Below are 54,278 nucleotides of genomic sequence, written 5' to 3'. Positions count from 1 at the left end.
GGGCTGATCCATGAACCGTTGCAGGCGGATCTCGGACGCGTCGGGAGCCGATTGAACAATCCGCGCCGGCGGGACGAAGCTCGCAAGGTCGATGGGGGCGACGACCGGTGGGCGGACCAGATCGTCGCCATGGATGATGTCGATATGGACGGCCACCATATAGAAGCCGGTCAGCGTCCAGAGCAGAACCTGGACGCCGACGATCAGGGCCAGCCACTTGTGCGTCCGGCGGATGACCAAAGGCCAGCGAATTGCCATGTGCTGCCCTTCAGAACGCGGTTCGGAAGCCGGCGTAGAAGCGCCGTCCGAGCAGATCATAGGTCATCGTGTCGGTGTTGGCATCGGTGAAGCTCTGGATATAGGGCGCCTTGCGGTCGAACAGATTATCGGCCCCGATCTGGAAACGTGTCTTCTCGTCGATCGCGAAGGCAAGCTGAAGATTGTGGTAGAAGACGTTCGGCGTGCGGTAGCCGATGTCGCCGGCCGATGCGTTGAAGTCGGTCGCCTTGCCGATCCATTGTGTCGACCAGGTCGCGCTGATGCCGTCCTTTTCCGCCGTCAGCACGCCATAACCACGCCATTTCGGATAGCCGCCATTGCCGCCCCCGATAAACCCGTCGAAATAGATCGGCGCGCCGCCGGGGAAGGGGTTTACGACATATTTGTTGAGATAGGTCATGTTGAGATCCAAGGAGATCTTCACCTCGCCCACCGCACCACTGTACACCAGACCCAGATCGAGACCATTCATCTCCTCGCGGCCGGTGTTGATGGGCTGGGCGGAGAGGTAAGTGACCTCGCCGGTCAGCGCGCTGCGCGTAAAGTCGCTGCAGAACGGGTGCGACAGGTTCTGGCTCGCATAGCAGACTGCGAGCTTGGTCGAGCCGGGAATGGCCCGGATCGCGTCCTTGATCTTGATGTCGAACCAGTCTGCCGTCAGCGACAACCCTGGGATGATGCCGCGCGGCGATATCACCGTACCAACGGTCCAGGTCGTGGAGCTTTCGGGCCGAAGGCTCTGGTTACCGCCCACTGTGGTGAGGATCGTGGTGCCGAGCTGCGTATAGTTGGCCGGCACACCGGACGCCTGACAATTGGCGATCAAGGTCACGTTGCCGCTGGAGGTGTAGCGCGAGCAGGGATCGGTCGTGGTCAGATTGCCTTCCGAGACGCCGCCGAAAAGCTCCGGCACGTTGGGAATGCGAAAGCCCGTCCCATAAGTGCCGCGCAGACGGATGCTGTCATTGACTACCCAGTCGGCACTGAGCTTGTAATTCCAGTCGCTCCCGAAGAGATTATAGTCTGAGTAGCGGACTGCGCCATCGAGCGTGAGCGCCTTGGCGAAAGCTGTGTTGGCAAGCACCGGCACCGATAGCTCGAGATAGGCTTCCTTGGCGGTGCTCGAGCCCGAAATAGGATCCTGCTGATTGACGTTCGCCACGCCGAGCACCGTCAACGGGTCGGGATCGCGCCAGCCTTTTTCGCGCCGATAGACCACGCCGGTGGCGAAGGACACCGCGCCGGCTGGAAGGGAGAAGAGATCGCCGTTGAGGTCAGCCGTGACCGTGCCGAGTTCGTTGCCTCCGCGATCGCGCGAGGTGAACAGAATATAATCCAGAACCTGAGGTGTCAGGTCTCCGAACCCAAGATAGTCACCGCAGGGGATGGCCGCGCCCGCCGTGCTGGAGCATTTGCTCCTGTCGAGCGTGTTCGCGACGCGCTCGAGATTGGCGATGTTGGTCGAGCCGTCGACGGCCGTGTTACGCCCGAAGCTGCCCGCGACTTCCCAGGCCCAGTCGTTCGCCAGCTTGCCGCGCAGCCCGAAGGTGCCTTGCCAGGTATCGGTCTCCTGGAAGAAGTGGCGCGCGCCGGGTTCGGCGAGGCGGCGCTGGGCCAGGACCAGGTTCTGGCCGGTCGGATTGGTCGGATTGCTGGCTGGTATCGAGAGATTGCGCAGCGTGCCGGGTGTCGCGATCTGATTCGACTTGCGGAACGTATAGAGGAACTCGCCGAACGCCTGGATACCGTCGGTCAGCGCATAGTCCGCGAAGAAGGCCGTGCTGACGCGCTCGACTGGGCTGACCGCATTGAGAAACGGGTTCGAGTTGAAGTTGTGCTTGGCGGGACTGTAAGGCTCGTAGAAGTTCCCGTTCCCTCCGGGTACCTGGTTGAAGTTGATCTGTTGGCCGTTGGGCAGCACCGCGCGTCCGCCGATCGTCGAGGCGCTGTTGACGCAGCTCAGCGAGCCCGGCGTCGTTTCAGCGAGCGAGCAGGGCGCACGCGAGGCCATGTTGACGGCGCTGGTCTTCTGGTAGGTGACTGCTGCCATGAACCCGCCACGATCGTTGCGAATGCCCCAAAGTAGGTCCGCGGTGAGATCGGAGCCGTCGCCGCGCTCGGTAATGCCTTGTCGGACGCTGAGACCCAGGCCTTCATAATCGGTGCGCGTGACAAGGTTGACCACGCCGGCCATGGCATCGGCCCCGTAGATAGCGGACGCGCCATCCTTGAGGACATCGGTGCGTGCCAGCGCCACGACCGGGATCATGTTGAGATCGGGTGAGGAATTGGCGCCGGTGCCGCCCGCGACGAGGCGTCGGCCGTTGAGGAGCACGAGTGTGCGCTTGATGCCGAGGCCGCGCAGATTGACCTGAGCAGTGCCATAACCGTTGTTGGTCCAGTAGGCCGATGTCTGGTTGCCCGCGAAGCCGGCATTGGCCGGCAAACGCTGCAAGGCGGTTTCGATATTGACGATGCCGGTATTTTGGATCTGCTCGGCGGTGACCACGGTGGCCGGTCCAACCCCGGCCAGATCCTGCCGACGGATTCGTGAGCCGGTAACGACGATGTCGCTGTCATCCCCCAGGACTTGTGCTTTTGGCTGCGGTGTCGGATCGGCCTGAGCGAGAGCCGGCGCGGCGTAGCCCGCGACGATGGCGGCGCTGCCGAGCAGGGCCATCCTGATGGTCATGTGCAATCCCCCTGACGTTTTAGAACAGCCACAGACAACATCAGTTGTATATACAGGTCAACAGTATTTTTCCTGTTTTTCCAATACCTTATTCTCGTGAAATTTAGATATAGATATAGCTATAATACGCACGCCAGACGTCGAACCCTCATGACTGAAGAGATATTTTTGCGAGCGCTCATTTGCAAAGCTGCTGAGATAGGAGATAGAATATCATATCGTAATACAGCCTCGCACGCTTCGATTTGATGATCGGGACATTTGGCCGGCAAGAATGCGAAGCGGCATGATCACATGTTATTGGTGTCGGCGTGATATACCTAGGTATAGCGCTAGAGATGCTCCGGGAACATTAGTCCTTTGCTGAGCTTGCACGCGCCAGGGAAAGTAATACCGATGCGGACCGCATTTGATCCTCGTTTCCTGGATGTGTCGCGCCTTCTTCCGGATTGAGCCGCAGGTTCGCCTTTTGAGGCAGATGAAACGACTCCTGACGAAACGTCGTGCGACGAGTCCGGCGACCTGAGATCGTCGCGCAGCCACTGGGTCACTTGGCGATGATCCAATCCGGTTCGGCAGTGGCGGCGCAGTCCTCGAACGTCGATCGCATCCGCGGAGCCGACGGGCCGGCTTGTGCATGAGCCGCCCTGATTTTGCCGCTGGGCAGTACGGCAGGTTGCGAAAAATGCTTGCTGTGTCCCGGTCGGCGCGCGGGCGTGCAGCTCGCGCCTCGCACGATCACACGCGCAGCAGTCGCCCCACCGCCCGCATGATCGTCGCCCGGCGCGCCGCGTGCTCGGCAGCGTCGCGTGCAGCTCCGGTCATGCACCAGAGCTGGGTGAGGGCGGCGACAAGCCGGACGACATCCAGGGGCGTGAAGTCGGCGACGATCCGCCCCTCGGCCTGCGCCGCTGCGATCCCGTCCAGCTTCTCCCCGAGAAGGACCTCGCCGGCCGGGAGCATCAGAACATCCTGGCCACGCTCCAAATGATGCCAGGTCAGCAGCCTCCACAGGCGCGGGCGTTCGACCAGCAAGTCATAGGTGCGCCCCGCATAACCCTCAAGATCATTGGGATCGAAGCGATCGGCCTGCGCCGCGTCCATCACTTCCTGCGTCAGCGCGGCATCGAAGAGCGCCTCCTTGTCCCCGAAATAGGTGTAGAGCATCGGCTTGCTGATACCCGCCGCCTGCGCAATCCGGTCGATCCGCGCGCCCGCCAGCCCATGGGACGCGAACTCCTCGGTCGCTGCAGCCAGGAGCGTCTCGCGGCTCTGTGCGGCATTCCGCCGGGTTCGTTGCTTCATCACACCTCCAAGCATTGACGCATTCCAGGTTTCAAGTTACCTACCAGTTGGTAATATATGGAGTAACATATGTCCAATCACTGGTTTCTCACGGGCGCGTCCAGCGGCATCGGCCGCCATCTGGCCGAACTGATCCTGGCCGCTGGCGACGACCTTACCGCGACGGCCCGCAAGCCCGAAAGCCTCGATGATCTCGCGGCGAAATATCCGAGCCAGCTGCGCGTCGAAGCGCTCGACGTCACGGTCAAGGACGATATTGCTGCGGTCGTGGCCCGGGCGCAGGCGCGTCGACCCGTCGATATTCTGGTCAACAACGCCGGCGGCGGCGTGATCGGCGCCACCGAAGAGATGTCGGACGCCGAGGTCGAAGGCCAGATCGCGCTCAATCTCATGGCGCCCATCCACATCACCCGCGCCTTTGTCCCCGCCATGCGGCTGCGCGGGAGCGGCCGGATCATCCAGATCTCCAGCGCTAGTGGTCAGGGCTCGCTTCCGACGAGCAGTCTCTATCATGTGGCCAAATGGGGCCTGGAGGGCTTCAGCGAATGCCTCCGCCAGGAGCTTGAACCCTTCAACCTGTTCGTGACACTGATCGAGCCGGGCGGGGCGCGCACCAGCTTCAGCCACAATCTGCAATTCGCCAGCGAGATCGCCGCGTATCGCGATACGCCCGCCGGCCATATCCGCAAGATGTTCGAGACCGCCGGAAACGAGCTCTACACGCTCGACCCGCAAAAGATCGCGCAAGCGATCGTTGATGTCGCAACCAGCGACCATCCGCCGCTGCGCGTGACTCTGGGGGGTGACGCTTTCGGCGTTGTCCAGGCGGCGCTGCAATCGCGGCTCGCCTTTCTGCAGTCCCAGGAAGCGCTCGCGCGCTCGGTCGCTTTCGACAGTTGAGCTTTTCCGTCTTCCAGCTTTCGTCTCCGCGCGGTGCGACGCGCCTCACCGGGGCCCGGCAACCCTGTCGTCAGCGCCGTTATCCGATACTTAGGTATAGTCATCCGACACGATTGCAGAGGCGCCACACGGGCAATCGCTTGGTACCATCGCAAGAGAGGAAAACCCTCGCGGTCGCCAATCAAGGGTGCGCAGACCTTCGCAGTCTGCGTGCCCTTGATGTGGCAGCGCGCCGCCCAGCCACGCGCGTCATGAACGGGAGCGGCCTTCTGCGAAACCCAACGCTCCGCCGCATTTTCTATAAGCTCTCGCTCGAATTGCTGCGCGCCGCCTTCTTCTTCCTGCGATTGGGCTTGAAGAATGACGAGTGTTTGTGCGCGCGTCTCAATAGGCGAGGCACACGGCTTCCGGTCGCCGCCGCCGTTCTTTGTCACAATGGCAAACGGCTACGGCCGGCGACCCTGATCGATCCGGCGTGCGAGCACGTCGGCAAGGATGACTTCGTGTGGATCAAAATGTCCCAGCCCAGCGAAACAGAACTTGCCGACATCGCCGGGAATTACGGCCTTCACCCGCTTGCCATGGAAGGTGCCGACAACGGCCACCAGATTTCGAAGCTCGACGATCACATGCTCAGGGTTGAGAGCGCCATCACCGGCATCCGCGACATCCTGATCTCGGTGTTCGAGGCGAGTCACCTGCTCGAACAGCAGCGCCAAGGTGCGATCACCCGTTAGCTTGCCGCCCGGGCTGCGATCCTCGCGGTGCCTACCGCGATTGCCGGAATCTACGGCATGAATTTCGAGAATATGCCCGAACTGAAGACGCAATGGGGATATTTCGTCATCCTCGGCGTCATCGCTGCGGTCTGCATTGGGCTCTACATCCGGTTCAAACGTAGCCACTGGCTTTGACGGCGCAGATCGGCTTTCCACATCGCGCCGGGCTGAGGCTGCCGGGGGCCGGCCGCCACAATTCAATGCTTTCGAAGCGTCTCGATGCGGTGCCGGTCCAACGCTTCGAGCAAAGCCCTGCCGATCAGCGGCTTTGCGAGAACATGATCGAAGCCCGCCTCAGCGGCCCGCGAGGCCAGCAGCGTGTCATGAAAGCCTGAGATCATGATCGCGCGTCCCGACCATCCGATCTCGCGAAGGTGACGCAGCATCGCGAATCCGTCGATGTCGGGCATGCGATAGTCGAGGATGACGCAGTCTGCCTCCTTCGCGCGGGGGTCGGCCAACAGCGCGTGGCCGGTCGTATATCCCCACACGGCATAGCCGCGCGATCTCAGCAGCAGCTGGAGGCCACGCCGCACGCCGGGATCGTCGTCGGAGACGAGGATGGTGTATCTGCCATCATGCTGAGTGGAACGGACCGATGGCATTGCGAGAAGCGGACACCCGTGTGACGATTGCACCATCGATCGCATATCGCGCCTCGTCCCGTCGCTACGTAGAGGTCGCAGTCACTTCGGCTTGCGGCCCATGCCCGCGGCAAAGGCGATCCGCAGGGCTTCGGACAAATTGCGGACCTCGAGCTTGGCCATCAGGCTCGCGCGATGGACCTCGACCGTTCGCGATGAACAGCCCAGGTCATAGGCGATCGTCTTATTGGGCAGGCCGTTCGCCAGCCCTTCCAGCACTTCACGCTCCCGGGGCGTCAGTGCAGCGACCCGCACGCCGGCTTCAGAGGTTTCCAGAGTGCGAAGGTCGACATCGTCGAGACGCGCGAACGCGCGGCTGACGGCGCCGAGCAGGGCGGCTTTCTCGAAGGGCTTCTCGAGAAAGTCGACCGCGCCGCCTTTCATGGCCTGCACCGCAACCGACACGTCGCCATGGCCGGTCAGGACGATGACCGGCATATTGACCCCGCGTGCTGCCATGGCGGCCTGAATCTCGAGACCGTCCATCTCGGGCATGCGCACGTCGAGGATGACGCAGCCGACGGCCGCCGACTTCGCCTCCTTGAGAAACTCCACGCCCGAGGCATAGGTCACGACGTCGTAGCCCGCGGTCTTGAGCGCAAAGCTCGCCGCCTTGCGGATGCTCTCCTCGTCGTCGACCAGATGGATGACGCGTCTATCCCCCATGTTCCTCCTCCGCCCGCGCATGGATCAAGGTAAAATGAAAGCGCGCGCCGCCGCGGTCGGGGCGCTCCATCCAGATACGGCCCCCATGCGCTTCGATGATGGTCCGGCAGATCGAAAGGCCGAGGCCCATGCCGTCGGCCTTTGTCGACTTGAACGCCGTGAAGAGCTGCTCCCGGACCTCGTCGGCGATGCCGGGGCCGGTATCCTCCACGGTCACCTCGATCAGCCCGTCAGGGCGCAACCTGGTCGCTACCTTGAGGTCGCGAACAGGACACGCCGCCATCGCCTCGATGGCGTTGCGCATCAGGTTGACCAGCACCTGCTGGATCTGCACCCTGTCGACGAGAACCGGCGTCGCGGCGGGATCGACCGCGAAGAAGCTGCGGATGCCGCGCTCGCGTGCACCGACCAGCGCGAGCTCGCTCGCCTCGGCGACAACCTGCGGCAGATCGTGGAGGCTCTTGTCGACCTCGCCGCGGGCGACGAAATCGCGCAGGCGCCGGACGATATGGCCGGCCCGCAGCGTTTCCTGTGCCGCATCATCCATCACCGACCGTAGCGACACGAAGGGTTCGTCGTCCCGCTCGTCGAGCATGTCGCGGATCGTCTCGAGATAGAGCGCGACCGCGGCAAGCGGCTGGTTGAGCTCATGCGCGAGGGTCGAGGCCATCGTGCCCATCGCGCTCAGCCGGGAGACATGGACCAGCTCTGCCTGCAGTTCCTTGAGCCTGAGCTCATCCTGCTCCTTGGCGGTGAGATCCCGGATGAAGCCGGTGAACAACCGCTGCCCGTCTTCACCGGCCTCGCCAACCGACAGCTGCATCGGGAAGGTCGAGCCGTCGCGGCGCTGGCCGACCACGACGCGGCCGAGGCCGATGATCCGGCGCTCGCCGGTCTGGAGATAATGCGCGATATATTCGTCATGCCGGTCGCGATCGGGCTGGGGCATCAGGCAGGAGACGTTGCGGCCGACGAGCTCGGTTTCCGAATAGCCGAACAGGCGTTGGGCGGCCGCGCTGAACGACGTGATGTCGCCGGTCTCGTCGATGATGATCATCGCATCGGGGACGGTCGCCAGGATCGACTGGAGATGCTGCTCGCGGGTCTCGATTGACGCCCGGACCGCCGCCTCGTCGGTGACATCGCGACTGATGCAGGCAAAGCCTCGATGTGCGTCGCCTTCGAACAGGGCGCTGATCGTCAGGCGCGCGAGATACTCCGCTCCGTTCTCGCAGACCCGCCACGCTTCGCGCTCCAGCGTGCCTTCGTGAAGGGCGGCCGCCAGGTCTGCGCACGGGCGGCCGGCCGCAATCTCGTCGGGCGGGTAGAACAGGTCATGGGGCTGTCCCAGGACGCGATCGAGGGGCCAGCATTCGGCACGCTCGCCTTCTTCATTATAGCTCAGCACGATCCCGGCAGGATCGAGCAGCGTCAGGACATGGCCGCCAGCCTGTCGCAGGAACAACGGCGCAAGCCGCACCACCTCCCTGGCAATCTCGTCCGCCCCGCGCCTCGTGTCGACCATCGGCCGGCTCACATACCTGGCCGGGCGCACGTATCCGGGCGTAGCCCGACCGTGCCACTCAGCGCCGCGCGAGTATGGCCTTCATCTCGTCGATTTCCTGCCGCTGCGAGCGCTTGATCGCTTCGCAAAGCCGGATGACTTCCGGATCGCTGAGCTTTGCTTCCTGGCACATCAGGATCGCCCCGGAATGATGCGGGATCATCGAGCGCAGAAAGGCCGTGTCGCCGATCGTGGTCTGGGTGCGGATGAGTGCAAAGCTGCCGAAGAAGGCGACCAGCGACGCGGCGATCAGCGCGATGTTGGCGGCCTTCGACACGAACATGTGTCGCATGGCGAGGATCATCAGCACCACCATCGGTGCGACCATCATCAGCGTCATGTAGAGCATGTTGAGGTTGTTGTAGAAGCTGTCGAGCCCGTCGATCATGACGAACATCACCAGATACATGATGACGCCGCTGATGACGGTCTGAACGGCAAGGCTCCAATAGGCACCCATCTTCCGGGTGTTCATGTGGGACGAATGGTCCATGGCGTATCTCCTTCGCTCGGCGCCGGCCGACCTGGGTATGAGTGTAACGCCCCGCTCTCTTGTTCGCCCCCGCCATCAGCCGTCCTGATGCTAAAACCAGAAGCGAACGCCGGCGACGAAGCTGGTGGCATGGACGTCCTCGCCCGCAAGCCTCGACAGCCGCGCCGTGTCTCCGGCTTTGCGCAGATAGGAAACGCCGATGTAAGGTGCGAACTGGCGGCTGAATTCGTAGCGCAGGCGCGCGCCGAGCTCTATGTTGACCAGCCCCGAACCGATGTCGTTCTCCGGAATATCCTGCGCGGCGAAATTGACCTCGGCGCGCGGCTGCAAGATCAGGCGCTGGGTGATGCGCTGGTCGTAATAGCCCTCGACCCGGCCCAGAACATCGCCCTTGGTCGAGAGGAACAGCGCGCCTTCGACCTCGAACATGCCAGGAGCCAGGCCCTCGACGCCGATCGTCGCGTAGGTGCGGTCGGGCCCGCGGCCGAAGTCCTGGCGGATACCGCCCTGAAGATTGAAATAGGGGTCGATGGCCCGGCTGTAGAGCACCTGCACCTCGGCGCTGTCGATGCCGCGGCCGAACTCGCCTTCGCCCTCGCTCTTGAGCCAGAGGCGGTTGATGTCGCCGCCGTAAAAGCCTTCGCCATCCCAGCGATAGCCATCGCGGCCGCTATGCGCCTGATACTCGAACAGGTTGAGCAGCACCTGCCCGAAATTGTTGCCGCCGCTGTCCTTCATCATGATGTCGCGCGAGCGCGCCATCTCGCCGCCGGGAAAATCCCGATCGGCGAAGTGGTCGCCTGGGGGCGGCGGCGGGGGCGCATTGCCGGCCGGAAGTGCGGTGCCGGTCATTTGCATGCCGGGCATGGCGGGCGTTCCCGGCGTCGCTGTCTGGCCATGCTGCGCATGGTCCATCCCGGGCATGTCGGGCATCGCGCCGTCCTGATGCTGGGAGTGGTCCATGCCCGGCATCTCCGGCATTGCGGGAGACGTGGATTGCGGCTGACCGGCCGCATTTGCTTGCGCCGCGGGAGTGGTCTGGTGCTGCGAATGGTCCATTGCCGGCATGGTGTCCGGCGCTGGCTTCTGAGCGCGCGGCCTGGCAGTGGGCTTGGGGCGCGGCGCGGCGGCCTTGTCCTTCTTTTTCTCCTGCGCCGGCCGCGCCCCGCCCGGCGGCGCCATGCCGGGCATGTCGTGCATCGAATGATCCTGGGCAAAGGCGGGTGCGGCGGCGAGAAGGGCGATCGCGCTCACCAGCGGCGTGAGGATGCGGGTCATTGCGCGTCTCCCTTCGGACGCACGCTCACGACCCGCATCATCCCTGCATGCATGTGGTAGAGGAGATGGCAGTGGAAGGCCCAGTCCCCGACCGCGTCGGCGGTGAAGTCCCAGCTCACCTTGCCGCCGGGCTGGACGATGACGGTGTGCTTGCGCGGCGCATGGTCGCCATGCCCGGTCACCAGCTCGAAGAAATGGCCGTGGATGTGGATCGGATGCCCCATCATCGTGTCGTTGATGAGATTGACGCGCACCCGCTCGCCTTCGATGAACGGGATCGGCTCGTGATGGTCCGACATTTTCTCGCCGTCGAACGACCACATGAACCGCTCCATGTTGCCGGTGAGGTGGATGTCGATGCTGCGGCTCGGCGCGCGCACGTCTGGATTGCGCTCGAGCGCCATCAGATCCTTGTAGACGAGCACCTTGTGGCCGACGTCGGTGAGGCCCTGGCCGGGCTCGCCGGTGCGGTCGACGGGCATCGGCGAGATGGTCTGGACGCTCGGATCGCGCTTCACCTGCGGCGCGTTCGAGAAGTCGCGCATCTTCATCGAACCCATCGCGTGCCCGCCATGATCCATGCCCGCCATCTGGCCATCGGCGCCCATCGCGCCGTGGTCCATGCCGGCCATCGATCCATGATCCATCCCGCTCATCGCGGAATGATCCATCCCCGAATGGTCCATGCCCGCCATGGCGCTGTTGTCCATGGTCGCCATCGCTGCCGCCGCGCCGGTCGCGAGGCGCGCGGACGCGTTCTTCTCGGCCGTCGGATCGACGCCCCGCATAGCGCCGCCCGACATGTCCATGCCTTCCATGCCCGGCATCGAGGACATGTCCATGCCCATGTCCTTCATGTCGGCGAGCGGCCGTTTGCGTAAGGGAGGCACCTCGCCAGCCATGCCGGCGCGCGGCGCGAGCGTGGCACGCGCCATACCCGAGCGGTCGATGGCCTCGCCGACAAGAGTATAGGCCTTGTCCTCGCCTGGGCTGACAACGACGTCGTAGGTCTCGGCGACACCGATCTGGAACTCGTCGACGGTGACGGGCACCACATTCTGCCCGTCGGCCTGGACGATGCTGAGCGGCAGGCCGGGTACGCGGACGTTGAAGGTGGTCATCGCCGACGCATTGATGACGCGCAGCCGCACCCGCTCGCCCGGGGTGAAGAGCGCGGTCCAGTTGTCCATCGGACCATGGCCATTGACGAGATAGGTGTAGGTCGATCCGGTGACATCGGAGATGTCGGCGGGGTCCATCCGCATCTGGCCCCAGTCGAGCCGGTCCTTGAGTGGCTGGTCCTTGCCCGAGAGCAGCCCGGCCAGCGTCTGGCGCTGGAAGTTGAAATGGCCGGGGTTGACCTTGAGACGCCGGAAGATCGCCTGCGGCGAGAGTGCGCTGTGATCGGCGAGCACGATGACATGCTCGCGGTCATAGGCGACCGGATCGGCACCGGCGGGGTCGATGATGATCGGGCCGTAATGGCCTTCCTGCTCCTGCAGGCCCGAATGGCTGTGATACCAGTAGGTGCCGCTTTGCACGACGGGGAACTGGTAGAGGTAGTTCGATCCCGGCTTGATGCCCGGAAAAGACACGCCCGGCACGCCGTCCATATTGGCCGGCAGGATCAGCCCGTGCCAGTGGATCGAGCTGTCCTCCTCGAGTTGATTGACGACGTTGAGCCGCACGCGCTGGCCTTCGCGCAGCCGGATCAGCGGGGCGGGGACCGTGCCGTTGAGACCGATTGCGCGGAACTGGCGCCCGTCGATGCTCATCGACTGCCGGGCGATGGTCAGCGTGATGTCTTCGCCCGACACGGTCGGTAGCGTCGGTCGCATCCCCGGCGAGATGGTCTGCGCCCAGGCAGGCAGCCAGGCTGATAATGCGGCGCCACCACCGGCGAGGGCCGCGCCGCGAAGGAACTGGCGGCGGTCGAGGGCAGAAATCATTCGGTTTGTCTCAGCTTGCGGAAAGAGGGCGGACCTATTGGAAATACGCAGCCCACCCGCCTGCCCCTCAAACTTTCTTCAAACTTTCCGCGAGGCGCGCCCGGGCGCGGTAGAGGCGGGTCTCGACGGCCTTCTGGGAGATGCCGAGGATCTCGGCGGTTTCGGCTTCCGATTTCTCGTCGATCGTCCGCAGGATGAGCGTGTCCTTGAGCGAGGCGGGCAGGGCGGCGATCGCCGTCATCGCCTCGGCGAGTTGCTGTTCGGCATCCAGGGCGCGGTCGGCCGAGGGGGCGTCGTCGACGATATGTTCGGCTTCGCCCAGAGGAAGGGCGAAGGAAAAGAAATTGCGGACCGCACGGCGACGGCGCCAGTCGTGGCATTTGTTGATGACGATCCGCGACATCCAGACCGGGAAGGGCCGCGTCCCATCATAGCGGCTGAGCGCGGAAAAGGCGGCCACGAAGCTCGCCTGAGTGACGTCGAGCGCCTCGTCGGGGCTACCGACATGGCTGCGCACGAGACGGTGTACCCAGCCCTGATGCCGGCGGACCAGCTCGCCATAGGCCGCTTGCCGGCCCCCCAGCGCCAGAGCCGCAAGCTCCCCGTCCGAGCAGTCGGGGAGGTGGAGCGTCATTTTTTCTCGGCCGTCAGCGCTTTCACGACGGCGTCGTCGAACTTCACCGTCTGGTCGGGGCGGAGCACCGCACGCATCGCGAAGATATGCTCGAGCGTTTCCTTCTGCAGCGCGCCCATCGCCTGGTGTGACCGGTCGACGGCGGCGGAGACCTGAGGCCCATAGCCATGTTCCGACCTGATGGCCTGCGCGAGCCATGCATTGTCGGCGCGCAGTTCCGCTTCCAGGGCCTGTCGGCGGATGGCGTAGCGGGCTTCGATAGCCTCGAGCCGTGCATGTTGCGCGCTATCCAGCTTGAGATCGCGATGGAGCAGGTCGTGCAGCTCATTCTCGACAGGGGGCGCCGGCACGACATAGAGCCGGCCGATCACGACCCCCGCTACTGCCGCAACAAACGTCAGCAGCACGAGAAGGAGAAGGCCGCGGCGATCGCGCATCATTGCGCGCTCAGCAGCGTCGAAGGAGCGAGCGCGAGCCGCGCGTCGAAGGGCGATGCCGCAGCATCTGCCGAACGCACTGGCACCGCGGAACCGGCGATGCCGATGAAGAGCGCGACCGCGGCTGCGACACCGAAGGTCGTGGCGCTCAGGCGCGGCATGGCCTGGAGCCGGGCGATCTCGGCCATGACGCGGCTGTCCAGCCCGGCAAGCCGGGGATCGAGGGGGGCTTCCCGCAACCGGCTGAGCATGTCGTCGAGGTGGTCCATGATGTTTCTCCGTCTTCTCTTCTCAATACGCAGGGTGGTCTTCTAACCCTTGTCCGGGAACAAAAAGAAAATTGCGAGGGGTGCAGGTCGCGGCTGCGTATTCTCTCATGTCACTGACAGGAGAATGTCCAAATGCGCTTCTTTTCGCCGCTCGCAGCCATCGCCGCCGTCGGCCTGAGTGTTTCTGCTCCGGCCTACGCCCATCCCAAGCTCGTGTCCTCGACGCCCGCCGCCAACGCCAGCGTCCCGGCGCCGTCGCGTATAACGCTCACCTTCAGTGAAGGTCTGATGCCGAAGCTGTCGGGCGCCGAGATCGTGATGACCGGCATGCCCGGCATGCCCAACCACCGCATGGCGGTAACCGGCTTCAAGACGTCCGTCGAAGGCGACAAGACGCTCGTGCTGACGCTCGCCAAGCCGCTCATGGCGGGCAGCTATCAGGTCGCCTGGCACGTCGTCTCGACCGACACGCACCGCATCCAGGGCAATCTCGCCTTTACCGTCAAGTGACGCCATGAACGACGTGGCACTCGTCGCCGTCCGCTGGGCGCTCTACGTCGATCTCGGCCTGCTGTTCGGCCTGCCGCTGTTCGCGCTCTATGCGCCCGGCGGCGGCCGGATGGTGCAGCGGCATCTGCCGATGGCGGCAATGGTGGCCGGTCTCGCCTGTCTCGCCCTCCTGCTGTCGGCGCTGGGGTTCGCGTTGCAGGCTGCGGCGATGACCGGGCTGCCACTCGCCCAGCCTGATCTTTCCATGGTCGCAGAGCTGTTCAACGGCACTTCCATGGGAACGGCGCTGAAGGCGCGCCTCGTCGCGCTCCTCGTTCTTCTGCTCTGCATCCCCTTCTATCGCCGGCAATCCCGTCCTGCCTTCATCGCCTCCACTCTGGCGGGCGCGGTCGCGCTCGCGACCCTCGCCTGGAGCGGGCATGGCGCGGCCGGCGAAGGCGAGGCGGGCTGGCTGCAACTGCTGGCCGATCTCATCCATCTGCTCGCCGCCGGCGCCTGGTTCGGCGCGCTTGCCGCCTTCCTCGCGCTGGTTCTTCCCAGGCTCGCAACCGATGATGTCGCCGCTGAAGACATGGACCAGGTCACACTGGCCGAGGAAGCCCTGCGGGGTTTCTCCCTCGTCGGCACGATCATCGTCGCCCTGCTGATCCTGACCGGGACGGTGAACGGCTGGTTTCTGGTCGGCCCGGGCAACATCGCCTCGCTCGGTCAGTCGAGCTACGGCCTGCTGCTCATCGCCAAGCTGGTGCTGTTTGGGGGCATGCTGGGCCTTGCCGCGCTCAACCGCTACCGCCTGACCCCGGCACTGGCACAGGCGATCGAGGAAGAGGACGCGCCACGGGCGCAGGCGCTGTTGCGCGCGAGCCTCTTCGTCGAAGGCGGGCTTGCGATCGTCATTCTCGGGCTCGTCGCCTGGCTGGGGACACTATCGCCGCCCATGTCGATGTAGCTTATCGTTTCGGACGCCTCGCGTTGGGAGAAGCCAATGCAATCCTACACCCCGCCGCTCGGGACCGGATCGACGAAAGACTATGATCGCGCGATCCGCCTGTGGACGCGGGAGAAGCGGTGGCGTGCCGCCATGCTCGCCGCCCTGGCGCCCAAAGCCGGTGAGACGGTCGTCGACGTCGGCTGTGGCACCGGCAGCTTCGCGCTGATGCTCAAGCAAGCCGAGCCCAGGACGCAGGTGATCGGTCTCGATCCCGATGCCGAGGCGCTCGACATCGCGCGGCACAAGGCCGCTGCGCGGCAGGCCGATATCGACTGGCGTCAGGGATTTGCCAGGGACGTGGCCCCGGGCACCGCCGACGCTGTCGTATCGAGTCTCGTGCTGCATCAGATGCCGGTCAGGGAGAAGGCGGCAACCCTGCGCGCCATGTTCGCCATGCTGCGCCCGGGTGGCCGCCTGGTGATCGCAGATTATGGCCGCCAGCACGGTCTCATGCGGCTCGCCTTTCGCCTGACCGTGCAGCGACTCGATGGCATCGATGATACCCGACCCAACGCCGACGGCGTGCTCCCCGGCCTGATCGCGGCGGCCGGCTTCAGGCATGTGGCCGAGACGTTTCGGCTCTTGACCATCACCGGCGCGATCGAATTGCTTACCGCGCATCGACCGGCGCAGGCCCAGGGCCTTACGGTTGCGAACGACCTTGGCTGATCCCGGCCGAGCGACCGGGTACGCCGATTTGGCCGCTTAGGCGATTACGTATTGACCCTGACACGGTGTCAGACCCTAGATCGTCAGGCGTCGAAAGGAGCAAGGCGATGAACGAGACACATGGAGCGGCGCATGGCGGCGGTTGCTGCGGCGGCCACGGCGGCGCGAAAGCGGCGACCGGCATCAAGGACCCGGTCTGTGGCATGACCGTCGATCCGGCGACCACCGCGCACCATGCCGATCATGGCGGTGAACGCTATCATTTCTGCAGCGCGGGCTGCCGGGCAAAGTTCATCGCCGATCCCGAGCGCTATCTCGGCCCGCCGGCACCGCCGTTCGCAGCGCCCGTGGGCACGATCTGGACCTGCCCTATGCATCCCGAGATCCGGCAGGACCATCCCGGGTCCTGTCCGATCTGCGGCATGGCGCTCGAACCCGCGACCGTGACCGCCGACAGCGGTCCCAGCCACGAGCTGGTCGATTTCACGCGGCGTTTCTGGGTTGGCCTGGTGCTGGCCCTGCCGGTGCTGATCCTCGAGATGGGGGCGCACCTGTTTCCTGTGATCCATCGCCTCGTGCCGATGTCGACCTCGGTATGGATCCAGTTCGTGCTGGCGACGCCTGTCGTGCTCTGGGCGGGCTGGCCGTTCTTCGAGCGTGGCTGGGCCTCGCTCAAGACCCGCAACCTCAACATGTTCACCCTGATCGCGATGGGGACGGGGGTCGCCTGGATCTACAGCGTCGTCGCGACGCTCGCGCCTCAGCTGTTCCCGCCTGCCTTCCGCGGCGAGGACGGCATGGTTGCCGTCTATTTCGAGGCCGCCGCGGTGATCACCGTTCTCGTGCTGCTCGGCCAGGTGCTCGAACTGCGCGCGCGTGAGCGGACCTCGGGCGCGATCAAGGCGCTGCTCAACCTCGCGCCCAAGACCGCGCGCCGGATCGCCGCCGACGGGAGCGAAGAGGAGATCAGTCTCGATCTGGTCGCGGTCGGCGACCGCCTGCGCGTGCGGCCGGGCGAGAAGGTGCCGGTCGACGGCGTAGTCGAGGACGGCCGCTCCTCGCTCGACGAGTCGATGGTCACCGGTGAATCCATGCCCGTCACCAAGGCCAAGGCCGACACGGTGATCGGCGGCACGCTCAACCAGACCGGTGCGCTGGTGATCGTCGCCGACAAGGTCGGACGCGACACCATGCTTGCGCGGATTGTCCAGATGGTCGCCGAGGCGCAGCGCTCGCGCGCGCCGATCCAGCGCATGGCCGATCAGGTGTCGGGCTGGTTCGTGCCCGTGGTCATCGCGGTTGCGGTGGTCGCGTTTATCGCCTGGGGTATCTGGGGCCCCGAGCCGCGCTTCGCCTATGGGCTGGTGGCGGCGGTCGCCGTGCTGATCATCGCCTGTCCCTGTGCACTGGGTCTCGCCACGCCGATGTCGATCATGGTGGGCGTCGGCCGCGGCGCCGGACTCGGCGTCCTTATCAAGAATGCCGAAGCGCTCGAGCATATGGAGAAGGTCGACACGCTCGTCGTCGACAAGACAGGCACGCTGACCGAAGGCCGCCCTGCCGTCACCCAGGTCGTGCCGGCGCCCGGCTTCGACGAAGCCGAGTTGCTGCGGCTTGCCGCCTCGGTCGAACGGGCTTCCGAACATCCGCTCGCGCTGGCGATCGTCGAGGCTGCGAAGGATCGCGCCATCGCCACGAGCGACGTCACCGACTTCGACTCGCCGACCGGGCGCGGCGCGCTCGGTACGGTCGAAGGGCGGCGCATCGTCCTCGGCAATGCGCGGTTCCTCGCCGACGAGGGCGTCGCCACCGAGGCGCTCGCCGGCCAGGCCGACGCACTGCGACGCGATGGCGCCACCGCAATCTTCATCGGAATCGACGGCACCGTCGGCGGTGCCTTCGCCATCGCCGATCCGGTGAAGGCCACGACGCCAGAAGCGCTCGCCGCGCTCAAGGCGGAGGGTATTCGCGTGGTCATGCTGACCGGCGACAACCGCACGACAGCGGAAGCGGTCGCCCGGCGCCTGGGCATCGACGAGGTCGAAGCCGAGGTGCTGCCCGATCAGAAAAGCGCCGTGGTCGCCAAGTTCAAGCGCGAGGGGCGGGTGGTCGCCATGGCCGGCGACGGTGTCAACGACGCCCCCGCGCTGGCCGCCGCCGATGTCGGCATCGCCATGGGCTCGGGCACCGACGTCGCCATCGAGAGCGCGGGCGTGACCCTGCTCAAGGGCGACCTCACCGGCATCGTCCGGGCGCGTAAGCTCAGCCAGGCGACCATGTCGAACATCCGCCAGAACCTCGTCTTCGCCTTCATCTACAATGTCGCGGGCGTGCCGGTGGCGGCGGGCGCGCTCTATCCGCTGTTCGGCATCCTGCTCTCGCCGATCATCGCGGCCGCCGCCATGGCGCTCTCCTCGGTCAGCGTGGTCACCAACGCGCTGCGACTCAACCGGAAGGCGCTGTGAACATCGGCGAGACGTCTCGGCGGAGCGGCGTCTCGGAGCGGATGATCCGCCATTATGAGAAGATAGGCCTCATCCCGGCGCCGCCGCGCCGGGGTGCGGGCTATCGCGACTATGACGAGCGCGATCTTCATCGCCTGCGGTTCATCGCCAATGCGCGCGATCTGGGGTTTCCGATCGAGGAGATCCGCACTTTGCTCGGCCTTTGGGCGGATACGGGTCGCGCGAGTGGCGAGGTGAAGCGGCTTGCGCTGGCCCGTGCCGAGGAATTCGAGCGCAAGGCGGCAGCGCTGACGGCGCTGCGCGACACGCTGGTCGATCTCGCCGAACGCTGCCACGGCGACGCGCGGCCGGATTGTCCGATCATTGCCGAACTCGCCACGGGCCGATCCGCATAACGTCCGATGTCGCAGGATGGTGAAGCCTAATGGCGATCGTCCTCAGGCGATCCGTTCAGGTCCACAGCAAACGCGATCCGTAGCAAGTCGGGCAAACTTTGGGCTCCCAGTTTGACCATCAGGCTGGCTCGATCCAGCTCGACCGTGCGCGGCGTGGTACCGAGTTCATCTGCGATAAAGCTATTGGGATAGCCTCGCGCAATCCCTCTAAGAACGGCCCGTTCGCGCTGCGTCAGTCTCGCGGCTTTCGACAGCGCGTCGGCCTGTTCTGCGGCACGCCCGGTTATATTCTCCAGCGAGCTGAAGGCGCGGTCGATCGCGCCAAGCAATGCGGCCTTTTCGACCGGTTTGGCGAGAAAGTCGGCAGCGCCCGCCTGCATTGCCTGCACGGCGAGCGTGGGATCGCCATTGCCGGTGAGCATGACGACAGGCATATCAATCCCGCGTCGCGTCAGCTCCACCTGGACCTGAAGGCCGTCCATGTCCGGCATGTGCATGTCGAGGATCACGCAGCCTTTCTTAGCGTCACCCGCGGCCGACAGAAACTCCGGCCCCGAAGCGTAGGCCTCGACGGCGAAGCCGGCGGTACGCAACGTGAATCGCAGTGCCTTTCGGATTGTCTCTTCGTCATCGACGATGTGAACGACGCGCTTGTTCCCCATACTCCTCGGATCGATCTGGAGTGCCGCGCCGCAAAGGCACCGCTATTGGGGAGGCCTCTTACGGGCAGGACCATGGTCCAAGGTCAAGGCCGAAATATTGCCGCAGCAGTTCCAACGGCGCAGGTGCTCGACATCGCCCCGATACGGCGGCTCTTACCACTGGAGTTCGGGCACCTCCGTCTGGTCTCCTGGAAGGGGGGCGCCCCAAAACGCGGCGGCCGAAAACGTACACGCCCTCAACGGGGCTGAACGCGCTACCTGCAAAAAGGGGCGTGAGGCCCAAAAGTGCGTCTGTCGGGCTCGACTTCAGAGCCGCAAAGCTCGGGCACCTGCTGGGGACATAGGAGCCGTTCTAGGCCGAGAATCTGACGTCGCTGACCAATCCTCAGGTCCGGACAAAAATTGGAAACAGTACACATGCGAGAAAATTGTGAGCGGCCAGTCATTCGCTATCCCAAGGACGTACCGGACGCACCCTTTGACGTTTCCCGAGACCGTCGTGCCGGACGTGTGCGACAGTGAACATAGGCGCCGCACCCCATCGACCCCCCTTCTTTTAAACGGCAGTCTATCGCACCCAATGCGTAATCCGACGAGTTTCATTCTCTCGGAAGGTGCATAGCGATAGGTTTGCGCTTATGACGCGCTGCGGCCCTCCAGCGTGTGCGGCTGACCACTCCCGGCGGCAACCTGTTTGTCGCCGGGAGACCAATTGACCTATCGGCGCGGCTCCGGCGCATCGGGATACCGCGCGTCATAGGCGGCCGCATGAGATCCGACGCCAAAGCGCTGGATCGCTGCTTGTTCGGCCGCGATGGCGTGCGCCAGCGTGACGGGCTTGTCGAGTGCATCCGCCTGCGCATGCGCTAGCTCGGCTGCGTGCCATGCCTCAAGAATATCGCCATCCGAAAGAATCGGAACGCCATGCTCCTCCATCAGCACGTCAAGCTGGTGTAGCAACTCGGCGGCGCGATAGGGCTTGGCGATAAAGCCCGCACGGTCGGGTAATGCTTCCGGTTCAGGTCGGACGCGGCCTGAATTTACGAGAACGACCGTTTCGGGCCAGCGCTCCCGGATCGTGCTGGCGAGCGCCAGGCCATCCATGTCGCCGGGCATTTCAATATCGGTCATGACGATCCGAATGTCTTGGCGCTCTTCAAGAATTGTGAGCGCGTCTTGTGCGTCGCACGCCTCGAACACGCGGTATCCCGCATCCTGAGAATTTTGGTCGCGAAGACGCGCACGAGCGGTTCATCCTCGACAACCAGAGCAACACTATAGTCCAGCGCCGGACCTTGCGGTTTCTCCATCAGACTGGTTCCTCTACACCCCCCTTGGCGTCCTAAGTCTCCCCGCGCTGTGCCTCCGCGACGTCGCGGAGGATAGCGCTCCAACACGCGATAAGCAGCCCCTCATCGTCCGATCTCTCGTTGGTCGCGGCCGCGTAGATACCAAGGAGGCGGGCAACTTCATCGACCGGAGCGCCGCCCTGGCGCGCCATCAGCGTGGCGAACATCGCCAGCGCGCCGCCGATCGCGCGTACCAACGCAGGATCGGCGGCAAGCTGCGACGTGGATTCTGGCGTGTCGATGCTGTCGTCCGGCAGCGTGTCACCCGGCTTCATCGGGGAAACCCTTTCAGCGGCATCGATCGCCGCCTGCAAATGGTTCGCCGCGCGATGCTCTCTCGCCTCGTCGAGCATCGCGATAGCTTCGCGCATGTGGGCGATGGCACGCCGGCGAAGCGAAGCCAGATCTTTCATGTCCTGCCCTTGCGGAGGCAGGCCGTGGCCAACACCGGCCTGAGCGCTGGCGGATCGCCGGCCCTGGCGATCTCGACGGCATTCTTACCCGTCTGCCTGGCGCGATACGTTGCCTGACCGGCAAGGTGCATCAATTCGTCAGCGTTGCGCGGGGCATCGGAAGGGATCAGCACCGCCCCCATGCTGCACGTCACCGGATAAGGCGGGCCTGCCAGAACAGTCCTCAGGCGGGCGTGGATGTCCTGTGCGAAGCTCTGGCCTTCGGCGATAGGGCCAAAAATGCTCGGGCCTGTCGGAGGCCCTACCTGCAGGCCAGGCATGACGGCCAGGATCGCTGCAAACACTGCGACGGAATAGCCCTCGCGCGCGCCAAGGCCCCATGCGGATCCACAGATGATCGGCATATAGAGGCGCGCGAACCCGACGGTGGGCACGGCGTGGTCGAGCGCTGCGAGGGCCCCGGTGGCGGCGACGATCGCGAGCCAGATTTTCTCTCGCGAAAGAGCTTCAAGATACCCGGCCAATCGGCCGACAGGCAAATGGCTGTTCATGCGCGTTTTCCAAACTCGGCGAATCTTTCAACTTAGCAGCGGTCCGAAAAATGATACTTAAAACCCGTCGCCTTATAACCATCTTGCAGGCGATTCATGAAGGGTGAAACGCGCCGATCCTGGATGTTTACGTGCTACCGTTGCAGCGAATATCCGCCGATACCGGAAAGCCCTTGGTGTCAGCCAACAGGTCTTCGCCTATGATATCGAGATGGATCGCACCTATTTCGGCGGGATTGAGCGCGGCGAGCGCAATGTTTCGATCGACAATATCGAGCGCATCGCCACGGGATTGAAGATCAGCGCGCATCTTTTGCTGATGCAGCCCGAAATTCTGGCTGTGGAAGCCGATAGCTAGGCGAAATGTGGCCGGGCACGGCCTTTTACTGGCAACGCATGCGTAGCCATATTTCGAAGCTGTGCGGGCCTTGCGCGATGCGCCGGATCGCCGCCAGCATCCTGCGGCGGACAACCCACTGGAAACCTGCCCACGCTGCGCGCAATCTCGGCGTAGCTTTGGCCGCTGACTTTATTCAGCACGAATGTCTCGCGCGCTGCCGGCGTCAATGTGTCGAGAGTGGCCCTCATCACGGTTTCGGTGTCGTCGGCGCTGCCAAGCGCCCATTCGATCGTGATCGCAGCGACTGCTTCGGGGCGGCCCAGTTGACGGGCAGGGCGCGTTGTCGTGCGATATGGTCCGTGATCGTCATCGTCGCGCGTCTCGCCTTGCGGTTGGTTGGGGCACTGCCCGGTTGAGAAACCGACATTGAAATCCCGTTCACGGGCGCTGTCAGCCCGACTTGGTAGGGGCGCATCTCGTGCGCTAGGGGATGCGCCATCCATGCCTATCGACAGTCCTTCTTGAAACCGCGTGGCGCTTTACTTATTAAAGTTGCCGGGCGCCGTGTTCGGGTCCGGTGGACATGGAGGGCGCCGGCTCTTCCCGGCGCATCTCATGCCCAGATCGCTTCCCTAGGAGGATTTGGAAATGAGAAGCACGTTTGACTTTGCGCCGTATCGGCGTTCCACCGTTGGCTTCGACCGCTTGTTCAACATGCTCGAAGCGGGTCAGCGCGAGGATGATGGCTTTCCACCGTTCGACATCGTGAGGGACGGCGAGGACAGCTATCGCATAACGCTGGCCGTCGCCGGCTTCCGACCGAACGAAATCGAGGTCGTTGCCCAGCAGAATCAGCTCACCGTCACCGGCCAACGCGCCGAGGATGGGGACGAGGCCGACTATCTGCATCGCGGCATCGCGACCCGTTCGTTCGAGCGGCGATTCCAGCTTGCCGACTTCATCGAGGCCGGCGAGGCGACATTCGAGTATGGCTTGCTGAGCATCCAGCTCAAGCGGGTCGTTCCCGAAGCGATGAAACCGCGCAAGATCGAGATCAGCGGCGGTGCGAACGCCGCTAATGACCGCATCGAGGCACCCAAGGACGCCCAGGCGGCCTGATCGCGATCATAATCGGCTCGCCGGCGCCGTCCCCGTGGGGGCGGTGGCCGGCGGGTCATGCTCCAACTCTAGCCAGACAAGGAGATAACCGTCATGGCGCTCCGTGATTTGATCCCCTGGAGCCGGCAGGAGAACCGGCTTCCCGCGGGCGGGACCGGCGCGGCCAGTGGCGGCGTCCGCTTCGAGCCGCGCTGTCTCCCCTTTGTCGAACCGTTGACGGGATGGAGCGGCGGGCGCGATCCTCTTGCCCATGTCGAGCTGCGATTTCACGATCGTGATGCGGCCGAGCGCTATTGCCGTTCGACAGGACTGGTATTCCGGCTCGGCGCGTAGCCGGGCCTTCTAGGAGGTTGACGGGTTTGAGAAGTGTCGACGACGATCTGGACTATTACATGAGGCGCGCGGCTCAGGAGTGGGCGGCGGCCGAGACTGCGGCGATGCCAGAGGCGATCATCGTTCACGCGCAGCTCGCGCGCGCCTATGACGCACGCGCGCGGGCGCTCCGGGAGCATGCGGCGGGCGTGGCGTCATAGAACAGCCGCGCTAGAGCCTCTCCGGCTCGGCAGCCTCGATCACGGTGCTCAGCCGTTCGATCACGGCCGCGTTCGTAGCCGTTTTTGGAAGTTCGCGCTGCGCAAAGCGTTTCAGGCGTCGCACGTCGCGCGCGGGAAGCGCGAGGCGTAGCAATGTCTGGTCGAGCTTGTCCCGGTCCACTGACTGCGCCTGCTTGCCCGACTGCAGGAGATGATCGAGCAGGCGCTTGCGATCGGCGAAGCTCCAATCGAGCCGCGCCAGTTCATCCGGAGAGAGCGACAGCAGCGCGAGCGCAATCTCCATGATGTCGGCAAAGGGCAGCAAGACCGTGACGGTCCGGCTGCCCCGTTCACGCCAGCGCCGCAACGCGCTGCGGCTCATTGCCGGGTCTCTGAACCGGGCGATATATGCCGGTCGCCCGCGCCGCGCTCAGCGCGATCGAGCCAGCGCAGCGCTGCCATCACATCGTCGACCGGCACCGGGCTGCTGGCGCCTGGTGGGCGACGGAGGGCCGGTTGGCCCTCGACGGCCGAGCGATCGGACGCCCAGGAGGCGAGGATGGCGCGCTTCACTTCGGGCTCAAGCTGTGGGTGCCGAGCAACGATGAAGGGATCAAGGAACGAGCGTGTGTGCGACATGACATATCCTCCTTTCCTGCCGCGACTCTCTCCGAAAAGGGAGTTCCCAGAAGATTGGTTCGGACTTACTTAGGGTCAATGGATGAGGATGCGCCCAGCGCTTGCCGGGCGCTCGTTTTCTTCGTGCATTGAGCACTAAAGAACTAACGCGCAGTACACCGATTAAATTCCGTGGCGAACGGCCTCCGCAATCGCCGGCATCACGTCGATTTTATTCGAGGTATGTGCAACAGCGTTCGTGCTGACGATCCTCTCGACAAGCTCACCCAGAACGTGCGCCGCATCGCCGGCAAAAAGCGGATGCACGACCACGCAATGCGGTCGCGCGAACCCCATGCCGACCAGCTGGCGCGCCGCCTCGGCGAGGGTCCGGCCGGACGAGGCGATATCGTCGACCAGCACTGGCTGGCGATCGAGAAAAGCTGGGGCATTCGGAATCGAGATGGTGACGTCACGGTCGCCAGACCGGATTTTCTCGCACACGAGAAACGGAGCATCCGCATCGGCCGCCACCTGCGAGACCCACTGTTCGCTTTCCAGGTCCGGACCGATGATCAGCGGACGAGCGACATTGCGCTTGATCCACGAGGCCAGAAGCGGCGCGGCATGAACAATCTGGGTCGGGATGCGGTAGATTTCCGACAGCGCATGATAGCGATGGAGATGCGGATCGACCGTCACCAGCCAGTCGAGATGGCGGGACAGGATCGCGGCAAAGGTTCGCGACGTCACCGCCTCGCCGGGATGGAAGCGTATGTCCTGACGCATGTAAGCGAGATAGGGGGCGACGAGCCCGATCCGGCGTGCGCCCAGCTCGCGCGCCGTGTCGGCTGCGAACAGCAGCGGCAACAGCTTGGCGTCCGGATGATCGAGACTGGACAGCAGGATGACCTCGCGGTCGCTGACGTCGTTTACGACCCTGAGATAGGTTTCCCCGTCAGGAAACTGACGATGCTCGATCGTGCCGACTTCTGCATCGAGCGCGGCGAATAGCGGCTGTGCCAAGGCCTCGCTGCCTGGCAGCGCGAACAGCACGGGCCGGTTCATAGCGCTTCAATCCCGAAGATCGGCCCGTCGCTCACCGCATAGGCCGCCGCATAGTCGAGCTCGCCCGGACTCTCGGCATGGATGGTGCACAAGGGAGCCCCGGCATCCACCATCTGGTTCAGCCGACACTGCAGCGCGACGCCGGCGGCCTTGGCCATCGGCGCGCCGGCGAGCTTCGCGACCGTCGCAAGCTTGCGGTTGTCGATACTCACCAGGCGGCCGCGATGGGGAGCGATCATGTCCTGCTGAAACCGAGCGACCGGAGGAGCTCGCATGCCGCCCTGCGCTTCGCAGATACGTTGGAACTTGGCCCAGGCCCGGCCGCTTTCGAGGCACTCGAGCGCCCGCGCATAGCCTTTGCCGGCGGATGCCGCCTCGGTGAGCTCGAGGAGTCCTCCCGCCAGCTCGCAGGCCCGGTGTGCGAGATCTTCGACGCCCACCTGACCCTGGAGCACGCCAAGGATGTCCTGCGCCTCGAGCGCCGGGCCGATGCCCCGTCCGATCGGCTCCGCGCCGGGGCCGCGCATCACGCGCGTGCGAAGCCCGAAGGCTTGGGCGACCGAGCTCAGCGCGCGCTCGAGCGTGTCGGCGGCATCGGCGCCGCGTACCTTCGCCGTCGGCCCAACCGGGATGTCGATGACCAGATGGGTCGCACCGGCCGCGATTTTCTTGGACAGCACCGAGGCGACCATCTGCCCGACGGCATCGATATCGAGCACCCGTTCCACGCCGATGATCACATCGTCGGCCGGACTGAGATTAACGGCGCCGCCCCAGGCGATGCAGCCGCCTTCGCGCTCGACCACTTTGCGGATTGCGGAAACGTCGAGGTCGACAGGGGCCAGCACCTCCATCGTGTCCGCCGTGCCGGCCGGCGAGGTGATCGCCCGCGACGATGTCTTCGGCATGATGAGGCCCTCGGCGGCCATGATCGAGACGATGATCGGCGTGGTGCGATTGCCCGGCAATCCACCGACGCTATGCTTGTCGACGATGACCTCTCCGGGCCACTGCAATCGCTCGCCGACATCGACCATCGCCCTGGTCAGGCTGATCGTTTCGTCCGTATCGAGCGGGACCGCTGAGCAGGCCGTGACGAACGCCGAGAGATGGACATCGCTATAGCGTCGCTCGGCGATGTCGGTGATGATCGCTGAAAAAGCCCCATCGGAAAGCCGATTGCCATAGACGCGCCGACGCACGTCGCTGAGCGAGGCGAGAGGCTGGGCGTGCGCGATCTCGACCGGATCGCCGTCACTGACGCCGAGCCGCTGCCAAGCGGATTCGGACAGGCCGATCTCGCCTGGCGCTGGAGCCTCCGCGGAACTATGCAGCAGCGAGACGACGATTTCCCGCCCGCCGGCGCGCAGCGCAACTTGCGCGCGCGACGCGAGACCTTCCGAGCGGCAGACCGGACAGTCGTGGCGCATGACCGCGATCTGATCGCTTCCGGCAGCCGACAGGCCGATGCGGTGTGCCCGCAGCGTCGTCGCGACAGGCTCTGCTTCGGCGTCCTCGATAATCCCGGGCTTCATGCGAGCATGCCCCAGCTACCCAGCGCCGGTACGCTGCATGCCCAGCCCAGCTCCTCCGAGACGCGCTTTGCCAGAACCTGGGCGCCGGTCGGCTCGCCATGGGTGACATAGACATGGCGTGGGGCCTCGTGCAGAGACCCGAGCCAGCGCATCAGCTCGTCACTGTCGGCATGGGCCGAGAGCATCGTCAGGTTGGCGACCTCGGCTTCGACCGGGATATACTCACCGTGGATCTTGATCGTCCGGGCGCCTCCGATCATGGCGGCGCCGCGGGTGCCCGCCGCCTGGAAGCCCGAGAAGAGGATGAGGTTCTTCCCATCCGGCGCGAAGCGCTTGAGATGGTGGAGCACGCGGCCGCCCGTCGCCATTCCACTGGCCGAGATGATGACCTTAGGGGCGGGGTTGGCGGTGAGTTCTTTGGATTCTTCCACTTCGCGCACATAGTGCGCGACCCCGCACGCCGCTTCACACTCGGCGCGTGTCAGGCGATGCTCGTCCATGAAATCGCACATCAGCCCGCTCGCGTTGATCGCCAGCGGGCTGTCGAGGAAGATCGGGATGTCGCGCAGACGGCCTTCGGCGCGCAGCCGGGAAAAATGGTAGAGCAGGGACTGGACGCGGCCCACGGCGAAGGCGGGGATCACCACGGTCCCGCCACGCTTGACGCACCGTTCGACATGGTCCCCCAGGGTCTTGGTCGGATCGACCTGTTCGTGGCGGCGATCGCCATAGGTGGATTCCACGAGGACATAATCGGCACGGGCAGGTGGCTCGGGATCCTTCATGACTGCGTCGCCATAGCGCCCGACATCACCTGAGAAGAGGATCGTGCGGCCCTTCCAATCGATCTCGATCGAGGCGGCGCCGAGGATGTGGCCGGCGCGATGATAGCGCGCCCTGATGCCGTCCGCGATCGGGTGCCACGCCCCGAACTCGACCGTGCGGAACAGCTGCAGCGCAAGGCGGGCGTCAGCCTGCGTGTAGAGCGGCAGCGCGGGCTGGTGCCTGGAAAAGCCGTGGCGATTGGCGAACTCCGCATCCTTTTCCTGGAGGTGCCCGCTGTCGGGGAGCAGAAGCTCGCACAAAGCTTCGGTCGCCCGGGTGCTGAGGACGGTCCCGTCCCAGTCAAGGCGCGCCATGCGTGGCAGCGCGCCGGAATGATCAAGATGCGCGTGCGTCAGCAGCAACAGGCCGACATCGGCAACCTCGGGCGCGATCGGCGCCCAATTGAGGCGGCGCAAATCCCTCGGACCCTGGAACAGGCCGGAATCGACCACGACCTGCGTATCGCCGTCGTCCACCAGATAGCGCGACCCTGTCACCGTTTCCGATGCGCCGAGGAACGCGACGCCAAGGCCGTCGGCAGGTCGCGTGGCGAGGTCGATCCTTGCTTCCCGTTCGAGCAGGTTCACCCCGACATGGCCGCGGGAATGATGCTTTTTCCTTTTCTTGTGCATGAACTCTGGCCTGCCTCTCACGCTTATTGTCCTTAGCGCAGCATTGGTGGACGACCAGCGCACGCCTATACGCAAAAGCCGCAGAATGACGGCCGCGTCATGACCACTGCGTAACGCCGATAGGGATGGTGAGGTTTGTGAACCAGCCGGCATCGCCTTCTTGGGCGAATGACGGACTTCGGTCTCTACTTATACCTTGCTCCCGGGACTCGGATCTATGCTCGCAAGACATTGGCGAGAGAAGAGCGGCATATGGACGGGCATGACCATCGCATGCGCAAGCGTGGAAAGATCGTTTTGATCGGCTTCCTGCTAGTCGCGGGCTTTTTCCTCATCACCGAGCACACCGCACATTTCCTGGGTGTGTTGCCCTATCTGATCCTGCTCGCCTGTCCGCTCATGCACCTGTTCATGCATCACGGTCATGGCGGCCATCAGCATGGCCATGACCAGATGCCGGGTGCTGTCCCGACCGGACTGCCTGCGAATTCGAACGAGCGCGTGGAAGGGGGGCCGCGATGACGCATACCGATTATGGCTATGGTCTTTGGGGGCTGGCGCTGGTCAACGCCTCCGTGTTCATCCTATTCGCGTACAGCTTCTTCAAACCCGCCACCGGGCGCGACTGGCGCAGCTTCGGCGCATTCAGCGCATTCATCGTTGCACTCTTCGCCGAAATGTATGGCTTCCCGCTCACCATCTTCTTGCTCTCGGGTTGGCTCCAGTCGCATTTCCCCGGCCTCGACTGGTGGAGCCACGATGCCGGCCATCTGCTCGAGATGATGTTCGGCTGGAGGGTCAACCCACATTTTGGCCCGTTCCATCTTGCCAGCTTCGTGCTGATCGGCGCGGGCTTCTGGCTGATCTCGGCCGGATGGGCGCCGCTTCACGCAGCCCAGCGCGTTCACAAGCCCGCAACGACGGGAATCTATGCCAAGGTTCGCCATCCGCAATATATCGGGTTCATCCTCGTGATGCTCGGATTTCTGCTGCAATGGCCGACGTTACTGACGCTCGCCATGTTTCCGGTGTTGGTGGTGATGTATATTCGCCTTGCCCGGCATGAGGAGAAGGCGGCGCTCGCGGAATTTGGCCAGGCATATCGTGCGTATATGGACCGCGTACCCGCCTTTGTTCCGCGGCTACGTGGTCGGTCGGCTCGTTTCTCCGACTCCAACCCCGCTCGGGGGGAGGCGGCAGGTAAGGCGATGAGGCCCGAAGAGCAAGCTCCGCCGCGCCGAGGCTGAGGGGTTGGACGCTTCGCCGCGTATTATATTCGAACGGTGACGCACGCATCAGGCGCGTTGCACTGCGGTACTTTGATTTGTCGGGAGTAGCTTCACTTGATTTGGCGGATCGCGTGACATGAAATCCGTCGTGGTGCCCCAGAGTCGTCCCTCATCGGACCTTCGCGCATCGGCAAATCGTGATGTCAAAAAGCGCCTTCCCTCATCTGCTCTTCACTGGGACGAAGACGTACCAAGGCAGTGGTGGTCACAAGTTCGGCCGCTCGCCGCCGCCGTTCGCGCACGCCCTCCGCAATTGTCCATGAGCGGGTCGGCGACCCTCCAAGCACCGCCAAGCCGGGCCCGACGGAACCGCGAACGGCGTAGCTGACTCAGTCCGGCCGTGCGCCTTTTAGGGTGAGAAAGTAACTGGATGTGCATCGAGTCAGAAAGACAGCTTTTTCAAGCGATAGACCCTGCGGCGGCCGACGCGATATTCCATACATTGAGTGCCCGATGGGTGTTGCACATCCTGGTAGCCCTGAGCAAAGACGAGCTGCGATTTACATCCATTCGTCGAGCCATACCGAAAATCAGCGCTAATGTGCTCACGGTCCGCCTACGGGAATTGGAAGGCGTATCTCTGGTCTCGCGAATGATGTCGCCACCGCCTGAATCCTATCAACTCTATGGCTTGGGGCCATTGGCGCATGGTTTGAGACCTGCGCTCCAACATCTGGAGCAATGGAGGACTAAGCTCAGCTTACTCGAATGAAATGCAGCGTTTTAGGTCGATGTTTTATCGTCGACTGCGTTGAGACCACTCAACAGTGGATTTCCTGCTCCCCCGTGGTTGGCCCCTCGGCAGGAGAACAGCCGCGATCTCATCGTAGCTGATCGGGTGGACACGGTCGCTCGTGCGGAAACGCGCGATGTCCAACGTGTCGTCGCCGAACGTCACAGCAATCGAGTTTATGAGATAGGCTCGCTCCCGGGAGTAGGGCAGCATCCAGATCACTCGTTTTGTCGCGATATTTTGGCGTAGTCTGGTCAGTTTGAGCGTTAGCTGTCGGCTCGGCTGATCGTTGGATCCGACGGCGAGGACGGTGGTGCCATATAGCCTGGCGGGTTTACGCCACGCCAGTATCTGGTCGATGGTAGCGCCTGCCTCGACCACCGAATCGCACCCACTGGCGTATCGGTTATTGATCGCTCCCGACAGTCCGACGCCAATGCTGTCACCGATAACAAGGCACGCGAACATGCACATCCTCGTGTAGAGAGGCGACTGAGATTGCCGGACGGTACAGAACTTGGAACCAACTCGGCCTTGCTTAGTCTTCCATTGCCATAACGTGTGCAGCAAGCGCCGACACGTCGGCATGGCCTAGGATATAGGATGCACCCGTCTCGGAAAAGAATAGTTTGACGCGCTGCTCTTCTGAGGCGGGGGTAGAGGTCAGCACCGCCACGTCAGAATTCTTCCAGAAGGCGTCGACAAAATTTACAAGTTCAGACCAGGCCTTATCACTGTCGTCGTGAACCGTGATGCGCTCTCGCCCACGATAGAGTATCACAAGAACCGATACCTGCATGACACCTTGAAGCTCGCCCTGTGTACCTACCAATTTATGAACTGTCTCCAGGCTGCTGACCATGCTAAGCCCGACGCCGTTCGAGATCGCTGAAAATCGTCTCCAAATTGGAGCAACTTTGCGTGTGTAGTCGATTGATTGCGACTGGTGTAAGTCTCATGGAAACGACGGCCGTGGTCGACTGATACGACCAGAGCGGATGGAAGGGTTGTGAACCGTGGAACATCTTTCGGCCGCGGAGCTTCAGAATTGGATCGCGCTCTATGCCGCTGCGGGGCTTTGCTGCGCCCTTGCTCTTATCATGTCCTTGGGTTTCATCACCGTCGAGCTGTGCCGCGAACGGACATGGGAAACGGTCACCACGCCGAGGAACCTGCTCCGGCTCATCCCTAAAACCTGGTGGAGATGGCAGAAGCTGTACCTGCTTTCGACCCCTGTTACGCTTGCCATCGTGAGTGCATTCGCCATGACATTGTCTTGGCCTTAGGGCTACGCCCTTCCATCAGGATCGGTAGAACGCTTCGACGATCAGGCGCCAGATTTGTTCATCCTCAACGTCCTTCGGCGTGATTGAAAGAACGGGAGCGATCTGTTCAAGGCTCCGGCGAGCAGCCAGCTTCGGGATACGTAGCTCGACGCTCGTCTCCTCTAGAGCTTGCACTATGAATCGTCGAATCTCACCAGTAAGACGCGAGCGCGCTTCGAGGAGGAATTCCGGTCGACAGCTTCCAAGCGGGGTCAGCCGGTCAAAAACTGGCTTCTCAATTGCTAGTTCGATGCCATCTTGCATGAGGCGGTGCCTCGATCGGAGGAGGGCTCTCAACAAGGTCCTATGGAAATTGCTATCGACCGGTATGAACCTCAGACCCGAATAAATCGGTTGGGCGTAGGCTCGCAGTGGCGCATAGCCTTGCGCTTCGGGATATTGGCCGATAACGACAATCACCAGATACGGCCCTGTGATCGAGTTATCCCGCACCGATGGCGACTGGACGCGATTGGCGACTGCGATCGGCTCGGATCCTGCCGGAAAGATCGTCGAGCCTTTGAACGACTTGGCAAAGATCGTGAGAAAGCCTTGGGGTGCATGGCCGCGCGGCCATCGGCGAGATAGCGCTCGGATGCCTGCGAAGGCCCGCCTGCTGTGAAGCGCGTCGCCGTGAGTCCAGAGAACACGATCGAGTTCGATTCCAGGGGCAACTTCGATCCTCGCGGCGGCCGCTGCGAGCAGCTTGAACTCCGCGCCGATGGCACGCTCTGACGGCTCCTGATCGCTGGGGACGGCAATGTTGAGACCGGCATTGGCGATCAGCCTCCAGAGCAGGCGGGCGAGGCGCGGAACGGAAGCACTTCGCGTGCGGTCGTCGCTGGCGTCGTCATCTGGTCGTTGAGCGAGCTTTTCCGGCGCCGGGCGCAGAACCTCGAAATAGCCGACGGGGGGGTCTGCCGGCGTCTGGGCTCTCCGCGTTTCCGTGATGCGGTTCGTGGCTTGGTCCCGAAAGAAGGGACAGGACGAAACGTGTTCGGGCCGGTTTGTGCTTGTGAGCCGCCGCAGGTAATAGGTCTCCGCTTCCGACAGGAACGCGGGTGTCAAAATGGGTGGTGCCTGTTTGGTGCCACGGCAGTTGCAGGCAATCCACTTCGAGCCGATACGCGCCTGCTGCACCAACGTGATGCCGGCCTCTTCGTCATGTCGGGATCCTTCACCGATGTACCAGCGCACGAGAGCCGCCCGAAGGGGGAGCGGAAGGGGGATGCGAGCGGCGTCAAGTCCGTCGCTATGGCGATCAATCAACCACATGGACTAACCTGTCGAAGCGGGTTTCGATCCGATCGTCCCTGAAGCGTTCAGGATTGACAACAATATTCGCCCTGACCTCCACTCCCCATGAGCACGGCTAGGAGGTGCGAAATGAGATCAATCTTGCTCGTGGCGGTCGCCCTATCCGTTGCCTTTCATGGCTCGGAAGCCGGTGCCAGCCAAAAAGGCAGGGAGCGCAGGTCGGTGGAGGTGATCGTGATGGGGACGGAGCCAGCGCCGAGGGGATCTGCTGTCGATGCCACAGCTCCGCGCGCAGAGGATAACGGAGGCAATCGTCAAGTGACGGCTTCCAATTCGCTTCCTACGGCATTTCGGACCCATGACCTGAGCAGGCGTTGGGTCGCCTTTGAGATGGCGAACAGCTTCGCTGCGGCGACAGCGCAAACCGATCCCAATGACCAGGATCCCTTTGCGCATGTAGGAGTCGCGTCAACTGCGCCTCTTCAGTCGCAGGACGCCGTGTCATTCACTTCCCCAATAGCAATCCCAGGTTGGATGCGCGAGGGTGTGGTCTTCTCGAGTGTTCCAACGAGTAGTGCGCCGGGCTGCGCCCCAAGCGGCTATCGACCGGCGAGTTTCCTTGATTCCCGCACCGAATATAGACGATCCGGATACTATGAGATGATGAGCAGCATCGCTTGTGAGTACGGCATTCCGGTCGGCCTCTTCGATGCGATGATCATCCGGGAGAGCGGTTACAAGGCAGGGATCTATTCGCCAAAGAACGCTTTCGGATTGACGCAGCTCATGCCCGGCACGGCCGCCGACCTTGGAGTCAATCGCTACGACGTCGAGCAGAATCTGCGAGGCGGGGCGCGATACCTCCGGCAGCAGCTCGATCGCTTCGGACAGGTCCACCTGGCTCTTGCAGCCTATAATGCCGGACCGAGCCGCGTGAGGGACGGGATGCTGCCGCGGATCGCCGAGACCCAGGCCTATGTCGATAACGTGCTTCTAAATTGGCGACGTTTGGCGGCGCTGCCGCCGCGGGCGACGGTCCAGGTCATGTCGGAGCTCGCTGCCGTGCGGCAGCAGCACAGAGCCCGAAGGGTAACAGTTTTTTCGTACTAGGCGAGAAGCGGATCGAGCAAGTCCGTGGCCATCGTCGACATCCACAAGAGCAGGCTGAGGGTGGAAATCTGAGCGAGTTGTACCCGCCGAGCCATCACGGCACTGACCTCCTTGACTAGCTTCTCAACTACCGCTTGTCGTAGCGGCCCGGCCCACTCCTTGCGTACCTCTGTGCCATCCATCCCTTCGATTTCGTCGAGCGCCGCCACGAGCATCGCCGGGAGGCCTTTGAATAACTCGGCGAGCATCACAAGCGAGGTTTGGAAGCGCTCGTCGAGGAAGAGGGCTGGATCACTGTAGGTCTCGATCGCGATCATGGCTTGCACGATGTTGATGTCCAGGGCGGCCAAAACCTGCTGGAGTTCATACACGAACATCGGCGCGCGCTTAGCGGGATCACTGTGAAGTAGGAGACCGAGACGCGTTTTGCTGATGCCGGTCTTCAGCGCCAGCTTGCGTTGGCCTACATTCTGTTCAGACATTGCTTCGAGGATCAGCGGGATGAAGTCCCACTGCTCGACCCTGGCCGGAACGCAGCCATCGTCGGAAGCTTCGATATGGGCAAGCGATGACAAGTCATGGCCCCCTTTTGCACGCAAGGCCTGAAACGAAACACACAGGCAGTGACTTAGCAAGCCTCTGCATTTTGTGCGCCTGCAGCAAAAGCCAGCAGCAACTATCTTAGCGGGACTATCTTCTCGTTACCCAGTTCTTCGCTGATCGCAGATTTTCGTGGCGGATTATCTGTGCCCTCCAATCCCAGTCGCTCAAGAACGCGCGCAGCTTTCTGGCCGACCACGTAGTGGAAGAGCATGATCGAAAGTGTGTCCCCCAAGCTTATTTCGGACCCAAGCCCCTCAGAGATGAGCTTCTTTACTGCATCCAGGCTGTCGGCACTTGATCTGGTGATGGTCAGATCGATTCGAATGTCGCCTGTTGTAGGGATCGCCGACAGATGCTCCCGGATTGTTTCAGGTGCATGGTCCTCCAGCGCACACGGCAACCCGATCCGATCGGAAACCAGATTTCCGAGGGTCTGATAGCACCTGGTTTCGTTCGAACGCAGGCGCAGGCTCTCCGTCGTCAAATTGAAGAAATGCTCCGATATGTCGAGCGCGAGGGTGCACTGATCTCCTGTCATGGCACCTGCACCTGGCTATCCTCCATCCTTAGCTGTGGTTCGATAACGTAGACACGATTAAGCCGGGCTGACGGGATCCCCCCGAATCCGGTTAGCGATTCTAACTTCGCCCGTCATTGATCGCAATTAGAGGCGCGGACGCCGAATCAAAAATTCGTCTGCCCCGAGAAATGGGGCGGCGTGCCCCAGATAGTGGGGCGAGCTGCCCCGCATGCCGGGGCGCGCCGCCCCGGCCATCGGGGCAGGGTCCGATCAGACTCACATAAAATTCGTTTGCGAGACCGTGCCGTCGGGAACTGCGTTGCCGCCGATCGCTCGCCGGGACCACCCTTCAATTGGGCGCGGGTCAGTCGCGTTCCGTTTGAAGGGAAACTCTCATGCAGTCTGTCATAAAGTACAGCGGTCGTGCGGAGCTGGCGATCTTCGCTTTGGTCGCACTCGCGTTCGCGCTCCTGCTCTTTGCCGGCCCGGCCCTCGCCGGTGCCGACACGACGTTCGATACGGCGCTCACGAAGTTCACCGACTTCCTCGAAGGGTCGGGCGGCAAGATCATCACCGTCCTGTCGCTCGCGGGCGGCATCGTCGCGTTGGCCTCAGGCCGCTTCTCGATGGGCCAGATCGCCATTCCTGTCGGCGTCGGTGTGGGTGCCGGGACCGGCATTCCGATCGTCACCTCCACCGTCACGGCAACAATCTGAACAGTCCAAGGGTCGGCCGGAATAGCAGATCCGGTCGGCCTGCGGGGAGGGTGGTGATATGGCCGCGGACAAGTACGTCGTTCCGTCTCATCTGGATGATCCCGAGCTAATCGGGCTGTGGACGCTGGATGAGTTCCTAGCGATGGTTTTGCCATTCGTCTGGGGTATCCTGTCTCAGCATATTCTCATTGGCATGTTGCTTGCGGGCGCAGGCTGGTGGGGACTGAAGAAGGCTAAGGCAGGACGGGCGATCTCCTGGCTGCTTCACATGGCCTACTGGCATCTTCCGGCCGGCTTCACCGGCATGAAGGCCACACCGCCCTCCTATCTCCGGCTGATGGCGGGCTGAGATGGAAATCTCCTACACCCACGCTCAAAGCCAGCGGGTCCTGAAGCAGCGCAACCTGCTTGTGATCGTCGCCGGCGTCCTTGGCAGCCTGTGCGCCATCCTCGGTCTTGTGACAGTCACGCGCGACAGGGAGATTGTCCTTCAACCGATCCTGGCATCGCCGTTGGTCGTGAACTCTTCAGGTGTCTCGCGGCAGTATCTCGAGCTGGTCACCCGCGACACCGCGGTGCTGACGCTCGATCGCAGCCCGGCGAATCTCGAATACTGGATGAAGTCGGTACTCGATATCACCGCGCCCAGCGCGCAAGGAAAGATCCGCGCCGACCTGATGAAGATCGTCAACGAGCAGCGCGGCTCGTCGATCGCCCAGTTCTTCACCATCCAGACTATGGAGCTGGATACGAAGAATCTGCGGTCGACCGTCACCGGCGACCTGCACACGATCGTCGGCAACAAGGTCGTCTCCAGCGAGCGCCGCTCCTTCCGCTTCGATTGGCAATATTCCGGACTGTCCCTGAAGCTCGTGGGCTTCGGAATGGTGACGACCGGCAAGGAAAAGGATCAGTGATGTCGGTCTACATCATCGGCAGCGCCGCGACCGGCGCGGTCTTCCTGTCGCGCTATTATTGCATCGTGAGCCGGATGATCGGCGTTGCCCTAGTCGCCGTGAGCTTCTTCCTCATCACCTCCCCGGCTTGGGCGGACCAGACGGTGATGGCAGCCGACGGCAGCCAGGTTGATTGCGCAGCGTCGGCAAAGGATCTCACCAGGATCAGCTTGGTCGAGGACGAGTTTGCGTCGGTCTCGAAGATCTCGACCGGCAATCCGCAGGATGACTTTTCCGTCGTCAACGAACCGGTGCGGGGAGACATCTACCTCTCGGTGCCGGAGGGCTTCGCGCGCCCGGCGCTTTCGTTCTTTGCGACCAGCAAGCGCGGCTACGTCTACAAGATCGTGTGCCGGATCGCCGGCGAGCAGGCCGTGCAGCTCTTCATCTCCAATCCGGCGATCGCGAAGGCCAACGTGGAGGAGAATGGGGCGCCCCAGGCGGTGGTTGCAACCAGCCCGCAGGAAGCGGCGGTCGTCCTCATCCAGGCGATGTATTCAAACAGCGTCGCCGATGGCTACGAGATGCGCCAGCGCACTCTGCGGCCGGTCTATGTCGGCAATCTCAAGGTCCAGATGATCGCTGAATATCGGGGGTCGGAACTGACCGGCCGCGTGCTGCGCATAGAGAATCGCGGCGGGGAAGCCGTCACGCTGACGGAGAGCACGGTCGCGCCGAGCAGTGCGCTCGCCGTGTCGATCGCCGAGCCGAAGCTGGAACCTGGGAAGGTCACCACGGCCTACCTCGTCTCACAAACCGGGAGGCAGTGACATGGCCTGGAATGACTTCCTCAAACGCAATCGTGAGCCGTTGGATGGCAGCGATACTGAGGGCGTCTCGCCCATCTCGGCCGACCTGTCCGCGAACGAAAGCATCCGAAAAAAGCAGCGCATGCTGCTCGCCGGGGTCGCCGGCGTCGGCCTGGTGGCATCGTCCTTCTGGATCTTCGGCGGCGACGAGAAGGCGACCGGTACGAACGACGACGGGACCGCGAAGGTCGAGGTGTCGACCAAGGACATGGTCAACAAGAATCTCAACCAGCAGGAGTGGATGGCGCTCTCCGAAAACCAGATGCAATCGGTCGAGAATCAACTGAAATCGGTCAACGGCCAGCAGCAACGCCTGGACCAGCTTTCGCAGCAGGTCGAACTGCTCAAGGGGGAAAATCAGGCGATGCGGGCGGACGGCTCGCGCGTCCTCTCGGCTTATCAGCAAGAGAATGAGGCGCTGCGCCGACAGGTGGCTTCCGCCCGAACTACGCCGGCGCCAGCGCCCGCGACCGGGCCGGGCGCGATGTACGGGCCCAACGGGACCCAGGCCTATCAGCGTCCGGATGGGCCGAACGCGTCTGCCAATGGTCGCCCGATGCCGATGGGAGGCGCCGCCGAGGTCAAGCTGGTCAGTTTCCAGACCGCAGATGCCGGCAATGCCACGCGCGTCGCTAAGGGAACGACCACCTTCAGCGACAGCATCAACTATCTGCCGCCCAACAGCTTCGCCAGTGCCAAGGTCATAGTCGGCGTTGACGCGAGCGCCGGCGTCAACAGCCAGACCGACCCCTTGCCGGTCGTGCTTCGCGTCACTGGCCCGGCCCGTTCCGTCTATCAGAACGGGCGCCTCCTAACGACCAAGATCGAAGGCTGCCTCGTGAACGGTGCCGCCCGCGGCGAGCTCTCGAGCGAGAAGGTCTACGTCAAACTGCAAAAGATGACGTGCCCGCAGCCTGGCGGGCGCTACGCCGTCTCCGAGGTCAAGGGGTTCATCGCCTTTGGCGGCAAGACAGGGGTGCGCGGCCGAGTGGTCAGCCGGGAAGGCTCGCTTGCCATGCAGGCGTTTCTGGCCGGTCTGGTCAGTGGTGGCGGCAACGCTCTCAACACCGCTTTCAATCAGCCGCTCGCCAGCATCAGCACCGACGGGGAGGGGGGCGTCAACCGCACGCCCAACTTCGGCAGCGTCGGCCTGCGCGCGCTCGGCGGCGGTGCCGCGGAATCGGGCAAGGACGTCTCGAAATATCTGATCGAGCGGGCCGAGCAATATCAGCCCGTGATCGAGATGCCGACCGGCATCGATGTCGAAATCGTTTTCCTGGAGGGTGTCTATGTCCGCAATTGATCGTCTGCGAAAGCTGCGCGCGTTCGCTCGCCCGGCGCCGATTGTAGCGGCCGCTGCCGCGCTCGGCGTTGCCGGAATCGCTCTTGCAGCCGATGTCGCCGGCAAGGATGACGCCAAGGTCAGCCTGCTCCTGAAGACCAGGCTTCCGAAGACGCCGATCAACAAGCTCGATTGCGATAAGATCGACGGGCTGTGCGAAGTCACCTCGGGCGCGAACCTCTTCTACGTCAATCATGGCGCGCGCTATCTGATCATCGGTCGTGTCTACGATATGGAGACGCGTCAAGACCTGACCGCGGCGCGGCTGCTCGAGATCAATCCGGACATGCTGGTGGGCGGGGCCGCCAAGGCGAACGCCGCGGTATCCGATGACGGCGAGGCTGGCGAAATCGCAGCGACGGCGCGCGGTGTCGGCAAGACATCCGCGCCGGTCCGCCCCGTCTCGCTCAACCTGTCTGGGCTTCCGGCCGACGGGGCCATTGTCTGGGGCAACCGGTCGGCCAAACAGAGCATCACCATCTTCACGGACTTCCGTTGCGGTTATTGCAGGGCGCTCGCCAGCGTCTTGCGCGGCATGGATGTGAAGGTGGTCGAGCGTCCGATCTCGGTCCTCGGTAGCCGCGACATCGCCGACCGCGTCTATTGCTCCAAAAACCAGGAACAGGCGCTGCATGCCGCCTATGCCGGTGAGCCATTCAAAGCGCCGGCGAGCTGCGACACCAAGGGGCTCGATGCAAACGAGCGCTTCGCGCGCGAGCATGGGCTTAATGCGACGCCAATCATCGTTCGGGGTGATGGCGCCGTCCTGGAAGGATATCGGCCCAAGGAGTTTCTCGAGGCCTGGCTGCAGGGGACGCGGTCGTGACGGCGCGGCACGCCCTGTCGCTGCGCGGCTGCGCGATCGCCGCTCTGTCCCTGCTTGGCGGGTGCGCCACGTTCGGCAGCAATGTGAAGGGAAGTTTTTCCTGTAAAGCGCCCGATGGCATCTGCGCGCCATCGTCCTCGATCGACGATCGAGCACTCGCGATGATCACCGGAGAGGGCACTGTCGAGCGTTCATCGCCGGCCAGCAGCGGGCCGGCCAGGCAGTCTGCACCCAGATCCTCGCACATCGCCTTTTTAGGACAAGCGCCGGCACCTCAGATCGATGCGCGCCGTACCCAGGAGCGCGTGCTGCGCATTGTCTTTCAGCCATATATCGATGAGCGTGGCCGCCTTCATGAGGTGACGGCAGTCCATGCCGTGGTGCAAAGCGGGGAATGGCAACAACAATTCCTCGTCAATGCAACAGCGATACCGGACCGAGATGCGATTGTCGCTGCTGAGCAGCCGGAATCGCTCGCCGAAGCGGTCGATCGAGCGGAACTGGCAAGCCGAGCGACGGGCGGCGTCGACCCCAATCTACCCGATCCTGCGGCCGTCGCGGCAGCCCGCGCCCGTGCAGCCGACCCGGTCAAAGCGATCAAGGACGATGTTGCGACCCGTCTAGCCCCCAAGGCGGGCCGCACACCGACGCCCCCGGCCACTAACGTCTCCTCCAGGCGCGCGGAATCGCGCAGCGTCGAGGGAGCAGTGCCGGGGGCGCCGACTATCGAAGCGAAGGTGCCGCCGCTCGCAACGGCAGACAAAGCCTCGGCCGGGACCGCCCCGGCGCCGGAGGGCGCAGACAGTGCGACCGCGATCGGCGAAGCAATCACGCGGGTGAGAGGCTCTACCGAATACCAGGCGCGCTCGGCTCAGGCAGCGAGCGACGCGAAGGCAGCAGCTCTGACCGGATCGACGCCGACACCCGAGCCCAAGACGAAGCCCACCGTGCGCGCGGCGAACTTCCCGGCCGCTGCTCCAGAGGAAAATTGAGATGGCGAGCGGCTTCCTCGATGAGTTGCTGTCCGGTATCTTCGGCGACAGCAAGCGACCGGACACCCAGCGGCCGGACCTGGTGGTCCCGATGCTTGCGCATTGGCTCCCTTATCGAAGCTTCGACCCGAAGACCGGTATCTTCTACAATAGCGCCTCGCGCGGCTTCGTGATCGAGGCCGCGCCGCTGGTCGGCGCGGACGAGCGGACGGGTGAGATCCTGGCGCAGTTCCTGTCCGAAGGCATTCCCGCGCCCGGCTGCCTTCAGATTCACCAATGGATGTCGCCGCGCATCGGCGAGCAGCTCTCGAAATGGTATCTGCCCCGCTACTCGGCGCGCGGCGTTTACGAACGGATGGCCAAGCACCGGGTCGACTTCCTGACGGACGGCGTCTGGAATTCGCTTTCAGCCGACGCGCCGTTTTGCCTTCGCCATCATCGGGTCGCGATATCCTACTCGACGCCGGAGTCCTCAAACATCACGATCGAGCAGATCGTATCGCTCATGGACGGGCTGATCTCGGCTCTTCAATCGGTGAACGTATCCGCCCGCAAGATGGACCCGGTCGCGCTCATCGGCTGGATCGACGATATCACGTCGCCGACCACCGCCGCTGGCGACGATGCGGTGAGCTACAACCCTCTCGACCCGATCGCCGATCAGGCGATCCGAAGGGATATCGAGCTGCATATCGAGCCGGACCGCATGTTGCTGCGGACCGAGCGCTTCCGGCCGACCGGAAAAACGCTGAAGGGCGCGCCGGAGATCGGGGAGATCTACCCCGACGTGTTCGATGTGCGCTCCTTCTCGGTGCGCAACCTGCCCACGCGCTGGGCGCCATGGGACGTAACCCGGCTGATCGGCGACATCTTTACCGACAAGCTGCGCATGCCATGCCCCGTATCGACCAACCTGTGCATCGAGTTCCCGGACCCGCAGGCGTCGACCAACAAGGCCAGCTACAAGTTCATGCGAACGACCAGCCTGGCCGATTCCAAATCGTCCCGCTTCCTGCCGCAGCTCCGCGAGCAGTCGCAGGAGTGGCGACACGTCAATGAAGAGATCCGGCAGGGCAGGAAGCTCGTGCGCGTGTTCTTCAGCGTCACGTCGTTCTCGCCGAAAGGGCAGGGCGACAGCAACGAGCGAGTGCTGAAGTCGGTCTACCGTGCGGCGGGCTGGGATCTTCTCGATGACCGCTACCTGCAGGTGATGGGTCTGTTGTGCGCGATGCCCATGACGATGGCCAATGGCCTGTCAAAGGATCTCGAGCGCATGAAGCGGATGCGCACTCTGCTCACGACGACGGCCGCAAATCTCGCGCCGCTGCAGGGGGAATATCTCGGCGGAAGCATTCCCCACCTGCTGCTGATCGGCCGGCGCGGACAGCCCTTCTTCTGGAGCCCCTTCGAGAATGCCGCCGGCAATCACAACGTCGCCGTGTTCGGCAAATCGGGCTCCGGCAAGTCGGTCGCGCTGCAGGAATTATGCGGCTCGCTCTGCGGTGCCGGCGCGCGAGTGGTCGTGATCGACGACGGGCGTTCGTTCGAGCATTCGGCCAAACTTCAGGGCGGCGCCTTTGTCGAGTTCACCATGAGCTCGGGCTTCTGTCTCAATCCCTTCTCGATGATCGACGAGGCCCAGGCCGCCGAAGACGAGGACTATCTCCTCGACTGCATGGCAATGCTGAAGGCCATCATCAATCAGATGTCCCGGCATATCAACCTGCTCGACGACACCGAGCGCGGGCTGATCGACGGTGCCGTGAACCAGGTCTGGGAGGCGCACGGCAGCCGCGGCTCGATCGATCTTGTCATCGAGGCGCTCGAGGCAACCGGAAACGGGCTGGCCGCGAACCTTGCGATCGCGATGCGGCCCTTCTCGTCGGGCGGCACCTACGGCCGCTTCTTTCAGGGCGAGGTCTCGTTCGAACTTTCGGCCCAGCTCACGGTCTTCGAGCTCTCCGATCTGTCTGCCCGTGAGGAGCTGCGCAGCGTCGTCCTGACGGCGATCATGTTCATGTCGCAGCAGATGATGCGCAAGCTGGATCGTTCGATCCCGAAAGCGCTACTCCTCGACGAAGCATGGCAGATGCTCCGCGGCGGGGCGATGGCCGATTTCATCGAGACCTACGCGCGTACCTGCCGGAAATATGGCGCATCGCTGGTCACGGCGACGCAATCGCTGAACGACTATTACAAATCGGCCGGATCGGTCGCGGCGCTCGAAAATTCCGACTGGTTCGTGATCCTCCAGCAAAAGCCGGAGACGATCGCAGACTTCAAGAAGCATGACCGCTTCGAGATGGACGATCACACCGATGCGCTGTTGCGATCCTTGAAGCGCAACGGCTTCGAATATTCGGACATCATGATCAAAGGGCCCGACACCCTCGCTGTCGGCCGCCTGGTCCTCGACCCCTATTCCGCAGCGCTGTTCTCCTCGAGTCCGAAGACTTTTGCGGCGATCGACGCTCTGATCGCCGAGGGCCTCAGCATGGACGAGGCGATCGAGCGGATCGCGTTTCCGAACAATCCCGAAAAGTGGGTCAGCAATCTCGTCCCGGAGGACGAGATCGCGATCGCGGCGGAGTAGCAGGGATGGCGACGCATCCGGTCCCGACCACCGCCCGGCGATACATCGGGTTCACGCGCCATGAATGGCAGACCATGCTTCATTTCCTGCTGCATGGGCTCGGCTTTGTCGCGTCGACGATGCTCATCACCTGGGGCCTCTTCTGCCTCTTCTTCCTCGCGATCGGCGGCTTCTCGTTCGATGGTTTCGTCCATCAGCTCAATAATTTCACGACGCGCTACGTTGCCGCGGACCCGGCGCGCACCGCCGCCTTCCTCAACATGTTCGCGATCGCGCACATGATCCTTTCCACCGCCGTCGTCGCTCTTCGCGCCAATCGCATCCTTCCGCAGCGTGCGGATGAGGGAGTTCCGCCTCATGGCTGACCAACCCCAACTCGACCTTCCTCCCCCTTCCGCGCCTGAGACCCGAGCAGCGAAGCGCAGGGTCGGTTTTGGCGGCTTCACGCGCGTCCAGATGCTGATCCTGTTGCTGCTCGTCGCTGCGATCATCTGGGGAATGTGGGTGACGCGGGCACTGACCCAGTCGAAACAAGACCATATCGTTTCGGCACGGTTGTCGGCGCTGGTCGGCGACTATGTCGAGGCACAGCGCTTCTCAGGCTCGCCGCCCGACCGCGTGCGCGCCGAGATGCAGGCGTTCATGTCCTCGCTCGACAAGGAACTGCAGCGCAGGAGCCAAGACGGCCAGATCGTGCTTGTCGGTGAAGCCGTGCTCACCAAGAACGTGCCGGACATCACCGACAGCCTGAAAAAGGCGGTCTTTGCCTCGGGCGTTCCCGAACCCAAGCGTATGTCCGTCGAGGAATTGCAGCGGATGCAGGAGCTCTCGGCTGCCCAATCGGCGCTGGCCGCCTCGCGTGCAGCACCGCTGGCGGCGCCGGGGGCAACCATCGATCCGATGGCTGGCGTCCCCGGCGCCAGCCCTCAGGTGCCCGCGGGCCAGGCTTTTCCGGCCCAGCCAATCCCGCCGCAGATTCCCGGTGCGTCCGTCTCGACGTTCGGAGGACCTGATGGCAACGGCGGCCAATAGGGTGGAAGCCCTGCGTTGGCGTCCCCGCACGCGCATGTGGGGGATGCTGGCGGTGGCCGTCGCCGGGACGCTTGGCTTCGGCGCGATCGGCGAATGGCGTGATGGCCACGCCCTTTTGATCAACACGACGGACTCGCTCCCGAATTGGGCGTTTCTCATCCAGCGCCACAAGCTGCCGGCACGCGGCGACTATGTGTTCTTCGATCCGCCGCCCGGCGAGCTCCTCCGCCGCCATTTCGGCGCGAAGCCACAGATGTTCGGGAAGATCGCCTACGGCGTGCCCGGCGACATCATCAGCCATATCGGCCGGACGGTCGCCGTGAATGGTCACCCGGTCGCGCAGATGAAGCCCTTCACACGCTTCGGCGAGCCGCTGACTCCTGGCGCCACCGGACGGGTGCCGGCCGGATGCTATTTCGCGGCGACGCCTCACAAGGACGGCTTCGACAGCCGTTACGGCGAAATTGGCTTCGTCTGCGGGCGCCAGATCATTGGGACAGGGGAGCCAATCCTATGAGGATGCTTGTCACGAGCTGCGTGTGCGCGGTTGCGGCGCTAGGCGCGGCGCTCGTCTTTCCCCCGATGCGGTCGGAAGCGAAGGATTATGGCCAGGCGGCACAGGCATTTCCGGTGATCGAGCCGGATCTGCTTTCGACGATCGAAGCCCGACTGCGCAGGGCCGAGGCGAGTGGCGAACTCGCGCGCACCAATGAGATGTTTGCCAAGCGCGTCGAGGCGAAGGTTCGGCGTCCTGATCCCGTGGCGGGGATAACCGCGGCGCGAGCGGCCCGAAGCTGGGACTTCGATCCTTCGGTCATGATGGAGCGCGACATTCGCGATCAGAAAGGAAACCTGATCGCCGCGGCCGGCCAGCGTATCAATCCGCTCGACTTCGTCTCGGTCCGACAGGACCTCGTCTTCATCGATGGTGACGACCCCGCGCAGACGGCGTGGGCCATCGAGCATTACTCCGACATCAAGGCCAAGATCATCCTGGTCAATGGCTCGCCGGTCGAGCTGATGACCGCGAAAAAGCGGCGTTTCTATTTCGACCAGGCAGGCAAGCTCACGACCCGGTTCGGCATCGAGCACACACCGGCAATCGTCACCCAGGCCGGCAGGGTGATGCGCGTGTCCGAAGTCGCGCTCAAGCCCGGAAAAACAGGCTGATGCCACCTTGGCTAGACATGCTTCGCACGCCGATGGCGGCCCCCGAGACCGGCGCGCTGCGACGTCTGCGCCTGATTTGGCAGATGCTTTGTCTGATGCTCGGCGCCGCGATTATTGGCCTGCAGCCGCTATCGCTCGCCTTCGGGCGGGCGGCGCCATGCGCGATCGCAGTACTTCTGCTTGCCAATATCTGCACGACCGCCGTCTACCTCGCGCGGAAGCATCGCGCCGACACCTCATTTCTGGAAGCAAGCGGGGAGGAGCAATGATGCATAGCGCGCGATGGGCTCTGCGGCTCCTCCTGACGATGATCGCCGCCTTCATTCTCGCGCCGAGCGCTCAGGCCGCGGGACCGACCTGTCACGGGAAGTTCGTCAACCCGATCACCGATGTCTGTTGGTCGTGCCTCTTCCCGCTGTCGGTGGGCGGCCTCAAGATCTGGCCGAGCGGCCGGCCGGATACAGCCAATCCGGCTTCGCCTATTTGCGCCTGCGGCAGCCCCATTCCTCGGATCGGTATCTCCGTCGGTTTCTGGGAACCAGCGCGCCTCGCGGACGTGACCATGAAGCCTTGGTGCTTTCCGAACCTTGGTGGTATCCGCATCGCACCCGGCTTCGACATCGGACAGGGCTATTTGGCCGGCCCGTCGATGGTGGGCGGCCGCTCCCAGAGCACGGCCAAATGGCACGTCCATTGGTATGTGTACCCGCTCCTCTACTGGATGGAAATCCTGACCGACTTCGTCTGCTTCGAGCAGGCAAGTTTCGATATCGCGTACATGACCGAGATCGACCCGCTCTGGCAGGACGACTCGCTGACAGCACTCATCAACCCGGAAGCCATCGTTTTTGCCAATCCGATCGCCCAGGTTGCCTGCGCCGGAGACTGCATCGCCGGCACCGCCCATTTGCCGCTCGATCCGCTATTCTGGTGCGCTGGCTGCCAGGGCAGCATGTATCCGCTCAATGGAAACGTGCCGTCGTCGATCGGCCACGTTCAGTCCTCGCGGCTCGCGCTGTCGCGCTTTGCGTACAAGATGCACCGCGAGGCGCTGGCGTGGGGAACGATGGGGTCGGCGGGCCTCTGCAAGAAGTACCTCATGCCGATCATGCGGAAGCAGCAATACCGCTTTCAGATGGTCAATCCGATCCCGACCGTGAGCGGTCGCTTCGCTTGCTCCGCGATCGGGGCATCCACCATGCCGCCCGACGCAGGCCGCGCCTATCCCGCCGGTGGCGAGGACATGGGCTACCTGGTCTGGCGCAAACGCAACTGCTGCGTTCTCTAGGGGGGCCTTTCGATGCGCGGATATCTTTGGGCTTCTACTGCTGTTCTCGGCATCGCCAGCATATCGGCGGTGCTTGCGCAGAGCGTCGATGGGATCGACGTTCAGGCGATCAAGAAGCGCTCAGCCGAGCTTCAGGCTGATGCCGAGGCGTTCGTCAATCAGGTGAAGGACAGGGGTGATGCGTTCCGCGAGGAGGCGGCCAATGTGAATGACGGTGGCATGGCCAACATGCAGCGCGTTGCGAAGACCGATCTGCCCAAGGGGCCCGCTGGTCCGGTCGACTTCGACGAAATCGTAGCGGGCGCCGCGTCGAACGCGACGGTGGGGAAGGGCGAAGCACCCCAGTTCATAGTGTTTGCCAGCCTGTCGATGCCGCCACAGGCGCTCAAGCAATTGATCGGCGATACCGCGCGCGCGGGCGGTGTGGTCGTCTTCCGGGGCTTTCCGAACAATTCGATGAAGGAGTTTTCGTCCGCCCTCGGGAAGATCGTGACCCGGCAGGACGATTTCGCCAATGTCGGTATTGATCCGCGCCTCTTCCGCGCTTTCGACGTCCAAGCTGTTCCGACCTATATCGCCGTCTCGTCCGATTTCGACCTTTGCGCCGGTTTCTCGTGCCAGACCAAGGTTCAGCCCCACGACCGTCTCATTGGCAACGTCTCGGTTGAATATGCGCTCGAGCAGTTTGCCGAGGGGAATGGCCCGGGTGCCCGCGTCGCCGCCGTTGGGCTCTCCAACATGCGCAAGGTCAATCGGTGAGGTCGATCCCCGCCTCGGCTGCGCTCGTTGTCGCGCTGATGGTCGTAACGCCGGCGCTGGCGCAAACGACCGTCGAGGAGGCGCGGGAGCAGGGCAAGGAGCTCGGCACCCAGAAGCGCAACGATCCGACGCTCGTACCGTCGAGTGACGCCCAGGCGGCAGCGGTCCCCGGCTATTCCGGCCCGAGCCTGCCCGAAGGTTCCTATTTCGACGATCCCGAGCGACTTGAGGCGGCCGGTCAATCGGCGAAGTCCTCGAACGAGCAATATCGCATCACGACGGACGCCGATCGGACGCGCGCGACGTTCAGCAATTCGGAGATCTTGGCGGCCACGCAGAGGGCGACGTCGGTTGAGAACGATCCATCCACCTATCTGGCCGGTGAAGATTATAGCGGCGGTGGCGGGTCTTGTGTGCCGTTGCCACCGGCGGTTGGGAACGCAGGCTACTACGAAGCGACCTGCAATCAGGGCACGAAGATCGAGGACCAGCCGCGCTCCTGCTCGATCACGATGGTGCCGGAGACGACGACGGTCGACGCCTTCAAATTCTTTGTGGTTCCCAACAGCGCCTACGGCACCCCGTTCGCACGGTACGATTCGATGGCGCCGCATATAACGGCCGGGACATGCCGTCCGACTGGCGTGGTGATGCAGGCGTGCGCCGCCCATCGCATCTACGGCGTTTCGACGAACAAATTTTGCGACGATTACAACGCCACCGAATATGTTTGCTCCCAGGACCTGACGGGAATTGCCTTCCTCCCTAGCCCGATTACCGGACGGGATTGGCATGCCAAAACGACCGACACGCAGGTCACCGTCAAGAGGGCCGACGGCTGTGGACATCTTACAGCGGATGCCATGTGCACGGCCGATCCTGCGGGGGAGATTTGCACCGAGGGCCCGGAGACCCGCGTCATCAATGGGGTGCCGATAACCCAGGCATGCTGGGCGTGGAAAAGAGACTTCACCTGCCACACGCTGACTCCCGCCAGCGACTGCGGCGACCTCGAGAGCAATCGGGCCTGCACCTATTTGCGGACCGAATGCCTTGATGACGAACCGAACGGCGGCGCATGTCAGGTCGAAAACCGGGTTTATAAATGCCCGACGCCCTTGAGTGGGACCAGCGACGCACCGCAATATATTTGCGGCGACGATGTCTACTGCATCAACGGTGATTGCGAGCCGATCGTTCGCGAGGCGTCGACCGAATTCAAGGATGCGCTCGTCGCCTTGCATTCGATCGACCAGGCCGGTGAGGAGTTCGACGAGACCAATTTCACGGTCTTCAAGGGCAATCGCGAGACCTGTCACAAGCCGGTGTTCGGGCTCATCAACTGCTGCGCCGGCAAAACGTCAGGCCTGCTGACGGTCGGTGCAGGCGCAGCCGCACTGGCCGGCGGGCCTGCGGCGATCGCCGCGTTGGCGACGCCCTTCCTGACCCTGTTCGCTTGTTCGCAGGACGAGATGAAGCTCGACATCAAGGATCGGATGGGTCTGTGCCACAATCTCGGAACCTATTGCTCATCGAAGATCCTCGGCATCTGCACAACGAAGCGGACCGCCTATTGCTGCTTTGAAAGCAAGCTCAGCCGCGTGCTTCAGGAACAGGGCCGGCCACAGCTCGGCAAGCCTTGGGGGAGCGCCAAAAAGGAAACGTGTCAGGGCTTCACCGTCGACGAATTTGCCCGCCTCGACCTCTCCGTCATGAATTTCACCGAGGTGTATGCGGACTTCATGGATGCGGCGAAGCTGCCTGACGAAGTCCAGACGATGACGGACATCCAGGCGAAAATTCAGTCCTACTACGACCTCCACGGAAAATGAGGCGGGTCAGATGTGCACCACGCCGGGGGGAGGCCGTCCGAAGCCAGAAAGTCAGGGAGAATGATCATGTCGATGCCGCTTCTTGAGCTGCCCGTCATCGCGGCAGCGCTGCTGCTTCAGCCAGCGCACGAGAGCCCGTCGCCGCGCCCGCCGTGCGCCTCCCGGCACGCCGCAACGGTGGCCGATTGCTGTGTTCATTTACCGGATTGGGAAGCGCGCAAAGAAAGCCCGCCCCGCGAACGCCCTGCACAGTCGCCCGGTAAGGCCGAGGGAGGGACGGAACATGGCAATTCTTGACCGGACGGTGATCCTTGCGGCAGCTCTCTCGGCGGCGATTTGGGCGCCCGCGCTTGCCCAGGACGCGCCCGCGGCCCGAAATGATACCATCGAGCAGGATCGGCCGGACGAATTCTACTGCGGCGAGCGCAGGCTGGGGCAGTGGTTCTATTGCGCGAAGCCAAAGCCGATGGACAACGCCAAGCCGGCGACGCCTGTCGAAGCGGATCGCGCCACGGATCGGATCGCCGCGATCGCCAAGCAACTCGACGAGCTGAAGGCCAAGGCCATCCTCGAGCCGACGGAAGCGAACGTCATCAACTATATCCGCTTCCAGCGCGAACAGCTCGATCGCGCGTCGACATTCTCGGACACCTGGCAACGCGCGCTCTGGCAGAACCCGGACCTCGACTATACGCTGCAACGCCCGGTTTCGACGGTCGGCAAGCGTCTGTGGCTCGATAATCGGAAGGCCGACCGCGATGCTGTCCTCACCAGCCTCGGCCAGCGCTACGGGCTGTTCTATTTCTATGCCCAAAGTTGCGGCGCGTGCGAGGTGTTCGCGCCGATCCTGCGATCGGTCACCGATAGTCATCGGATGACGGTGATGGCCGTATCCATGGACGGCGGGCCGAGCAGGGATTTTCCGAATTACGTCGTCGATTCCGGGCAGCGGGCACGAATGGGTGTGCCGGGCAATGAAACGCCTGCGCTGGTCCTGTTCGATACCCAGACCAAGCGGACGATTCCGGTCGGCTACGGCGTGCTCAGCGCCGACGAAATCATGGACCGCATCTTCATGCTGACCAACACCAAGGTCGGGAGCGACTATTGATGACACAGGCAAAAAAGGGCGTCCTGCGCCGGAAGTTCGGCTCTGGTCTGGCGTTAATCGCAGCTTCCCATTTCGCGATCGTCGGCGTCGCGCACGCTGATGTCGCGTCTGAGATGAACGGCTTCTTCAACGATGCCGGTGGCGCCGCAAATGTCACCGGGCCGACGGCATTCCAGGGTCAGTCCGCGGGCTATTACTCGCTTGGCAACGTGTGGACCCGCTTTCCGCAGAAGAGCGTCTCGCCGTTCAATCTGCAGCTTCCGAGCGCGCGGGCGGGCTGCGGCGGCATCGACCTGTTCGCAGGCAGCTTCTCCTTCATCAACGCCTCGGAAATCGTGGCGATGTTGAAGGCGACCGCCAACAATGCCCTTGGTTTCGCCTTCAAGCTCGCGATCGATTCCGTTTCGCCAGAGATCGGGAAGGTAATGGATGAGTTCAGCCAGAAGGCGCAGCTTCTCAACCAGATGAATATATCGAGCTGCGAGACGGCGCAGGCGCTGGTCGGTGGAATCTGGCCGCAGATGGAAACCACCCGCTCGACGATCTGCGAGGCGGTCGGCAACAGCCAGGGCATATTCTCCGATTGGGCCGCTTCACGGCAAGGCTGCAACAACGGCAACCGCCGGGACAGCACAATCGCTGGCAATACCGATGCGAGCATGAAGGACCAGCTCGTCGGCGAGCCACACAACTACACTTGGGAGGCGCTGAAGAAGTCCGCCAAATTCGGGGCGTTCGACCAGTCATTCTCCGAATATATCATGACGCTCGTCGGCACGGTGATCACCACGCCATCAACCGATCCGAGCGTAGGCGGGAAGGTCATCATGTTCGGGCCCGCCGAGGAGGCGGTGGTTACGGCGCTGCTCGACGGCACGGCGAACGCACCGGCGGTGAAGATGCTCAAGTGCAACGACACGGATTGCTACGATGTCGGTGAGCAGACCCTGACGGTGCCGGCCTCGTCGGCGTTGCGGCCGCGGATCGCAGGGATGATCCGCTCGATGAGCAGCAAGATCAGGACGGACACCGCGCTCGACGGTTCGGAGAAGCAGCTCCTCAACCTCGCGACCGTACCGCTCTACAAGATCCTGTCAGTCCAGGCCTATGCGCATTACGCGCTGACCGACGGCGAAATCGAAACGCTCTCAGAGATCGTCGCAGTCGATCTGCTGGCCGCGATGCTCGATAACATGCTCGATCGCGTCGAGCAGGCGCAGACTCACTATCAGACGTTCGACCAGGCCACCGCGACGCAGTGGAAACAGCAAATCGCTGCGACGCGGCAGAAATTCGCGCAGCGTGACGTGAAGCTCTCCAACAAGCTGCAGGTGACGATGCAGATCATCGATCGCAGCATCATGCTCGAATCCACGCTCCAGAATTCGATGACGCCGGGCATGGCGTCCGCGCTCAATTTCTCGCGCGGGTTGAACGCACAAGGGCTGAATTAGGGCAGGGGAGCCGGCGCGATGCTCGAGGTCTTTACGGTCGGGGGCGGGGAATATCTCGTCAACACCTTCAATGCCGTCGCTGCCTGGTCCGGGGGAGGTGGATACCGCTCGCTCCTCCGCGTCGTGATGGTGATGGGGCTCATCTACTCTCTGCTCGTCGTCGCCTTCACGATGAACTTTCGCGTGTGGATGAACTGGTTTCTGCAATCGACGGCGATCTATCTCTGCCTCATGGTGCCGACCATCGACGTGAAGGTCACCGACCGGATCAATCCGTCACTGGCACCGGCAACGGTCGCGAACGTGCCGCTCGGGCTTGGTGTTCTGGCAAGTTTCACCACGCAGATTGGCGACTGGCTGACGCGGACGGCCGAGACCGTTTTCGTGATGCCGAGCGAGCTCAACTATTCGACCAACGGCATGGTCTATGGCGCGCGCCTGTTCGACGCCACTCGCAACTTCGTGATCCGCGATGCCGAGTTCTCGACCAATCTTGAGGAGCATTTCAAGAAATGCGTCTTCGGGGACGTGATGCTCTACCGGAAGTCGCTGACCGTCCTGGCGCAATCGAAGGATCTCTGGGCGGAAATCGGTCCCGGCTCGGAAGCCCGATCGCAGGAATGGCTCGAACGGCAGGGCGATGGGACCGTCACCAGCGCGATCGTCACCTGCCGGCAGGCTTACGACATGCTAAATGCGCGGTGGGCGCCGATGATCGAGGCGAACACGCCGTTCTGGGGGAAGGAGCTTTACCCGAAGCTGAGCAACGCGCTGGCGGCCGACAAGCTGAGGCACGATCTGCCGATCGCCAATGCCGCGTTCACCGGCTCGGGCAGCAACTACAGCGATTCCATGCGGCAGAACACGGCGATCAACGCCTTCATGCAAGCCCGCAACAGCATGGCGGGCGGATCGGGCGCGGCGACGATCGACACCTTCGCGCAGACCCGCGCCGACATTCAGGCACGCAACACTTATAATTCGATCGCACAGCAGGCGATGGCCTGGGTGCCCATCCTCAACATCGTGCTGACCGTGGTCTTCTTCGCGATGTTCCCGGTGATATTCCCATTGTTCCTGATGCCGCAAACGGGTCTCGCGACCCTGAAGGGCTATGCGATCGGCTTCTTCTATCTCGCAGCCTGGGGGCCTCTCTATGTCATCCTGCACATGATCTGCATGACAAGAGCCGAGGCCGCCGCCGCGGGGGTCGCGCCCGGCGGCGTCACGCTGGGCACCTATGCCGGCATCGGCGCCGTGAATGGAGAGACTGCGACGATCGCCGGCTTCATGCTGATGAGCATCCCATTTCTCGCCGCGGGTCTTGCACGGGGCGCGATGTCGATCGCGGGCCAGGCGACCTCGATGCTTGCGCCGGCACAGAACGCCGCCGAGGCTGCCGCGCTGGAACAGACCACGGGAAACTATTCTTACGGCAATGTGAGCTGGGCGAATGCGACGTCGAACATGCGCCAGAGCGACCAATGGTCGATTGCGCCGAGTTTCACGGGCGGTGCGACCAGCGTGGGTTGGCGCCAGGACAACGGCGCCGTGGTGTCGGGCTTCGGCAATGGACAAGATGTCATCGACATGTCGGGCGCGATCTCGCGGCTGGGGTTCACGCCAACCATGAACAGCGGCACCGTCGCGGAATGGCGGGAAATGTCGAGCGCGGCGCATCGCCAAGCGCAAGCGTGGGAGAATGCCGCGCAGGATATTCTGACCAGCACACACACGAACCGAAGTGCGTTTGGGGTCTCGTCCGAGCGATCCAGAGGCTTTGAATCTGGAAGCGGGTCCACCGCAAATACAAATGTCGAGAAGTTCGATCGTGTTACCGGGTCGAGCTCGCAGGGCCTAGAGGAGCGCTCCTCGACCGGGTTGACCGATCGGATCTCGATGGGCCGTGATCGGTCAGCCGGCACGCTCGATCAGGTGACCGGCGGGATCAATGGCGGCATCGGCGGCGGCGGAGGTCGTAAGGGTGGCGGTGGGCG

The 54,278-nt window shown here is 63.3% G+C and carries 60 protein-coding genes and 1 pseudogene (1 of these 61 running past the window's edge); 35 read left to right on the top strand and 26 right to left on the bottom strand.

Annotation, left to right across the window (positions count from 1 at the left end):
• The 3 genes from FFS08_RS17350 to FFS08_RS17340 form a co-directional block, all read right to left on the bottom strand.
• A protein-coding gene (locus FFS08_RS17350; protein ID WP_015449260.1) for a PepSY domain-containing protein crosses the window boundary here: on the bottom strand, positions 1-258 show its start. The gene continues 447 nt to the left of window position 1, outside the view; the window shows 258 of its 705 coding nt (coding positions 1-258); the start codon lies at positions 256-258; its stop codon lies beyond the left edge, outside the window.
• Between the two features lie 10 nt (positions 259-268).
• Positions 269-2,971, bottom strand: coding sequence for a TonB-dependent receptor domain-containing protein (locus tag FFS08_RS17345; protein ID WP_015449259.1), 2,703 nt, complete (start codon positions 2,969-2,971; stop codon positions 269-271).
• A 738-nt stretch (positions 2,972-3,709) separates the two neighbouring features.
• The gene (locus tag FFS08_RS17340) at positions 3,710-4,276 is read right to left on the bottom strand and encodes a TetR/AcrR family transcriptional regulator (RefSeq protein WP_015449258.1); all 567 of its coding nucleotides are present in this window, start codon (positions 4,274-4,276) and stop codon (positions 3,710-3,712) included.
• 69 nt (positions 4,277-4,345) lie between these two features.
• Here FFS08_RS17340 and FFS08_RS17335 point away from each other — a divergent pair, with 69 nt between their 5' ends.
• Positions 4,346-5,176, top strand: a complete 831-nt coding sequence (locus FFS08_RS17335) for an SDR family oxidoreductase (RefSeq protein ID WP_037479754.1) — start codon at positions 4,346-4,348, stop codon at positions 5,174-5,176.
• A 611-nt stretch (positions 5,177-5,787) separates the two neighbouring features.
• Positions 5,788-6,090, top strand: a pseudogene (locus FFS08_RS24335) (CorA family divalent cation transporter); the annotation flags it as partial.
• 62 nt (positions 6,091-6,152) lie between these two features.
• On the opposite strand, the gene FFS08_RS17325 reads toward FFS08_RS24335, so the two are convergent.
• From FFS08_RS17325 to FFS08_RS17285, 9 genes are all read right to left on the bottom strand, one after another.
• Positions 6,153-6,560, bottom strand: coding sequence for a response regulator (locus tag FFS08_RS17325; protein ID WP_016743851.1), 408 nt, complete (start codon positions 6,558-6,560; stop codon positions 6,153-6,155).
• Positions 6,561-6,641: 81 nt separating this feature from the next.
• Entirely contained in the window at positions 6,642-7,265 is a 624-nt protein-coding gene (locus FFS08_RS17320) for a response regulator transcription factor (RefSeq protein ID WP_015449255.1), read from the bottom strand.
• Positions 7,255-8,790 carry a PAS domain-containing sensor histidine kinase gene (locus FFS08_RS17315; RefSeq protein ID WP_030089528.1) on the bottom strand — a complete coding sequence of 512 codons (1,536 nt, stop codon included), beginning with the start codon at positions 8,788-8,790 and terminating at the stop codon, positions 7,255-7,257. The genes FFS08_RS17320 and FFS08_RS17315 overlap by 11 nt, the downstream gene beginning before the upstream one ends.
• Positions 8,791-8,848: 58 nt before the next feature.
• A complete protein-coding gene (locus FFS08_RS17310; protein ID WP_015449253.1) occupies positions 8,849-9,322 on the bottom strand; it encodes a DUF305 domain-containing protein in 474 nt (157 codons plus the stop codon).
• Between the two features lie 90 nt (positions 9,323-9,412).
• Complete coding sequence (locus tag FFS08_RS17305; protein ID WP_015449252.1) at positions 9,413-10,600, bottom strand: copper resistance protein B; 1,188 nt, start codon at positions 10,598-10,600, stop codon at positions 9,413-9,415.
• Complete coding sequence (locus FFS08_RS17300; RefSeq protein WP_015449251.1) at positions 10,597-12,549, bottom strand: copper resistance system multicopper oxidase; 1,953 nt, start codon at positions 12,547-12,549, stop codon at positions 10,597-10,599. Before FFS08_RS17300 ends, FFS08_RS17305 begins: the two co-directional genes overlap by 4 nt.
• Positions 12,550-12,616: 67 nt before the next feature.
• The gene (locus tag FFS08_RS17295) at positions 12,617-13,183 is read right to left on the bottom strand and encodes an RNA polymerase sigma factor (RefSeq protein WP_017501305.1); all 567 of its coding nucleotides are present in this window, start codon (positions 13,181-13,183) and stop codon (positions 12,617-12,619) included.
• Entirely contained in the window at positions 13,180-13,620 is a 441-nt protein-coding gene (locus tag FFS08_RS17290; RefSeq protein WP_026109207.1) for a periplasmic heavy metal sensor, read from the bottom strand. Before FFS08_RS17290 ends, FFS08_RS17295 begins: the two co-directional genes overlap by 4 nt.
• Positions 13,620-13,889: a hypothetical protein gene (locus FFS08_RS17285; RefSeq protein WP_037447996.1), complete on the bottom strand. Its 270-nt coding sequence runs from the start codon at positions 13,887-13,889 to the stop codon at positions 13,620-13,622. Before FFS08_RS17285 ends, FFS08_RS17290 begins: the two co-directional genes overlap by 1 nt.
• 132 nt (positions 13,890-14,021) lie before the next feature.
• On the opposite strand from FFS08_RS17285, the gene copC reads away from it, so the two are divergent.
• The 5 genes from copC to cueR all read left to right on the top strand — a co-directional run bounded on the left by copC (position 14,022) and on the right by cueR (position 18,919).
• Positions 14,022-14,399, top strand: coding sequence for a copper homeostasis periplasmic binding protein CopC (copC, locus tag FFS08_RS17280; RefSeq protein ID WP_007406420.1), 378 nt, complete (start codon positions 14,022-14,024; stop codon positions 14,397-14,399).
• A gap of 4 nt (positions 14,400-14,403) precedes the next feature.
• Positions 14,404-15,348, top strand: a complete 945-nt coding sequence (gene copD / locus FFS08_RS17275; RefSeq protein WP_070936264.1) for a copper homeostasis membrane protein CopD — start codon at positions 14,404-14,406, stop codon at positions 15,346-15,348.
• A 36-nt stretch (positions 15,349-15,384) separates the two neighbouring features.
• The gene (locus FFS08_RS17270) at positions 15,385-16,059 is read left to right on the top strand and encodes a class I SAM-dependent methyltransferase (RefSeq protein ID WP_020820524.1); all 675 of its coding nucleotides are present in this window, start codon (positions 15,385-15,387) and stop codon (positions 16,057-16,059) included.
• 107 nt (positions 16,060-16,166) lie between these two features.
• On the top strand, positions 16,167-18,524 hold the full coding sequence (locus tag FFS08_RS17265; protein WP_020820525.1) for a heavy metal translocating P-type ATPase: 2,358 nt from the start codon (positions 16,167-16,169) through the stop codon (positions 18,522-18,524).
• Positions 18,521-18,919, top strand: a complete 399-nt coding sequence (gene cueR / locus FFS08_RS17260; RefSeq protein WP_020820526.1) for a Cu(I)-responsive transcriptional regulator — start codon at positions 18,521-18,523, stop codon at positions 18,917-18,919. The genes FFS08_RS17265 and cueR overlap by 4 nt, the downstream gene beginning before the upstream one ends.
• A 26-nt stretch (positions 18,920-18,945) precedes the next feature.
• Here the strand turns inward: cueR and FFS08_RS17255 are convergent, their stop codons facing one another.
• From FFS08_RS17255 to FFS08_RS17240, 4 genes are all read right to left on the bottom strand, one after another.
• A complete protein-coding gene (locus tag FFS08_RS17255; protein ID WP_021235673.1) occupies positions 18,946-19,581 on the bottom strand; it encodes a response regulator transcription factor in 636 nt (211 codons plus the stop codon).
• Positions 19,582-20,298: 717 nt separating this feature from the next.
• Positions 20,299-20,781 carry a response regulator gene (locus FFS08_RS17250; protein WP_076605464.1) on the bottom strand — a complete coding sequence of 161 codons (483 nt, stop codon included), beginning with the start codon at positions 20,779-20,781 and terminating at the stop codon, positions 20,299-20,301.
• 142 nt (positions 20,782-20,923) lie between these two features.
• Positions 20,924-21,343, bottom strand: a complete 420-nt coding sequence (locus FFS08_RS17245) for a hypothetical protein (RefSeq protein WP_137863632.1) — start codon at positions 21,341-21,343, stop codon at positions 20,924-20,926.
• Complete coding sequence (locus FFS08_RS17240) at positions 21,340-21,894, bottom strand: diguanylate cyclase domain-containing protein (RefSeq protein ID WP_037474040.1); 555 nt, start codon at positions 21,892-21,894, stop codon at positions 21,340-21,342. Before FFS08_RS17240 ends, FFS08_RS17245 begins: the two co-directional genes overlap by 4 nt.
• 103 nt (positions 21,895-21,997) lie before the next feature.
• Here FFS08_RS17240 and FFS08_RS17235 point away from each other — a divergent pair, with 103 nt between their 5' ends.
• Entirely contained in the window at positions 21,998-22,252 is a 255-nt protein-coding gene (locus tag FFS08_RS17235; RefSeq protein WP_037474038.1) for a helix-turn-helix domain-containing protein, read from the top strand.
• Here FFS08_RS17235 and FFS08_RS17230 read toward each other — a convergent pair.
• Complete coding sequence (locus FFS08_RS17230; RefSeq protein WP_137863633.1) at positions 22,249-22,737, bottom strand: RNA polymerase sigma factor; 489 nt, start codon at positions 22,735-22,737, stop codon at positions 22,249-22,251. The genes FFS08_RS17235 and FFS08_RS17230 overlap by 4 nt on opposite strands.
• Before the next feature lie 145 nt (positions 22,738-22,882).
• On the opposite strand from FFS08_RS17230, the gene FFS08_RS17225 reads away from it, so the two are divergent.
• The 3 genes from FFS08_RS17225 (at position 22,883) to FFS08_RS23595 (ending at position 23,886) form a co-directional block, all read left to right on the top strand.
• Complete coding sequence (locus FFS08_RS17225) at positions 22,883-23,353, top strand: Hsp20 family protein (protein ID WP_137863636.1); 471 nt, start codon at positions 22,883-22,885, stop codon at positions 23,351-23,353.
• A 93-nt stretch (positions 23,354-23,446) separates the two neighbouring features.
• Positions 23,447-23,686, top strand: coding sequence for an NADH dehydrogenase ubiquinone Fe-S protein 4 (locus FFS08_RS17220; protein WP_052027569.1), 240 nt, complete (start codon positions 23,447-23,449; stop codon positions 23,684-23,686).
• A gap of 26 nt (positions 23,687-23,712) precedes the next feature.
• Positions 23,713-23,886 carry a hypothetical protein gene (locus tag FFS08_RS23595; protein WP_171012666.1) on the top strand — a complete coding sequence of 58 codons (174 nt, stop codon included), beginning with the start codon at positions 23,713-23,715 and terminating at the stop codon, positions 23,884-23,886.
• A gap of 10 nt (positions 23,887-23,896) precedes the next feature.
• On the opposite strand, the gene FFS08_RS17215 is transcribed toward FFS08_RS23595, so the two are convergent.
• The 5 genes from FFS08_RS17215 to FFS08_RS17195 form a co-directional block, all read right to left on the bottom strand.
• Positions 23,897-24,268 carry a hypothetical protein gene (locus tag FFS08_RS17215; protein WP_037474030.1) on the bottom strand — a complete coding sequence of 124 codons (372 nt, stop codon included), beginning with the start codon at positions 24,266-24,268 and terminating at the stop codon, positions 23,897-23,899.
• On the bottom strand, positions 24,265-24,525 hold the full coding sequence (locus FFS08_RS17210; protein ID WP_052027568.1) for a hypothetical protein: 261 nt from the start codon (positions 24,523-24,525) through the stop codon (positions 24,265-24,267). Before FFS08_RS17210 ends, FFS08_RS17215 begins: the two co-directional genes overlap by 4 nt.
• Positions 24,526-24,687: 162 nt before the next feature.
• Positions 24,688-25,572, bottom strand: a complete 885-nt coding sequence (locus tag FFS08_RS17205) for a ribose-phosphate pyrophosphokinase (protein ID WP_037474028.1) — start codon at positions 25,570-25,572, stop codon at positions 24,688-24,690.
• Positions 25,569-27,107, bottom strand: a complete 1,539-nt coding sequence (locus tag FFS08_RS17200) for a thymidine phosphorylase family protein (protein WP_070936269.1) — start codon at positions 27,105-27,107, stop codon at positions 25,569-25,571. The genes FFS08_RS17205 and FFS08_RS17200 overlap by 4 nt, the downstream gene beginning before the upstream one ends.
• The gene (locus tag FFS08_RS17195; protein WP_171012665.1) at positions 27,104-28,564 is read right to left on the bottom strand and encodes an MBL fold metallo-hydrolase RNA specificity domain-containing protein; all 1,461 of its coding nucleotides are present in this window, start codon (positions 28,562-28,564) and stop codon (positions 27,104-27,106) included. Before FFS08_RS17195 ends, FFS08_RS17200 begins: the two co-directional genes overlap by 4 nt.
• 252 nt (positions 28,565-28,816) lie before the next feature.
• Here FFS08_RS17195 and FFS08_RS17190 point away from each other — a divergent pair, with 252 nt between their 5' ends.
• From FFS08_RS17190 to FFS08_RS24330, 3 genes are all read left to right on the top strand, one after another.
• Positions 28,817-29,086 (top strand): DUF2933 domain-containing protein, encoded by a 270-nt coding sequence (locus FFS08_RS17190; protein WP_066701148.1) that lies wholly within the window; start codon positions 28,817-28,819, stop codon positions 29,084-29,086.
• A complete protein-coding gene (locus FFS08_RS17185) occupies positions 29,083-29,811 on the top strand; it encodes a methyltransferase family protein (RefSeq protein ID WP_083216029.1) in 729 nt (242 codons plus the stop codon). The genes FFS08_RS17190 and FFS08_RS17185 overlap by 4 nt, the downstream gene beginning before the upstream one ends.
• A gap of 412 nt (positions 29,812-30,223) precedes the next feature.
• Entirely contained in the window at positions 30,224-30,565 is a 342-nt protein-coding gene (locus FFS08_RS24330; RefSeq protein WP_076605463.1) for a winged helix-turn-helix transcriptional regulator, read from the top strand.
• Positions 30,566-31,124: 559 nt separating this feature from the next.
• On the opposite strand, the gene FFS08_RS17170 is transcribed toward FFS08_RS24330, so the two are convergent.
• Entirely contained in the window at positions 31,125-31,448 is a 324-nt protein-coding gene (locus FFS08_RS17170) for a hypothetical protein (RefSeq protein WP_070936271.1), read from the bottom strand.
• 154 nt (positions 31,449-31,602) lie between these two features.
• Between FFS08_RS17170 and FFS08_RS17165 the strand changes: the two genes are divergently transcribed.
• Entirely contained in the window at positions 31,603-31,872 is a 270-nt protein-coding gene (locus tag FFS08_RS17165; RefSeq protein WP_066701146.1) for a hypothetical protein, read from the top strand.
• 15 nt (positions 31,873-31,887) lie between these two features.
• On the opposite strand, the gene FFS08_RS17160 is transcribed toward FFS08_RS17165, so the two are convergent.
• On the bottom strand, positions 31,888-33,186 hold the full coding sequence (locus tag FFS08_RS17160; protein WP_066701145.1) for a DUF8535 domain-containing protein: 1,299 nt from the start codon (positions 33,184-33,186) through the stop codon (positions 31,888-31,890).
• Between the two features lie 642 nt (positions 33,187-33,828).
• On the opposite strand from FFS08_RS17160, the gene FFS08_RS24090 reads away from it, so the two are divergent.
• The gene (locus FFS08_RS24090; protein WP_232037496.1) at positions 33,829-34,278 is read left to right on the top strand and encodes a lytic transglycosylase domain-containing protein; all 450 of its coding nucleotides are present in this window, start codon (positions 33,829-33,831) and stop codon (positions 34,276-34,278) included.
• Here FFS08_RS24090 and FFS08_RS17150 read toward each other — a convergent pair.
• Positions 34,275-34,853, bottom strand: coding sequence for a hypothetical protein (locus FFS08_RS17150; RefSeq protein WP_066967399.1), 579 nt, complete (start codon positions 34,851-34,853; stop codon positions 34,275-34,277). The two genes, FFS08_RS24090 and FFS08_RS17150, sit on opposite strands and share 4 nt — an antisense overlap.
• Before the next feature lie 101 nt (positions 34,854-34,954).
• Positions 34,955-35,419, bottom strand: a complete 465-nt coding sequence (locus FFS08_RS17145; protein WP_066701144.1) for a hypothetical protein — start codon at positions 35,417-35,419, stop codon at positions 34,955-34,957.
• A 377-nt stretch (positions 35,420-35,796) separates the two neighbouring features.
• Between FFS08_RS17145 and FFS08_RS17140 the strand changes: the two genes are divergently transcribed.
• From FFS08_RS17140 to FFS08_RS17050, 19 genes are all read left to right on the top strand, one after another.
• A complete protein-coding gene (locus FFS08_RS17140) occupies positions 35,797-36,117 on the top strand; it encodes a TrbC/VirB2 family protein (RefSeq protein ID WP_066701143.1) in 321 nt (106 codons plus the stop codon).
• A gap of 58 nt (positions 36,118-36,175) precedes the next feature.
• Positions 36,176-36,466 carry a type IV conjugative transfer system protein TraL gene (gene traL, locus FFS08_RS17135; protein WP_066701142.1) on the top strand — a complete coding sequence of 97 codons (291 nt, stop codon included), beginning with the start codon at positions 36,176-36,178 and terminating at the stop codon, positions 36,464-36,466.
• 1 nt (position 36,467) lies between these two features.
• Positions 36,468-37,034 (top strand): type IV conjugative transfer system protein TraE, encoded by a 567-nt coding sequence (locus FFS08_RS17130; RefSeq protein WP_066701141.1) that lies wholly within the window; start codon positions 36,468-36,470, stop codon positions 37,032-37,034.
• Positions 37,034-37,843, top strand: coding sequence for a type-F conjugative transfer system secretin TraK (locus tag FFS08_RS17125; protein ID WP_066701140.1), 810 nt, complete (start codon positions 37,034-37,036; stop codon positions 37,841-37,843). The genes FFS08_RS17130 and FFS08_RS17125 overlap by 1 nt, the downstream gene beginning before the upstream one ends.
• Position 37,844: 1 nt before the next feature.
• Complete coding sequence (locus tag FFS08_RS17120; protein WP_066701139.1) at positions 37,845-39,185, top strand: TrbI/VirB10 family protein; 1,341 nt, start codon at positions 37,845-37,847, stop codon at positions 39,183-39,185.
• Positions 39,172-40,050: a DsbC family protein gene (locus FFS08_RS17115; RefSeq protein ID WP_066701138.1), complete on the top strand. Its 879-nt coding sequence runs from the start codon at positions 39,172-39,174 to the stop codon at positions 40,048-40,050. The genes FFS08_RS17120 and FFS08_RS17115 overlap by 14 nt, the downstream gene beginning before the upstream one ends.
• Positions 40,047-41,042, top strand: a complete 996-nt coding sequence (locus FFS08_RS17110) for a TraV family lipoprotein (protein WP_066701137.1) — start codon at positions 40,047-40,049, stop codon at positions 41,040-41,042. The genes FFS08_RS17115 and FFS08_RS17110 overlap by 4 nt, the downstream gene beginning before the upstream one ends.
• A 1-nt stretch (position 41,043) precedes the next feature.
• Positions 41,044-43,635 (top strand): type IV secretion system protein TraC, encoded by a 2,592-nt coding sequence (gene traC / locus FFS08_RS17105; protein WP_066701136.1) that lies wholly within the window; start codon positions 41,044-41,046, stop codon positions 43,633-43,635.
• Between the two features lie 5 nt (positions 43,636-43,640).
• A complete protein-coding gene (locus FFS08_RS17100; protein WP_066701135.1) occupies positions 43,641-44,000 on the top strand; it encodes a hypothetical protein in 360 nt (119 codons plus the stop codon).
• Positions 43,993-44,667, top strand: a complete 675-nt coding sequence (locus FFS08_RS17095) for a TrbI F-type domain-containing protein (RefSeq protein ID WP_070936364.1) — start codon at positions 43,993-43,995, stop codon at positions 44,665-44,667. The genes FFS08_RS17100 and FFS08_RS17095 overlap by 8 nt, the downstream gene beginning before the upstream one ends.
• Complete coding sequence (locus FFS08_RS17090; RefSeq protein ID WP_066701133.1) at positions 44,648-45,184, top strand: S26 family signal peptidase; 537 nt, start codon at positions 44,648-44,650, stop codon at positions 45,182-45,184. Before FFS08_RS17095 ends, FFS08_RS17090 begins: the two co-directional genes overlap by 20 nt.
• Positions 45,181-45,837, top strand: coding sequence for a type-F conjugative transfer system protein TraW (gene traW / locus FFS08_RS17085; RefSeq protein ID WP_066701132.1), 657 nt, complete (start codon positions 45,181-45,183; stop codon positions 45,835-45,837). The genes FFS08_RS17090 and traW overlap by 4 nt, the downstream gene beginning before the upstream one ends.
• Complete coding sequence (locus FFS08_RS17080; protein WP_066701131.1) at positions 45,837-46,106, top strand: hypothetical protein; 270 nt, start codon at positions 45,837-45,839, stop codon at positions 46,104-46,106. The genes traW and FFS08_RS17080 overlap by 1 nt, the downstream gene beginning before the upstream one ends.
• Positions 46,106-47,125 carry a conjugal transfer pilus assembly protein TraU gene (gene traU, locus FFS08_RS17075; RefSeq protein WP_096367889.1) on the top strand — a complete coding sequence of 340 codons (1,020 nt, stop codon included), beginning with the start codon at positions 46,106-46,108 and terminating at the stop codon, positions 47,123-47,125. The genes FFS08_RS17080 and traU overlap by 1 nt, the downstream gene beginning before the upstream one ends.
• Positions 47,126-47,137: 12 nt before the next feature.
• Entirely contained in the window at positions 47,138-47,884 is a 747-nt protein-coding gene (gene trbC / locus FFS08_RS17070) for a type-F conjugative transfer system pilin assembly protein TrbC (protein WP_137863634.1), read from the top strand.
• Between the two features lie 38 nt (positions 47,885-47,922).
• Positions 47,923-49,716, top strand: coding sequence for a conjugal transfer protein TraN (locus tag FFS08_RS17065; protein WP_070936368.1), 1,794 nt, complete (start codon positions 47,923-47,925; stop codon positions 49,714-49,716).
• A 283-nt stretch (positions 49,717-49,999) separates the two neighbouring features.
• On the top strand, positions 50,000-50,827 hold the full coding sequence (locus tag FFS08_RS17060; protein ID WP_083216030.1) for a conjugal transfer protein TraF: 828 nt from the start codon (positions 50,000-50,002) through the stop codon (positions 50,825-50,827).
• Positions 50,827-52,281: a conjugal transfer protein TraH gene (locus FFS08_RS17055; protein WP_066701128.1), complete on the top strand. Its 1,455-nt coding sequence runs from the start codon at positions 50,827-50,829 to the stop codon at positions 52,279-52,281. The genes FFS08_RS17060 and FFS08_RS17055 overlap by 1 nt, the downstream gene beginning before the upstream one ends.
• A gap of 18 nt (positions 52,282-52,299) precedes the next feature.
• Positions 52,300-54,278, top strand: a 1,979-nt coding sequence (locus tag FFS08_RS17050; RefSeq protein ID WP_137871842.1) for a conjugal transfer protein TraG N-terminal domain-containing protein, incomplete at its 3' end; no start/stop codon positions are given.

The organism is Sphingomonas sp. 1F27F7B, assembly GCF_005503355.1.
Classification (GTDB): Bacteria; Pseudomonadota; Alphaproteobacteria; order Sphingomonadales; family Sphingomonadaceae; genus Sphingomonas.
The sequence above is the reverse complement of the archived record's forward strand: the minus strand, read 5'-3'. Positions and strand labels throughout refer to the sequence as shown.

Excerpts from the sequence above, each read along its gene's own strand:
- FFS08_RS17140 (WP_066701143.1), top strand. The coding sequence starts at position 35,797 with ATGCAGTCTGTCATAAAGTACAGCGGTCGTGCGGAGCTGGCGATCTTC.
- FFS08_RS17195 (WP_171012665.1), bottom strand. The coding sequence starts at position 28,564 with ATGCACAAGAAAAGGAAAAAGCATCATTCCCGCGGCCATGTCGGGGTG.
- FFS08_RS17190 (WP_066701148.1), top strand. The coding sequence starts at position 28,817 with ATGGACGGGCATGACCATCGCATGCGCAAGCGTGGAAAGATCGTTTTG.
- FFS08_RS17310 (WP_015449253.1), bottom strand. The coding sequence starts at position 9,322 with ATGGACCATTCGTCCCACATGAACACCCGGAAGATGGGTGCCTATTGG.
- FFS08_RS17210 (WP_052027568.1), bottom strand. The coding sequence starts at position 24,525 with ATGTCGCACACACGCTCGTTCCTTGATCCCTTCATCGTTGCTCGGCAC.
- FFS08_RS17345 (WP_015449259.1), bottom strand. The coding sequence starts at position 2,971 with ATGACCATCAGGATGGCCCTGCTCGGCAGCGCCGCCATCGTCGCGGGC.
- FFS08_RS17095 (WP_070936364.1), top strand. The coding sequence starts at position 43,993 with ATGGCTGACCAACCCCAACTCGACCTTCCTCCCCCTTCCGCGCCTGAG.
- trbC (WP_137863634.1), top strand. The coding sequence starts at position 47,138 with ATGCGCGGATATCTTTGGGCTTCTACTGCTGTTCTCGGCATCGCCAGC.
- FFS08_RS17125 (WP_066701140.1), top strand. The coding sequence starts at position 37,034 with ATGTCGGTCTACATCATCGGCAGCGCCGCGACCGGCGCGGTCTTCCTG.
- FFS08_RS17340 (WP_015449258.1), bottom strand. The coding sequence starts at position 4,276 with ATGAAGCAACGAACCCGGCGGAATGCCGCACAGAGCCGCGAGACGCTC.
- FFS08_RS17170 (WP_070936271.1), bottom strand. The coding sequence starts at position 31,448 with ATGGTCAGCAGCCTGGAGACAGTTCATAAATTGGTAGGTACACAGGGC.
- FFS08_RS17130 (WP_066701141.1), top strand. The coding sequence starts at position 36,468 with ATGGAAATCTCCTACACCCACGCTCAAAGCCAGCGGGTCCTGAAGCAG.
- FFS08_RS17290 (WP_026109207.1), bottom strand. The coding sequence starts at position 13,620 with ATGCGCGATCGCCGCGGCCTTCTCCTTCTCGTGCTGCTGACGTTTGTT.
- FFS08_RS17245 (WP_137863632.1), bottom strand. The coding sequence starts at position 21,343 with ATGAAAGATCTGGCTTCGCTTCGCCGGCGTGCCATCGCCCACATGCGC.
- FFS08_RS17220 (WP_052027569.1), top strand. The coding sequence starts at position 23,447 with ATGGCGCTCCGTGATTTGATCCCCTGGAGCCGGCAGGAGAACCGGCTT.
- FFS08_RS17225 (WP_137863636.1), top strand. The coding sequence starts at position 22,883 with ATGAGAAGCACGTTTGACTTTGCGCCGTATCGGCGTTCCACCGTTGGC.
- traC (WP_066701136.1), top strand. The coding sequence starts at position 41,044 with ATGGCGAGCGGCTTCCTCGATGAGTTGCTGTCCGGTATCTTCGGCGAC.
- FFS08_RS17270 (WP_020820524.1), top strand. The coding sequence starts at position 15,385 with ATGCAATCCTACACCCCGCCGCTCGGGACCGGATCGACGAAAGACTAT.
- FFS08_RS17325 (WP_016743851.1), bottom strand. The coding sequence starts at position 6,560 with ATGCCATCGGTCCGTTCCACTCAGCATGATGGCAGATACACCATCCTC.
- FFS08_RS17080 (WP_066701131.1), top strand. The coding sequence starts at position 45,837 with ATGCCACCTTGGCTAGACATGCTTCGCACGCCGATGGCGGCCCCCGAG.
- FFS08_RS17120 (WP_066701139.1), top strand. The coding sequence starts at position 37,845 with ATGGCCTGGAATGACTTCCTCAAACGCAATCGTGAGCCGTTGGATGGC.
- FFS08_RS17115 (WP_066701138.1), top strand. The coding sequence starts at position 39,172 with ATGTCCGCAATTGATCGTCTGCGAAAGCTGCGCGCGTTCGCTCGCCCG.
- traW (WP_066701132.1), top strand. The coding sequence starts at position 45,181 with ATGAGGATGCTTGTCACGAGCTGCGTGTGCGCGGTTGCGGCGCTAGGC.
- FFS08_RS17090 (WP_066701133.1), top strand. The coding sequence starts at position 44,648 with ATGGCAACGGCGGCCAATAGGGTGGAAGCCCTGCGTTGGCGTCCCCGC.
- FFS08_RS17065 (WP_070936368.1), top strand. The coding sequence starts at position 47,923 with ATGGTCGTAACGCCGGCGCTGGCGCAAACGACCGTCGAGGAGGCGCGG.
- FFS08_RS17145 (WP_066701144.1), bottom strand. The coding sequence starts at position 35,419 with ATGACAGGAGATCAGTGCACCCTCGCGCTCGACATATCGGAGCATTTC.
- FFS08_RS17185 (WP_083216029.1), top strand. The coding sequence starts at position 29,083 with ATGACGCATACCGATTATGGCTATGGTCTTTGGGGGCTGGCGCTGGTC.
- FFS08_RS17200 (WP_070936269.1), bottom strand. The coding sequence starts at position 27,107 with ATGAAGCCCGGGATTATCGAGGACGCCGAAGCAGAGCCTGTCGCGACG.
- FFS08_RS17160 (WP_066701145.1), bottom strand. The coding sequence starts at position 33,186 with ATGTGGTTGATTGATCGCCATAGCGACGGACTTGACGCCGCTCGCATC.
- FFS08_RS17230 (WP_137863633.1), bottom strand. The coding sequence starts at position 22,737 with ATGGATGGCGCATCCCCTAGCGCACGAGATGCGCCCCTACCAAGTCGG.
- copC (WP_007406420.1), top strand. The coding sequence starts at position 14,022 with ATGCGCTTCTTTTCGCCGCTCGCAGCCATCGCCGCCGTCGGCCTGAGT.
- FFS08_RS24330 (WP_076605463.1), top strand. The coding sequence starts at position 30,224 with ATGTGCATCGAGTCAGAAAGACAGCTTTTTCAAGCGATAGACCCTGCG.
- FFS08_RS17295 (WP_017501305.1), bottom strand. The coding sequence starts at position 13,183 with ATGACGCTCCACCTCCCCGACTGCTCGGACGGGGAGCTTGCGGCTCTG.
- FFS08_RS17285 (WP_037447996.1), bottom strand. The coding sequence starts at position 13,889 with ATGGACCACCTCGACGACATGCTCAGCCGGTTGCGGGAAGCCCCCCTC.
- FFS08_RS17315 (WP_030089528.1), bottom strand. The coding sequence starts at position 8,790 with ATGGTCGACACGAGGCGCGGGGCGGACGAGATTGCCAGGGAGGTGGTG.
- FFS08_RS17335 (WP_037479754.1), top strand. The coding sequence starts at position 4,346 with ATGTCCAATCACTGGTTTCTCACGGGCGCGTCCAGCGGCATCGGCCGC.
- FFS08_RS24090 (WP_232037496.1), top strand. The coding sequence starts at position 33,829 with ATGATGAGCAGCATCGCTTGTGAGTACGGCATTCCGGTCGGCCTCTTC.
- FFS08_RS17255 (WP_021235673.1), bottom strand. The coding sequence starts at position 19,581 with ATGGGGAACAAGCGCGTCGTTCACATCGTCGATGACGAAGAGACAATC.
- traL (WP_066701142.1), top strand. The coding sequence starts at position 36,176 with ATGGCCGCGGACAAGTACGTCGTTCCGTCTCATCTGGATGATCCCGAG.
- FFS08_RS17055 (WP_066701128.1), top strand. The coding sequence starts at position 50,827 with ATGACACAGGCAAAAAAGGGCGTCCTGCGCCGGAAGTTCGGCTCTGGT.
- traU (WP_096367889.1), top strand. The coding sequence starts at position 46,106 with ATGCATAGCGCGCGATGGGCTCTGCGGCTCCTCCTGACGATGATCGCC.
- FFS08_RS17205 (WP_037474028.1), bottom strand. The coding sequence starts at position 25,572 with ATGAACCGGCCCGTGCTGTTCGCGCTGCCAGGCAGCGAGGCCTTGGCA.
- FFS08_RS17265 (WP_020820525.1), top strand. The coding sequence starts at position 16,167 with ATGAACGAGACACATGGAGCGGCGCATGGCGGCGGTTGCTGCGGCGGC.
- FFS08_RS17100 (WP_066701135.1), top strand. The coding sequence starts at position 43,641 with ATGGCGACGCATCCGGTCCCGACCACCGCCCGGCGATACATCGGGTTC.
- FFS08_RS17305 (WP_015449252.1), bottom strand. The coding sequence starts at position 10,600 with ATGACCCGCATCCTCACGCCGCTGGTGAGCGCGATCGCCCTTCTCGCC.
- copD (WP_070936264.1), top strand. The coding sequence starts at position 14,404 with ATGAACGACGTGGCACTCGTCGCCGTCCGCTGGGCGCTCTACGTCGAT.
- FFS08_RS17300 (WP_015449251.1), bottom strand. The coding sequence starts at position 12,549 with ATGATTTCTGCCCTCGACCGCCGCCAGTTCCTTCGCGGCGCGGCCCTC.
- FFS08_RS17240 (WP_037474040.1), bottom strand. The coding sequence starts at position 21,894 with ATGAACAGCCATTTGCCTGTCGGCCGATTGGCCGGGTATCTTGAAGCT.
- FFS08_RS17060 (WP_083216030.1), top strand. The coding sequence starts at position 50,000 with ATGGCAATTCTTGACCGGACGGTGATCCTTGCGGCAGCTCTCTCGGCG.
- FFS08_RS17320 (WP_015449255.1), bottom strand. The coding sequence starts at position 7,265 with ATGGGGGATAGACGCGTCATCCATCTGGTCGACGACGAGGAGAGCATC.
- FFS08_RS17215 (WP_037474030.1), bottom strand. The coding sequence starts at position 24,268 with ATGAGCCGCAGCGCGTTGCGGCGCTGGCGTGAACGGGGCAGCCGGACC.